The organism is Streptomyces luteolus (assembly GCF_029968015.1).
Classification (GTDB): Bacteria; Actinomycetota; Actinomycetes; order Streptomycetales; family Streptomycetaceae; genus Streptomyces; species Streptomyces luteolus.
Map to the genome: position 1 here is coordinate 57,672 of NZ_JASCIS010000005.1, position 56,173 is coordinate 113,844.

The 56,173-nt window shown below is 71.8% G+C and carries 52 protein-coding genes and 3 pseudogenes (1 of these 55 running past the window's edge); 27 read left to right on the plus strand and 28 right to left on the minus strand.

What is annotated here, in order from left to right; all coding sequences use genetic code 11:
* The 4 genes in view from QIT00_RS06250 to QIT00_RS06265 are tightly spaced (each overlapping or abutting the next) and all read right to left on the minus strand, a layout consistent with a single transcriptional unit that may run on beyond the window.
* Positions 1-1,072, minus strand: the 5' portion of a protein-coding gene (locus QIT00_RS06250) for a 3-(methylthio)propionyl-CoA ligase (RefSeq protein WP_282534088.1). The gene continues 563 nt to the left of window position 1, outside the view; 1,072 of the gene's 1,635 nt are visible here — the first part of the coding sequence; it begins with the start codon at positions 1,070-1,072; its stop codon lies off the left edge, out of view.
* Positions 1,069-1,482, minus strand: coding sequence for a hypothetical protein (locus tag QIT00_RS06255; protein WP_282534089.1), 414 nt, complete (start codon positions 1,480-1,482; stop codon positions 1,069-1,071). The genes QIT00_RS06250 and QIT00_RS06255 overlap by 4 nt, the downstream gene beginning before the upstream one ends.
* On the minus strand, positions 1,479-1,931 hold the full coding sequence (locus QIT00_RS06260) for a hypothetical protein (RefSeq protein ID WP_282534090.1): 453 nt from the start codon (positions 1,929-1,931) through the stop codon (positions 1,479-1,481). Before QIT00_RS06260 ends, QIT00_RS06255 begins: the two co-directional genes overlap by 4 nt.
* Positions 1,928-2,917, minus strand: a complete 990-nt coding sequence (locus tag QIT00_RS06265) for a quinone oxidoreductase family protein (protein WP_282534091.1) — start codon at positions 2,915-2,917, stop codon at positions 1,928-1,930. The genes QIT00_RS06260 and QIT00_RS06265 overlap by 4 nt, the downstream gene beginning before the upstream one ends.
* Before the next feature lie 130 nt (positions 2,918-3,047).
* Between QIT00_RS06265 and QIT00_RS06270 the strand changes: the two genes are divergently transcribed.
* From QIT00_RS06270 to QIT00_RS06325, 12 genes and pseudogenes are all read left to right on the plus strand, one after another.
* Positions 3,048-3,977 carry an amidohydrolase family protein gene (locus QIT00_RS06270; RefSeq protein WP_282534092.1) on the plus strand — a complete coding sequence of 310 codons (930 nt, stop codon included), beginning with the start codon at positions 3,048-3,050 and terminating at the stop codon, positions 3,975-3,977.
* Complete coding sequence (locus QIT00_RS06275) at positions 3,977-5,011, plus strand: NADP-dependent oxidoreductase (RefSeq protein WP_282534093.1); 1,035 nt, start codon at positions 3,977-3,979, stop codon at positions 5,009-5,011. Before QIT00_RS06270 ends, QIT00_RS06275 begins: the two co-directional genes overlap by 1 nt.
* 160 nt (positions 5,012-5,171) lie before the next feature.
* Positions 5,172-5,405: pseudogene (locus QIT00_RS06280) on the plus strand (acetyl-CoA C-acyltransferase); the annotation flags it as partial.
* 42 nt (positions 5,406-5,447) lie between these two features.
* Positions 5,448-6,206, plus strand: a complete 759-nt coding sequence (locus QIT00_RS06285; protein ID WP_282534094.1) for an SDR family oxidoreductase — start codon at positions 5,448-5,450, stop codon at positions 6,204-6,206.
* Positions 6,206-6,892 (plus strand): HAD family hydrolase, encoded by a 687-nt coding sequence (locus tag QIT00_RS06290; RefSeq protein ID WP_282534095.1) that lies wholly within the window; start codon positions 6,206-6,208, stop codon positions 6,890-6,892. The genes QIT00_RS06285 and QIT00_RS06290 overlap by 1 nt, the downstream gene beginning before the upstream one ends.
* Positions 6,889-7,062, plus strand: a pseudogene (locus QIT00_RS06295) (SDR family NAD(P)-dependent oxidoreductase); the annotation flags it as partial. The gene QIT00_RS06290 and the pseudogene QIT00_RS06295, both read left to right, overlap by 4 nt.
* Before the next feature lie 11 nt (positions 7,063-7,073).
* Positions 7,074-8,108: a phosphotransferase family protein gene (locus tag QIT00_RS06300; protein WP_282534096.1), complete on the plus strand. Its 1,035-nt coding sequence runs from the start codon at positions 7,074-7,076 to the stop codon at positions 8,106-8,108.
* Between the two features lies 1 nt (position 8,109).
* Positions 8,110-9,366 (plus strand): acyl-CoA dehydrogenase family protein, encoded by a 1,257-nt coding sequence (locus QIT00_RS06305; RefSeq protein WP_282534097.1) that lies wholly within the window; start codon positions 8,110-8,112, stop codon positions 9,364-9,366.
* The gene (locus QIT00_RS06310) at positions 9,363-10,541 is read left to right on the plus strand and encodes an acyl-CoA dehydrogenase family protein (protein ID WP_282534098.1); all 1,179 of its coding nucleotides are present in this window, start codon (positions 9,363-9,365) and stop codon (positions 10,539-10,541) included. The genes QIT00_RS06305 and QIT00_RS06310 overlap by 4 nt, the downstream gene beginning before the upstream one ends.
* Positions 10,538-11,698 carry an acyl-CoA dehydrogenase family protein gene (locus QIT00_RS06315; RefSeq protein ID WP_282534099.1) on the plus strand — a complete coding sequence of 387 codons (1,161 nt, stop codon included), beginning with the start codon at positions 10,538-10,540 and terminating at the stop codon, positions 11,696-11,698. The genes QIT00_RS06310 and QIT00_RS06315 overlap by 4 nt, the downstream gene beginning before the upstream one ends.
* A gap of 122 nt (positions 11,699-11,820) precedes the next feature.
* Complete coding sequence (locus QIT00_RS06320; RefSeq protein ID WP_282534100.1) at positions 11,821-12,798, plus strand: YeiH family protein; 978 nt, start codon at positions 11,821-11,823, stop codon at positions 12,796-12,798.
* Between the two features lie 37 nt (positions 12,799-12,835).
* Complete coding sequence (locus QIT00_RS06325; RefSeq protein WP_282534101.1) at positions 12,836-13,081, plus strand: hypothetical protein; 246 nt, start codon at positions 12,836-12,838, stop codon at positions 13,079-13,081.
* On the opposite strand, the gene QIT00_RS06330 is transcribed toward QIT00_RS06325, so the two are convergent.
* From QIT00_RS06330 to lnt, 11 genes are all read right to left on the minus strand, one after another.
* Positions 13,078-14,094, minus strand: a complete 1,017-nt coding sequence (locus QIT00_RS06330; protein WP_282534102.1) for a LysR family transcriptional regulator — start codon at positions 14,092-14,094, stop codon at positions 13,078-13,080. The genes QIT00_RS06325 and QIT00_RS06330 overlap by 4 nt on opposite strands.
* A gap of 188 nt (positions 14,095-14,282) precedes the next feature.
* Entirely contained in the window at positions 14,283-15,245 is a 963-nt protein-coding gene (locus QIT00_RS06335) for an electron transfer flavoprotein subunit alpha/FixB family protein (RefSeq protein ID WP_282534103.1), read from the minus strand.
* A gap of 99 nt (positions 15,246-15,344) precedes the next feature.
* On the minus strand, positions 15,345-16,130 hold the full coding sequence (locus QIT00_RS06340) for an electron transfer flavoprotein subunit beta/FixA family protein (protein ID WP_282534104.1): 786 nt from the start codon (positions 16,128-16,130) through the stop codon (positions 15,345-15,347).
* 77 nt (positions 16,131-16,207) lie between these two features.
* A complete protein-coding gene (locus tag QIT00_RS06345; RefSeq protein WP_282534105.1) occupies positions 16,208-17,377 on the minus strand; it encodes a thiolase family protein in 1,170 nt (389 codons plus the stop codon).
* A 78-nt stretch (positions 17,378-17,455) separates the two neighbouring features.
* The gene (locus tag QIT00_RS06350) at positions 17,456-18,241 is read right to left on the minus strand and encodes a crotonase/enoyl-CoA hydratase family protein (protein ID WP_282534106.1); all 786 of its coding nucleotides are present in this window, start codon (positions 18,239-18,241) and stop codon (positions 17,456-17,458) included.
* Positions 18,238-19,002 carry an SDR family NAD(P)-dependent oxidoreductase gene (locus tag QIT00_RS06355; RefSeq protein WP_282534107.1) on the minus strand — a complete coding sequence of 255 codons (765 nt, stop codon included), beginning with the start codon at positions 19,000-19,002 and terminating at the stop codon, positions 18,238-18,240. Before QIT00_RS06355 ends, QIT00_RS06350 begins: the two co-directional genes overlap by 4 nt.
* A gap of 108 nt (positions 19,003-19,110) precedes the next feature.
* Positions 19,111-20,259, minus strand: a complete 1,149-nt coding sequence (locus QIT00_RS06360; RefSeq protein WP_282534108.1) for an acyl-CoA dehydrogenase family protein — start codon at positions 20,257-20,259, stop codon at positions 19,111-19,113.
* A 66-nt stretch (positions 20,260-20,325) separates the two neighbouring features.
* Complete coding sequence (locus QIT00_RS06365; protein ID WP_282534109.1) at positions 20,326-21,555, minus strand: CaiB/BaiF CoA transferase family protein; 1,230 nt, start codon at positions 21,553-21,555, stop codon at positions 20,326-20,328.
* Positions 21,552-22,853 carry an MFS transporter gene (locus QIT00_RS06370; RefSeq protein ID WP_282534110.1) on the minus strand — a complete coding sequence of 434 codons (1,302 nt, stop codon included), beginning with the start codon at positions 22,851-22,853 and terminating at the stop codon, positions 21,552-21,554. The genes QIT00_RS06365 and QIT00_RS06370 overlap by 4 nt, the downstream gene beginning before the upstream one ends.
* A gap of 584 nt (positions 22,854-23,437) precedes the next feature.
* Positions 23,438-23,923, minus strand: a complete 486-nt coding sequence (locus tag QIT00_RS06375) for an NUDIX hydrolase (RefSeq protein WP_282534111.1) — start codon at positions 23,921-23,923, stop codon at positions 23,438-23,440.
* Between the two features lie 45 nt (positions 23,924-23,968).
* The gene (gene lnt / locus QIT00_RS06380; protein ID WP_408909729.1) at positions 23,969-25,549 is read right to left on the minus strand and encodes an apolipoprotein N-acyltransferase; all 1,581 of its coding nucleotides are present in this window, start codon (positions 25,547-25,549) and stop codon (positions 23,969-23,971) included.
* A gap of 364 nt (positions 25,550-25,913) precedes the next feature.
* Between lnt and QIT00_RS06385 the strand changes: the two genes are divergently transcribed.
* Positions 25,914-26,984, plus strand: coding sequence for an O-antigen ligase family protein (locus tag QIT00_RS06385; protein ID WP_282534112.1), 1,071 nt, complete (start codon positions 25,914-25,916; stop codon positions 26,982-26,984).
* A 4-nt stretch (positions 26,985-26,988) separates the two neighbouring features.
* On the opposite strand, the gene QIT00_RS06390 is transcribed toward QIT00_RS06385, so the two are convergent.
* Complete coding sequence (locus QIT00_RS06390) at positions 26,989-27,549, minus strand: hypothetical protein (RefSeq protein ID WP_282534113.1); 561 nt, start codon at positions 27,547-27,549, stop codon at positions 26,989-26,991.
* 106 nt (positions 27,550-27,655) lie between these two features.
* Positions 27,656-28,441: a glutamate racemase gene (locus tag QIT00_RS06395; RefSeq protein WP_282534114.1), complete on the minus strand. Its 786-nt coding sequence runs from the start codon at positions 28,439-28,441 to the stop codon at positions 27,656-27,658.
* A 58-nt stretch (positions 28,442-28,499) separates the two neighbouring features.
* On the opposite strand from QIT00_RS06395, the gene QIT00_RS06400 reads away from it, so the two are divergent.
* Positions 28,500-29,750 (plus strand): glycosyltransferase, encoded by a 1,251-nt coding sequence (locus QIT00_RS06400; protein ID WP_282534115.1) that lies wholly within the window; start codon positions 28,500-28,502, stop codon positions 29,748-29,750.
* 85 nt (positions 29,751-29,835) lie between these two features.
* Here the strand turns inward: QIT00_RS06400 and QIT00_RS06405 are convergent, their stop codons facing one another.
* A complete protein-coding gene (locus QIT00_RS06405; protein ID WP_282534116.1) occupies positions 29,836-31,113 on the minus strand; it encodes a TerD family protein in 1,278 nt (425 codons plus the stop codon).
* 293 nt (positions 31,114-31,406) lie between these two features.
* Here QIT00_RS06405 and QIT00_RS06410 point away from each other — a divergent pair, with 293 nt between their 5' ends.
* From QIT00_RS06410 to QIT00_RS06425, 4 genes are all read left to right on the plus strand, one after another.
* A complete protein-coding gene (locus tag QIT00_RS06410) occupies positions 31,407-31,844 on the plus strand; it encodes a DUF6643 family protein (protein WP_282534117.1) in 438 nt (145 codons plus the stop codon).
* Between the two features lie 50 nt (positions 31,845-31,894).
* A complete protein-coding gene (locus tag QIT00_RS06415) occupies positions 31,895-32,719 on the plus strand; it encodes an MOSC domain-containing protein (protein WP_282534118.1) in 825 nt (274 codons plus the stop codon).
* 386 nt (positions 32,720-33,105) lie between these two features.
* Positions 33,106-33,708 (plus strand): Rv1733c family protein, encoded by a 603-nt coding sequence (locus tag QIT00_RS06420; protein ID WP_282534119.1) that lies wholly within the window; start codon positions 33,106-33,108, stop codon positions 33,706-33,708.
* Positions 33,709-33,959: 251 nt separating this feature from the next.
* Positions 33,960-36,395: a right-handed parallel beta-helix repeat-containing protein gene (locus QIT00_RS06425; RefSeq protein ID WP_282534120.1), complete on the plus strand. Its 2,436-nt coding sequence runs from the start codon at positions 33,960-33,962 to the stop codon at positions 36,393-36,395.
* Here the strand turns inward: QIT00_RS06425 and QIT00_RS06430 are convergent.
* Positions 36,365-38,863, minus strand: coding sequence for a hypothetical protein (locus tag QIT00_RS06430; protein ID WP_408909730.1), 2,499 nt, complete (start codon positions 38,861-38,863; stop codon positions 36,365-36,367). The genes QIT00_RS06425 and QIT00_RS06430 overlap by 31 nt on opposite strands.
* A 223-nt stretch (positions 38,864-39,086) precedes the next feature.
* Here QIT00_RS06430 and QIT00_RS06435 point away from each other — a divergent pair, with 223 nt between their 5' ends.
* Both QIT00_RS06435 and QIT00_RS06440 read left to right on the plus strand, forming a co-directional pair.
* Complete coding sequence (locus QIT00_RS06435) at positions 39,087-39,986, plus strand: DeoR/GlpR family DNA-binding transcription regulator (protein WP_282534121.1); 900 nt, start codon at positions 39,087-39,089, stop codon at positions 39,984-39,986.
* A gap of 123 nt (positions 39,987-40,109) precedes the next feature.
* Positions 40,110-40,595: an SRPBCC family protein gene (locus QIT00_RS06440; protein WP_282534122.1), complete on the plus strand. Its 486-nt coding sequence runs from the start codon at positions 40,110-40,112 to the stop codon at positions 40,593-40,595.
* A 14-nt stretch (positions 40,596-40,609) separates the two neighbouring features.
* On the opposite strand, the gene cds1 is transcribed toward QIT00_RS06440, so the two are convergent.
* Positions 40,610-41,710, minus strand: coding sequence for an L-cysteine desulfhydrase Cds1 (gene cds1, locus QIT00_RS06445; protein ID WP_282534295.1), 1,101 nt, complete (start codon positions 41,708-41,710; stop codon positions 40,610-40,612).
* A gap of 332 nt (positions 41,711-42,042) precedes the next feature.
* On the opposite strand from cds1, the gene QIT00_RS06450 reads away from it, so the two are divergent.
* Entirely contained in the window at positions 42,043-42,372 is a 330-nt protein-coding gene (locus QIT00_RS06450; RefSeq protein ID WP_282534123.1) for a hypothetical protein, read from the plus strand.
* Positions 42,373-42,687: 315 nt separating this feature from the next.
* Positions 42,688-43,155, plus strand: a complete 468-nt coding sequence (locus QIT00_RS06455) for an ATP-binding protein (protein ID WP_282534124.1) — start codon at positions 42,688-42,690, stop codon at positions 43,153-43,155.
* A 68-nt stretch (positions 43,156-43,223) separates the two neighbouring features.
* Here QIT00_RS06455 and QIT00_RS06460 read toward each other — a convergent pair whose 3' ends face one another.
* The 3 genes from QIT00_RS06460 to QIT00_RS06470 are packed head-to-tail and all read right to left on the minus strand — an operon-like array spanning position 43,224 to position 46,866.
* Positions 43,224-45,794 carry an ABC transporter permease gene (locus QIT00_RS06460; RefSeq protein WP_282534125.1) on the minus strand — a complete coding sequence of 857 codons (2,571 nt, stop codon included), beginning with the start codon at positions 45,792-45,794 and terminating at the stop codon, positions 43,224-43,226.
* Positions 45,791-46,576 (minus strand): ABC transporter ATP-binding protein, encoded by a 786-nt coding sequence (locus QIT00_RS06465; RefSeq protein ID WP_282534126.1) that lies wholly within the window; start codon positions 46,574-46,576, stop codon positions 45,791-45,793. The genes QIT00_RS06460 and QIT00_RS06465 overlap by 4 nt, the downstream gene beginning before the upstream one ends.
* Positions 46,573-46,866 carry an SHOCT domain-containing protein gene (locus QIT00_RS06470; RefSeq protein ID WP_282534127.1) on the minus strand — a complete coding sequence of 98 codons (294 nt, stop codon included), beginning with the start codon at positions 46,864-46,866 and terminating at the stop codon, positions 46,573-46,575. Before QIT00_RS06470 ends, QIT00_RS06465 begins: the two co-directional genes overlap by 4 nt.
* Positions 46,867-47,084: 218 nt before the next feature.
* On the opposite strand from QIT00_RS06470, the gene QIT00_RS06475 reads away from it, so the two are divergent.
* The 3 genes and pseudogenes from QIT00_RS06475 to QIT00_RS06485 all read left to right on the plus strand — a co-directional run bounded on the left by QIT00_RS06475 (position 47,085) and on the right by QIT00_RS06485 (position 49,010).
* Positions 47,085-47,645, plus strand: coding sequence for a TetR/AcrR family transcriptional regulator (locus QIT00_RS06475; RefSeq protein WP_282534128.1), 561 nt, complete (start codon positions 47,085-47,087; stop codon positions 47,643-47,645).
* Positions 47,646-47,679: 34 nt separating this feature from the next.
* Positions 47,680-48,264, plus strand: a complete 585-nt coding sequence (locus QIT00_RS06480) for a DUF4865 family protein (RefSeq protein WP_282534129.1) — start codon at positions 47,680-47,682, stop codon at positions 48,262-48,264.
* Positions 48,261-49,010: pseudogene (locus QIT00_RS06485) on the plus strand (phosphotriesterase family protein). The gene QIT00_RS06480 and the pseudogene QIT00_RS06485 overlap by 4 nt, the downstream one beginning before the upstream one ends.
* 21 nt (positions 49,011-49,031) lie before the next feature.
* Here the strand turns inward: QIT00_RS06485 and QIT00_RS06490 are convergent.
* Together QIT00_RS06490 and QIT00_RS06495 are read right to left on the minus strand one after the other, a co-directional pair.
* Positions 49,032-50,264: an ROK family protein gene (locus QIT00_RS06490; protein WP_282534130.1), complete on the minus strand. Its 1,233-nt coding sequence runs from the start codon at positions 50,262-50,264 to the stop codon at positions 49,032-49,034.
* 30 nt (positions 50,265-50,294) lie between these two features.
* Entirely contained in the window at positions 50,295-51,011 is a 717-nt protein-coding gene (locus QIT00_RS06495; protein WP_282534131.1) for an alpha-ketoglutarate-dependent dioxygenase AlkB family protein, read from the minus strand.
* A gap of 58 nt (positions 51,012-51,069) precedes the next feature.
* Here QIT00_RS06495 and QIT00_RS06500 point away from each other — a divergent pair, with 58 nt between their 5' ends.
* Positions 51,070-52,290 carry an MFS transporter gene (locus tag QIT00_RS06500; RefSeq protein ID WP_282534132.1) on the plus strand — a complete coding sequence of 407 codons (1,221 nt, stop codon included), beginning with the start codon at positions 51,070-51,072 and terminating at the stop codon, positions 52,288-52,290.
* Positions 52,291-52,349: 59 nt separating this feature from the next.
* Positions 52,350-53,084: a maleylpyruvate isomerase family mycothiol-dependent enzyme gene (locus tag QIT00_RS06505; protein WP_282534133.1), complete on the plus strand. Its 735-nt coding sequence runs from the start codon at positions 52,350-52,352 to the stop codon at positions 53,082-53,084.
* Between the two features lie 45 nt (positions 53,085-53,129).
* On the opposite strand, the gene QIT00_RS06510 is transcribed toward QIT00_RS06505, so the two are convergent.
* From QIT00_RS06510 to QIT00_RS06520, 3 genes are all read right to left on the minus strand, one after another.
* A complete protein-coding gene (locus tag QIT00_RS06510) occupies positions 53,130-53,795 on the minus strand; it encodes a response regulator transcription factor (protein WP_282534134.1) in 666 nt (221 codons plus the stop codon).
* Entirely contained in the window at positions 53,792-55,048 is a 1,257-nt protein-coding gene (locus tag QIT00_RS06515) for a sensor histidine kinase (RefSeq protein WP_282534135.1), read from the minus strand. The genes QIT00_RS06510 and QIT00_RS06515 overlap by 4 nt, the downstream gene beginning before the upstream one ends.
* Before the next feature lie 145 nt (positions 55,049-55,193).
* A complete protein-coding gene (locus tag QIT00_RS06520; RefSeq protein WP_282534136.1) occupies positions 55,194-56,018 on the minus strand; it encodes a TetR/AcrR family transcriptional regulator in 825 nt (274 codons plus the stop codon).
* Between the last annotated feature and the right edge of the window lie 155 nt (positions 56,019-56,173).

Consider the following 56,173-nt stretch of genomic DNA (forward strand, 5'->3'; position numbering starts at 1 on the left):
CCTCCTGGGCCTCGCGGTCGAGTCCGTCGTGACAGAGCTTGAGCACGGACGCGGCGCCCAAGGGGCTCGTCTCCGTCATCCCCCAGCCGTGGATGACCCGAACCCCATGGGCATCCCGCAGCTCACGGAGCATCCAGGCGGGGCAGGCGGCGCCTCCGATGACGGCCCGCTGGAGGCTGTCGAGAGTGACGCCGTGGGCGCGGGCGTGGTCCAACTGCCCCTGCCAGACCGTGGGGACGCTCCCGGAGACCGTGACGCCCTCGGCCTCCTGGAGCGCGGTGAGGGCCGCGCCGCTCAAGTCCTTGCCGGGCAGCACGAGTTTCGCCCCGGTGAGGCACGCGGCGTACGGGATGCCCCACGCGTTGACGTGGAACATCGGCACGACGGGCATGACGACGTCGCGTGCCGAGAGGCCCATCGAGTCGGGGAGGGCGACGCCGTACGAGTGCAGCACGGTCGACCGGTGCGCATACAGCACCCCCTTCGGGTGGCCGGTCGTGCCGCTCGTGTAGCACAGCGAGGCGGCCTGCTGCTCGTCGAAGGTCGGCCACGTGTAGTCGCCGTCCTGCGCCGCCACGAGGTCCTCGTACGCGACGACTTCGACGGCGTCGTCGGCGGGCCACGCGGCTGCCAGGTGCTCGGCGTCGCTCAGCAGGACGAACTGGCGCACGCGCGGCACGCGCGGGGCGATCTGCCGGATGAGGTCGACGAAGGTGAGGTCGAAGAAGAGGACGGAGTCGTCGGCGTTGTTGATGATCCAGACGAGCTGGTCCGGGTGCAGACGCGGGTTGAGCGTGTGCAGCACCGACCCGGCACCCGAGACGCCGTAGTACAGCTCCAGATGGCGGTGGCCGTTCCAGGCGAGCGTGGCGACGCGGTCGCCACGTCCGACGCCCAGGGCTTGGACGGCCTGGGCGACCTGGCGGCTGCGGTGGGCGAGGTCGCGGAAGGTGTACCGGTGTACGTCGCCCTCGCAACGGGCCGAGACGACCTCGGTGTTCGCGTGGTGGCGTTCGGCGTGCGTGAGGAGGGAGGAGACGAGGAGCTGCTGGTGCATCATCAGGCCGTTCACCGGGCCTCCTGAAGTGAGTCGGCGGAGTGGGTGGAGCCCATGGCTTCGATGGCGTCGACGGCTCGCAGGCGCATGGCGGCGAGCAGATCCAGGGCGCGGTGTCCGGCGGCGGATCCGCCGGGAACGTCACCGCGGACGTGGAGGGGACGCAGATCCTCGATCTCCTGAAGGGCGCCGACGAGGCCGGGCTCGGCGACCGCGTACTTGCGGACCGTGTTGACCACGAGCATCGAGCAGTGGACGACGTCCTCGTCCTCACCGGCGACACGGTCCGCGTGCAGGGCGGCGTTGAGCCAGTGCGTGCCGGCGAGCATCGCGGCCTCGATGGCCATCTCGTGGTCGTCCGGGCCGAGTTGTGCGAGCGAGCGTCCGATGTTCGAGGCGAGCTCGACGTGGCGTTCGATGTTCATGCTGCCGCCTTCAGGCGTCGGGCCACCACCGTGGTCACGACCGCGAAGGCGTCGTCGCACTCGGCCACGATGCCGGCGTCGGGCCGTCGGTCTCCGCGCAGGCACGGGTCGCGGAATTCCTCGATGCGGTGGATGGCGTGCTCCAGGCGGACGATGTCGTCGGGCTTGTCACCGTCCACGGGGGGCCAGCCGACGTGGCTGACGTCGCCGAGCGCGCGCAGCTCGCGGTGCCAGGAGCCGTCGGCGTCCGGGACCACGTACATGCCCGGAATCGTCGAGAAGGCGGCCTCCGCGACCGTGAGCCCGGCGTCGTGGACGCAGGCGTTGTAGGCGTTGGTGCACGCCGTCAGCGTCGTCCAGTACCAGAGCTCGAAGTCCTCGATCGGGTCGAGGTGTTGGCGCAGGGCCACGAGGCGGTCGAGCTTGTCGCGGTGGCCGGCGACGTTCACCGGTCACCGGCCGAGGAGGTCGTGAGCAGCGCGATCTTGCCGGTGTGCGCGCTCTTCGCCATGTGGTCGTAGGCCGCGCCGACGTCCTCCATGGGGAACGCGCGGTCCACGACCGGCACGACGACCCGGCGCTCCCAGAGGTCGTACAGGTCGCGCTCGGCCGCTCGGATGCAGGCGAGGCGCTCCTCCTCGGTCCGGGTCTGGAAGGTGACGCCGATGAGGCTCAGCCGCTTGCGCCACAGCTTGGTCAGGTCGATCTCGGCGCGGGCCGAGCCCATCCGGCCCACCTGCACGAGGCGTCCCTTGACGGCCAGCGAGGTCAGGTTGTCGTCGAACACCGTGCCCCCGACGGAGTCGACGATGACATCGACGCCCCGGTGGTCGGTGAGGTCCGCGACGGCGGACACCTGGTCCTGCGAGGACACGTCGATGACGTGATGGGCCCCTTGGTCGAGCAGGGTCTTGACCTTGGACACCGAGGTGGTCGTCGCGATGACCGTGCCGGCGCCGAGCGCCCGCGCGATCTGGGTGGCCGCGAGTCCGACGCCACCCGTCGCGGCATTGACGAGGACGGCCTCGCCGGGTGCCATGCGGCCGTTGGTGACGAGCGCGTCGTGAGCCGTCATAGAGACGTTGAGGAAGGACCCGGCCTCTGCCCAGGTGCTGCTCGGCGGCTTGCGGACCAGGGCGCCCGCGGCGACCACGACGAGCTCGGCCTGGGTGCCGGTGCCGTGCGCGACGACGGCGTCACCGGGCGTCCACCCGGTGACCCCCTCCCCCAACGCCTCGATCTCCCCGGCCAGTTCGACCCCGACGGGCACCAGGTCACCGTCCTTGACCCGGCCGGCCTGGAGCAGTTCCCCGCGGTTGAGACCCGACGCCCGTACGCGGACGAGGACTTGCCCGGGACCGGGAGTCGGCGCGGGCGCCTCGACGACCACCGGAACACCGCCGTCGGGGGTGGGACGGATCCGTACAGCACGCATCGATCAAACCTTCCTTCAGATTACTGTCGACAATAACACCGCCGAGGATTACTCTGCCAGAGCGACAGCGCGACAGCGGTGACCGAAGAAAACGGGCACCTCCGCCTGACCGAGAGAAGGGCAGCACGTCATGACCCGCACCCCCGCCGAGCGACTCGACGGCCTCCGCGGCCGCATCATCGACTTCCGTCTCCGCCCGCCGACCGGCCCCTACCGCCTCTTCTTCACCCCGACCGTCGTCGGCGCCGTGAACCGCGTCATGGGTGACCCGGTGCCGCGGTCGTACACCATCAGCACGGATCCGTTCCCGAACGCCGAGGAGCGCGCCCTCGAAGCGATGATCGGGGAGATGGACTCAGCCGGAGTCCGGCTCGGCATCATGAACGGCCGGCACTCGGTGAACCGCCCGGTCCCGGTGCACATCGAGGACCCCGACCTCGCCGAGCTGAGCGAGCGCAGCGACGGCCGCGTCCTCGGGCTCGCGGGCATCGACTTCGACAAGCCGATGGACGACATCATCGCCGGCCTCGACACCGCGGTGAAGGAACTGGATCTCGTCGGCGTCTGCCTCGAACCCGGCCTCGCCCGCACGCCGATGTACGCGGACGACGAGCAACTCTTCCCGCTGTACGAGAAGATCGCCGAGCTGGGCGTCCCCCTGCTGTTCATGACCGGACCGCTCGCCGGCCCGGACATCAGCCACACCGACCCGGTCCGTTTCGACCGGGTGGCCCGCCGCCACCCCGGGATGCCGGTCATCCTCGGGCACGGCTGCTACCCGTACGTCAACGAGGCCGTAGCCCTCGCCTTCAAGAGCGAGGTCACCGGGGTCCACAACATGTTCGTCTCCCCCGACGTCTACATGTTCGCCCCCGGCGGGCAGGCCTACGCCGAGGGCGTCAACTGGCTGCCGAACCGCTTCGTCTACGCCTCGGCCTACTCCTTCTGCGGCATCGAGGAGGGCGTCCGGAAGACCTGCGAGCTCGACCTCGACGACGCGGCGCTGCATGCCTACATGTACGGCAACGCCGAGGGGCTGCTCCGGAAGGTGGGCAAGTGATGGGCGAGACGTCCTTGCGCGTCGCGATGCGTGACCATCCCCAAGGAATGGTCAGCGAGGGCGACTTCCTCGTCGAGCAGACACCGCGCCCCGCTCCCGGCCCCGGCCAGGCGCTCGTCCGCGTCCGCCACCTCTCCCTCGACCCGTACATGCGGCCGATGATGAACCCGGTCCGGTCCTACGTCGAGCCGCTCAAGCCCGGCCAGACGATGCCCGGCGCCACGGTCGGCGAGGTCGTCGAGAGCAACGAAGAGGCGCTGCCCGTAGGCGCTCATGTGGCGTGCATGCTCGGGTGGCAGGAGTACGGCCTGGTCACGAAGGACGCCGCCCGGATCGTCGACCTCGACCCGGGGGACATCTCGCTGGCCCTGCACGTCCTGGGCATGACCGGGGCCACGGCGCACTACGGCCTGTTGCACCTGGGTGATCCCAAGCCCGGTGAGACCGTCGTCGTCACGGCGGCGTCGGGCGCGGTCGGCAGCGTCGTCGGCCAGCTCGCCAAGATCAAGGGGTGCCGGGTCCTCGGCATCGCCGGCGGCCCCGAGAAGTGCCGGTACGTCACGGAGGAACTCGGCTTCGACGAGTGCCTCGACCATCGCGCCGACGACTTCGAGCAGCGGCTCGCCGAGCTCACCCCCGACTGGGTCGACATCCTCTTCGAGAACGTCGGCGGCCCCGTCCTCGACGCGCTTCTGCCGCGCATGAACGACCACGGCCGAGTCGTCCTGTGCGGCAACATCAGCGACTACAACCGCGACGAGCCGTACGGCCTCAAGGGCATCAGCCACCTGCTGCTCCACCGGGTCAACGTCTACTCGTTCGTCATCGCCGACCACCGTGACTACTGGCCGGGGGCCATCGGCGAGTTGGCCGGCTGGGTCAAGGAGGGGCGCATCCGGTTCCGTGAGGATGTCGCCAAGGGCGGTCTGAAGGGCGCGCCGTCGGCGTTCATCAGCATGCTGACCGGTCGCAACTTCGGCAAGCAGCTCGTCGAGGTGGCTCCGGCGAACGTCGCCTCTCCGGCCGGGAACTGACCGAGCGCCGGTTCGGGGCAGTGGAGAACGGCACCCGGGGAGCGTCCACTTGACGCTCTCCGGGTGCCGGGCAGCGGCCTGTTCCCCTCGTGGCCGCGTGTTTTTTGGCAACTCAGTGTCGACAGACCGGTGACCCCCGTCGACACGATGCGGGCCAGCGGAGGCCTTCGCGGCCCAGGTCATCGCGTCCGCGCGCGAGCTGGGCATCGACGAGGAGCGGCTCAACGTCAAGGGCGGGGCCATCGCACTCGGCCACCCGTTCGGGATGACCGGTGCGCGCATCACCACCACGCTCCTCAACGCGCTGCGCACCGAGGACAAGGAACTCGGCCTCGTGACCATGTGCGTCGGTGGCGTCCAGGGGATGGCCATGGTCGTCGAGCGCCTCGCCTGAGCGCCGTTCCGGGAAACCCAGACCCCTCGTAGAGGAGAAGTCATGAAGCCATTCGACGGCAAGGTGGCCCTGGTCAGCGGCGCCAGCCGCGGCATCGGCCACGCCATCGCGGAGCGGCTCGTCGCCGGCGGCGCGCGGGTCGTCATCACGGCGCGCAAGGAAGCCGCCCTCAAGGAGGCCGCCGCCGCGCTCGGCACTCCGGACCGAGTCCGGTACGTCGCCGGGAGCGCCGAGCAGCCGGAGAGCCGGCAGGCGGCCGTCGCCGCGGCCGTCGAGGGCTTCGGCGCCATCGACCTGCTCGTCAACAACACCGGCATCAACCCGGTCTACGGCCCGCTGTTGGACCTCGATCCGGCGGCGGCCCGCAAGATCTTCGAGGTCAACTGCCTTGCCGCGCTGAACTGGATCCGGCTGGCCCGCGAGGCCGGCATGGGCGAGCGCGGCCCCGGTGCCGTGGTCAACGTGTCCTCCATCGCCGGGCTCCGGCCGTCCACCGGAATCGGCTTCTACGGGGCCACCAAGGCGATGCTCTCCTTCCTCACGTCCCAGCTGTCGGTCGAACTCGCGCCCCGCATCCGCGTGAACGCCGTCGCCCCGGCCGTCGTCAAGACCCGGTTCGCCACCGCGCTCTACGAGGGCCGCGAGGAGGCCGTACTGAAGGGCTATCCGATGGGGCGTCTCGGTGAGCCCGAGGACATCGCCGGCGCGGTGGCCTTCCTCCTCTCCGACGACGCCGCGTGGACGACCGGGCAGACCCTCGTCGTCGACGGCGGGCACCTCTTCGTCGGCGAGGGGGAGTGATGGCCGCCGCCCCGGTCGAGGCCGTCGCGTTCGACTACGGCGGAGTGCTCACCACGTCCATGGCCGACTCGCTCGCGCGGTGGCGTACCGCGTCCTGCATCGATGCGCGGAGCTTCACCGACTGCCTGCGCGCCTGGCTCGGCCGGGAGGCCGAACAGAACTCTCCGATCCACGAGTTGGAGACCGGACGGCTCGATGCGGCGGGGTTCGAGCAGGCGCTCGCGGCCCGGCTCCGCCGCACCGACGGAAGCCGCCCCGAGCCCGCGGGGCTGCTCGCCGGCATGTTCGCCGGGCTGCGCCCCGACGAGGCGATGTGGGACCTGGCCGACGAGTTGCGGGCGCGCGGCACCAGGGTCGCCGTCCTCTCCAACAGCTGGGCGAACACCTACCCGGACCGGCTCCACGACGGCCGCTTCGAGCCCGTGGTCATCTCCGGTGAGGTGGGGCTGCGCAAGCCCGACCCGGACATCTACCGGCTGTTGTGCGCGCGCCTCGGCCTGCCGCCGCAGCGGGTCGCGTTCGTCGACGACGCCCGTCCCAACGTCGAGGGCGCCCGGCGGGCCGGCCTCCACGCCATCCACCACCGTGCCGCGGGCGCCACCCGCGACGCGCTGCTGTCCCTCCTCGCATCCGGCGCGACCGTCGGATCGCCCCCGTCCTACCCGAGCAAGGAGATCCGAGCATGACGTCCCCACGCATCGCCATCGTCACCGGTGCCGCCCGGGGCATCGGCGCCGCCGTCGCGGAGCGGCTGGCCGCGGACGGCCTCGCCGTGGCCGTCGCCGACCTGGACGAGCGGGCCTGTGCCGAGGTTGCCGCCCGCATCGACTCCGCCGGCGGCCGTGCCCTCGCCCTCCTGGTGCCGTGATGGCCGACGACCGCGACCAGAACCTGCCCGGCCTCGACCTCGACGTCGTAGCCGCATTCCTCCGGGCCAACGTCGACCCGCACATCGGCGCGTGCACCGGCCACGTCGTCGTCGGCGGGAAGTCGAACATGACCTACCTCGTCGGGGACGGCCGCCGCCAGTGGATCGTCCGACGGCCACCGCTCGGCCACGTCCTGGAGACCGCCCACGACATGGGGCGCGAGGCCCGGGTCATGAGTGCCCTTGCCCCGACGGCCGTCCCCGTGCCGCAGGTCCTCGCCGTGTGCACCGACTCGGGCCCGATCGGCGCCCCCTTCTACGTCATGGAGTACGTGCCCGGGACCGCCTTCCGGGACGAGAGCGAACTGCGCGAGCTGGGCGCGGCCCGCACCCGGAAGATCGCCGACGAGATGATCGACGTCCTCGCCGATCTCCACGCGGTCGACCCGTCGGCCGTGGGACTCGGCGAACTCGGCCGCCCCGAAGGCTTCCTGGGCCGGCAGGTGTCCCGGTGGACCCGGCAGCTCGAAGCCTCCCGCTCACGCGAACTGGCCGGGGCGGACGAGTTGCGCGCGGCTCTCGCGGACCGGGTGCCCACCGAGTCGGCGGCCCGGATCGTGCACGGCGACTACCGCCTTGACAACCTCCTCGTCGACGCATCCGGGGTACGAGCCGTCATCGACTGGGAGATGGCCACGATCGGTGACCCCCTCACCGACCTGGCGCTGCTCGTCGTGTACGGACGTGTCGCCGAGATCCCCGGCGGCGAGGTCATCACGACGATCTCCCGCGCCCCCGGCCACCCGTCCGCGGCGCAGCTCGTGGAGAGGTACGCCGCGCGCACCGGGCCGCTGCCCCCTGCGGGGCTCGGCTTCTACCTGGGTCTCGCGGCGTTCAAGCTCGCCGTGATCCTCGAAGGCATTCATCTGCGGCACTCCCAGGGGCACACCGTGGGCGCCGGCTTCGACACGGTCGGCGCACTCGTGGAGCCCCTCTTCGGCGAAGGCATCGCCCTCCTCAAGGAATGGAGCTGACATGGACTTCGCGTACGACGACAGGACCCGGGAGCTCATGGCACGGCTCACCGACTTCCTGGACGAGCACGTCTACCCGGCCGAACCGGCCCTGGAAGAGCAGATCGAGAACGCCGACGAGCCGTGGGCGTGGACCCGGCTCCCCGTCGTCAAGGAACTGCAGGCCGAGGCCCGCCGACGCGGGTTGTGGAACCTCTTCCTCCCCGGAGAACACGGGGCCGGCCTCACCAACCTCCAGTACGCCCCACTCGCCGAACTCACCGGCCGGGCCTGGAGACTCGGGCCGGCGTCGCTCAACTGCGCCGCACCGGACACCGGGAACATGGAAGTCCTCGCGATGTTCGCGACGCCCGAGCAGAAGAAGCGCTGGCTCGCACCCCTGCTTGACGGGAGCATCCGTTCCGCCTTCGCGATGACGGAGCCGGCGGTCGCCTCGTCGGACGCGACCACCATCGAGACCCGGATCGAGGCCGACGGCGACGCGTACGTCATCACCGGGCGCAAGTGGTGGATCACCGGCGCGATGAACCCGGACGCCGAACTGCTCATCGTCATGGGCAAGACCGACCCCACGGCGGAGCGGCACCGGCAGCAGTCGATGGTCATCGTGCCCCGGAGCGCACCGGGCGTGCGGGTCCTGCGCGGGATGAGTGTCTTCGGCTACGACGACCGCGATCACGGTGGACACGCGGAGATCGTCTTCGACGGCGCCAGGGTGCCGCGCGCGAACCTCATCCTCGGTGAGGGCGACGGCTTCGCCATCGCCCAGGCGCGGCTCGGCCCCGGCCGGATCCACCACTGCATGCGGTCCATCGGCGTCGCGGAGCGCGCCCTCGACCTCATGTGTGCGCGCGCCGGTGAGCGGGTGGCCTTCGGCCGGCGCCTCGACGAACAGGGCGTCGTCCGGGAGTGGATCGCGGAGTCGCGGATCCGTATCGAGCAGCTGCGCCTGCTGGTCCTGCGGACCGCGTGGACCATGGACCGCCTCGGCAACAAGGCCGCGCACGCCGACATCCAGGCGATCAAGGCGGCGACCCCGACCACGGTCGAATGGATCCTCGACAAGGCCATCCAGGTGCACGGTGCGGCCGGGCTCTCCCAGGACACCGTGCTCGCCGGCGCCTTCGCGAGCATCCGCACCCTGCGGCTCGCCGACGGGCCGGACGAGGTGCACCGCAACGCCCTCGCCCGCACCGAGGTGCGCACAGCCGCCGAGCGCCGCGCCAAGGGTGGCGGCCCCCTGGAGTTGAGGTCATGACCGTGGACAAGCTGTGTGCTCGCGTCGCCGAACTGCTGCGTACGTACCCGCCCGCCACCACCGACGCGTCGGTCTTCCACCGAGCGCAGTTCGACGCCGGGCTCGCGTGGGTCCACTTCCCGGAAGGGCTCGGGGGGTTGGGACTCGCACGCGACCTTCAGGACGTCGTCGACACCGAACTCCGTGCGGTCGGCGCTCCGGTCAACCCGGCCGGCCACGTCGGCATCGGCGTGGGAATGGCGGCGCCCACCATCCTCGCGTTCGGAACCCCGGAGCAGCGCTCCCGCTACCTGCGGCCGCTCTGGCTCGGGGAGGAGGTGTGGTGCCAGCTGTTCTCCGAGCCGGGCGCCGGGTCGGACCTCGCAGCGGTCGCTACGCGCGCGGTGCGCGAAGGCGGCCACTGGGTCGTCAACGGGCAGAAGGTGTGGACCTCCAGCGCCCACGTCGCCCGCTTCGCCATCCTCCTCGCGCGCACCGACCCGGAGGTGCCGAAGCATCGCGGACTGTCGTACTTCATCCTCGACATGTCCGCCCCGGGAGTCGAGGTCCGGCCGTTGCGCCAGATCACCGGGGAGGCCGAGTTCAACGAGGTGTTCCTCACCGATGTCCGTATGCCCGACACGGCACGGCTCGGTGCGGTCGGTGACGGCTGGAAGGTCGCCAACGCCACGCTGAGCAGCGAACGGGTCGCCATCGGCGGGGACCAGGCCCGTCGCGAGTCGGGAATGATCTCCAAGGTCGCGGAGCTGTGGCGCGAGCACCCCGAGGTCCGGGGCGCCGCCGTGCACGACCGCGTCATGGAGCGCTGGGTCGCCGCCGAGGTGTTCCGGCTCACGGGCGCCCGGCTGCGTCAGCGGCTCGCGACCGGTGCGCCCGGATTCGAGGGCGCCGCCATGAAGGTGATGTTCGCCGACCTCGCCCAGAGCATCAGTCTGCTCGAACTCGAACTCGACCCCGACGCGGCACTTCTGTACGACGACTGGGCCCTGGTGCGGCCGGCGTCCGTCGACTTCCTGAGCCGGGGGCCGGGTTACCGCTACCTGCGCGCGAAGGGCAACTCGATCGAGGGCGGAACGTCCGAGGTCCTTCGCACCATCGTCGCCGAACGTGTGCTCGGCCTCCCGGGCGAGGCCCGGGTGGACAAGGACGTCCCTTGGAAGAAGGTCCCCCGATGAAGATCCCCGTTGGCTCCGGCCCGGTCCGGCTCTCGCTCGTCGAGTCCGAGGACGAGGAGTCGGTCCGGACCGTCGTTCGCACCCTCCTCGCCGACCGGTGCGCGTCCGACGATGTCGCCGCCGCCTCCGACGGCCGGCACGGGCTGAGTGCGCCGCTGTGGCGGAGCCTCGCCGTCGATCTGGGACTCGCCGGGCTGCTCGTGCCGGAGGAGGCAGGGGGTGCCGGGGCCGGTGCGCGCGAGGCGGGAACCGTCCTTGAGGAGCTGGGCTCGGCCGTTGCTCCGGTCCCCTTCCTCACCAGTGCCGTCATCGCCACGTCCGCCCTCGTGCACCTGATGTCCGCGGAGTCCGCGGACCAGCACGCGGTACGCGACACCCTGGCGGCCGCGGCGTCCGGGGGGTCGGTCCTCACGCTCCTCCTCCCCTGGTCCACGGACCCCTCCGGCCCGGTGTTCACCGTCCGGGAGGAGCCGGACGGCCTGCGCGGTGAAGCGACGCCGGTAGCCGGTGCGGATGCCGGCACCTTCCTGGTGCCGGCACTCGGCGCGGACGGTGCGGGGCTCTGGCTCGTCGACCGCGCCGCGGTCCAGGTCACTCCCGCAGTAGCCCTCGACATGACCCGTCCACTGGCCACGGTCCGACTCGACGGCGCCCCCGCCCGCCTGGTGGTGCGTGGGCCGGCCGCGGAGGAAGCCGTACGAACCGGGCTGCTCACGGGCGCCGGGGTGCTCGCATCGGAGCAGGTCGGTCTCGCGCAGTGGTGCCTCGCCGAGACGGTGTCCTATCTGACGGTGCGCCGCCAGTTCGGGCGGGTCGTCGGTGGCTTCCAGGCGATCAAGCATCGTCTGGCGGACCTGCACATCGCCGTCGAAGGCGCCCGCGCCGCGGCCCGGTATGCCGCGGCCACGCTCGCCGACGAGCCCGACGACGCGCCGGTGGCGGTGGCGGTGGCCGCGTCCGTGTGCGGGGAGGTCGCGGTCCGTGCCGCCGAGGAGTGCGTCCAGCTCCACGGTGGGATCGGGATGACGTGGGAGCACCCCGCACACCTGCGGCTGAAACGCGCCGTCGCGGACCAGGTCGCGCTCGGCACCCCCGTCCGGCATCGGGCCCGCCTCGGCGGCCTCGTCGGCATCGTCCCGGACGGAGAGTGTCGCTGATGGCCACGGACGTTCCCGATGGATCCTTCGCCAAGGGACGATGTCCCAGGCCTGCGGCGCCACCGCCTCAGGCAGCAGACGGTGCTGCGGGTCCGGCACACTCGCGTCTGCTCCGCGGACCGTTGACCCACCTCCCCGGTATCGCCCTGGCCGGCACCGGTCTCGCCGTGGCCGCGCTCTTGCACCGCGCCGTCCCGGCGGTGGGCGAGGTGACCTTCTGCGTCGTCCTCGGTGCGTTGTTCGCCAACCTCCACCTGATACCCAAGGCGTGCGCGCCGGGGCTGAAGCTCGCCGCCAAGCAACTGCTCCGGGCGGGAGTGGCACTCCTCGGGCTGGCGGTCTCCGCCGGATCGATCGTCGCCCTCGGCCTCCCGACCACAGCCATGGTCATCGCGACCCTCGTGGTCACCTTCCTCCTGACCAGTGCCGTGGGGCGGTTGTGGGGACTCAGCGGCCCGCGCAGACTCCTGCTCGCGACCGGGTTCGCGATCTGCGGTGCCTCGGCCATCGCCGCGATGAAGTCGACGGCGGACGCCGACGAGGAGGACGTCGCCGTCACCGTCGCCCTGGTGACCCTGTGCGGGACCGCGGCCATGCTCGGCCTCCCCCTGCTCCAGGGCCCGCTCGGGCTCACCGACCACCAGATGGGGATCTGGGTCGGGGCGAGCATCCATGACGTCGGTCAGGTCGTCGGAGCGGCGAGTGCGGCCGGTGCCGCCGCGTTGACCGTGGCCGTCGTCGTCAAGCTGACCAGGGTCGTCATGCTCGCCCCGATGGTCGCCGCGGCGGGGTTCCGCCGCAGGCGGGCGCTCCGCCGGTCGAGCGCGTCCCGGAGCCACCCTCCGATGATCCCGCTCTTCGTCGTCGCCTTCGTCGGCTGTGTCGTCGTGCGGACGACAGGCGTTCTCCCGCAGGGCGCCCTCGATGTGGCCGGCCGGGTGCAGAGCGCCGCCCTCGGCATGGCGCTCTTCGGGATGGGAGCCGGCGTGCACTTTCCCACGCTCTTGCGCCGGGGCCGTGCGGAGGCCGGACTGGCCGTTCTCGCCACCGTGTTCATCATGGCGTTCGCCTACGCCGGAACGCTGCTCGTCACCAACTGACCGACCGCCCCAAGGAGGTCGGCCATGACCGGCCGCCATGGGCGCGGCAAGCAGTCTGGGGGCGGTGGTGAACGCGTTCGACGCCCGGCAGGAGGGTGCGGATCCGGTCGAGTCGATGGGTGGCGCGTTCCTCCGCCCCGACCTCGAAGGTCTGGACATCGGCCCGTCCGCCGACGGCTACGTCCCGGACATGGGCGAGGAGTTCAACCGGCGGACGGCGGACATGTACCGCGAGGTCGTGCCGTCGGTCGACATCATCGTGACGACAGCGACAGGTGGCTAGCCACGCCGAACTCCCCCAGGGGAAATATCGAGGTTGGCCCGGCGGACTTTCTGATCGGTCTCGTTCGCCGTTTGCACAGCGGCATCGACAAGCGAGTCGCCTTCGGCCATGCGCCTGTCGATGGCTCGAACCCAGTCGTTCAGCGACTGCTTCGAAAAGCCGAGGAACTGCGATGTCGCGGCGGTCAGTTTGGCACGCCGGTGGATCGCCACGATCCCCATGGAAAGGCCCGGGGTGAGTTCTCTCAGCACACCGCCCCGGTGGCGAGCGTCCAAAGCCACCCGAAGAGGAATGATGGCAACGGCGCCGCCGGCCAGAACCATCGGCAATACGGCGCCTCGTTGCCGGACTTCCACGACGATGCGTGGTTCGACACCGTGGGTCCGCAGCATTTTCTCGATGTAGTCCCTTGTCGCGGTGCCACGCTCACCCAGCACCAGAGGGACACCGGACAACGTGTCGATGGGCACACGGGCCGGCCATCGGTCCTCGGTGCCTGGAGGGCTGACGAGTACGAGCCGCTGGTCCACCAGCTCATCCACCGCCACCTCGGCGCCGGATACGGGCGCGGAGAGGAAGCCCAGTTCGCAGACGCCCGACTTGACGAGTGCGATGACGTCGGCCGGATCATCGCGTTCCTCGATCCGGAACTTGATGTCTGGATGCACCGCTCGAAATCTGGCGACCCAGACAGAGACCGGGTCCGTCGAAAGGTCCGACAGGGAAGCGATGTCAATGCGTCCGGTCCGCACCTCGACAACGTCCCGGACCGCATTCTGCGCGGAATCGACCTCGCGGAGAATCATGCGGGCGGGGCCGACGAACGCCTCGCCGGCGGGCGCCAGTACAAGCCCTCGTCCGACCCGGAAGAACAGCTCCACGCCAAGGTCTTTTTCGAGTTTTCGAACCGCCTGCGACAAGGAAGGCTGCGCCACTCGCAAAGCCGCCGCAGCCTTGTTCACCCCGCCATGGTCGACAACTGCGAGAAAGTACTCCATCTGACGCAAATCCATGCGGGAAGCGTAATGTTCCGTCACTGGCATGTCGACGCGCTCATGGTGGCGCTCATGGTGGTCCACCTTCCGCCGGTCGCGCACTTCCGTCGGTCGCGACGCACTTCCGTCGGTCGCGCACAGCGCGCCCGCAGCGGGCCCGCGCTCACGGGCCCGCCACCTTCACCCCCTCACCGAAACGGCGCGGGTCACCCCTTGCGGGCGCTGATCTCCTCCGTCAACTGCGGGACAACCTCGAACAGGTCACCGACCACGCCGTAGTCGACCAGGTCGAAGATCGGGGCCTCGGCGTCCTTGTTGACCGCCACGATCGTCTTCGACGTCTGCATACCGGCCCGGTGCTGGATCGCACCCGAGATACCGACGGCGACATACAGCTGCGGAGACACGCTCTTACCGGTCTGCCCGACCTGGTTGGCGTGCGGGTACCAGCCCGCGTCCACCGCCGCACGGGAGGCACCCACCGCTGCTCCCACCGAGTCGGCGAGGGACTCGATGAGGTGGAAGTTCTCCCGACCGTTGAGGCCACGGCCACCGGAGACCACGATCGCGGCCTCGGTCAGCTCCGGACGCCCCGTCGACTCACGCGGAGTACGGGAGACGACCTCGGTACCCTTCGACGCGTCGGCGACGGTGACGGCCAGTTGCTCCACCGCACCCGCCGCCGGGGCGACCTCCGGGGCGGCCGAGTTCGGCTTCACCGTGATCACCGGAGTGCCCCTGGACACAAGGGACTTGGTGGTGAACGCCGCGGCGAACACCGACTGCGTCGCCACCGACCCCTCCTCCCCCGCTTCCAGGTCGACGGCGTCGGTGATGAGACCCGAACCTGTCCGCACCGCCAGCCGCGCGGCGATCTCCTTGCCCTCCGCCGACGACGGCACCAGGACCGCGGCCGGGGAGACCGCCTCGTACGCGGCCTGCAGCGCGTCGACCTTCGGAGCCACCAAGTACGCGTCGAACGCCGGCACTTCGGCCGCCAGCACCTTCGTAGCGCCGTACTCGGCGAGCGTCGGGGCGGCGGTGTCGGCACCGGCGCCGAGGAAGACCGCCACCGGCTCGCCGATCCGGCGGGCCAGCGCCAGGAGTTCCAGGGTCGGCTTGCGGACGGCGCCGTCCACGTGATCGACGTAGACGAGAACTTCAGCCATGGGAAGGCCCCTCTCCTGCGAAGGCGATGAATGTGGGGTGAGTGCGGATCGGGGAACCGGTCCGAGGAGTGACGGGCTTGTGCCGGGCGCGGCCGCTCATCAGACGAACCGTCCGTCCGCGAGGTAGGCCGCGAGCTGCTTGCCGCCCTCGCCTTCGTCGTTGACGATCGTGCCGGCCGTACGGGCCGGGCGCTTGGTCGCTTCGAGGACCGTCGTCCAGGCGTTCTCCAGACCGACCTGGTCCTCCTCGATGCCCACATCCGACAGGTCCAGGGATTCCAGCGGCTTCTTCTTCGCCGCCATGATCCCCTTGAACGACGGGTAGCGCGCCTCACCGGACTGGTCGGTCACCGAGACCACCGCCGGCAGGACGGCCCGCAGCTCCTCGCTGGCGGAGTCGCCGTCCCGGCGGCCGGTGACCACACCGTCCTGGACCGCCAGTTCGGACAGCAGGGTCATCTGCGGCACACCGAGGCGCTCGGCCAGGATCGCCGGCAGCACACCCATGCCGCCGTCGGTCGAGGCCATGCCGCAGAGCACCAGGTCGTAACCGGTGTGCTCGACGGCCTTCGCCAGCACCAGCGACGTGCCCAGCACATCGGTGCCGTGCAGAGCGTCGTCCTCCACGTGCAGGGCCTTGTCCGCACCCATCGACAATGCCTTGCGCAGCGCGTCCTTCGCGTCCTCCGGACCCACCGTCAGCACGGTGATCTCCGCGTCGTCCGCCGCCTCCGCGATCTGCAACGCCTGCTCGACCGCGTACTCGTCCAGCTCCGACAGCAGCCCGTCCACCGCCTCCCGGTCAGTGGTCAGGTCGTCCGCGAAGTACCGGTCCCCCGTGGCATCGGGGACGTACTTCACGCACACCACGATCCTCATCGTCATCACAAGTCTCCTTTACGTGATCAATCCGTCGGCTTCCGCGGCGGGCGATGCCCTGCGGACTTCGGCCGACGGGGCTGCTAGTGCTTCGCGCCCGGGTCGAGGTTTTCGAAGATCGTGGCGTTGGCCATGCCTCCGGCCTCGCACATCGTCTGCAGTCCATAGCGGATCCCGTCGGCCCGCATGCGGTGGAGCAGCGTCGTGGCCAGCCGCGCTCCGGAACCGCCGAGCGGGTGCCCCATCGCGATGGCCCCGCCGTCCGGGTTCACGAGCTCCCGCCGGGCACCCGTCTCCTTCAGCCACGCCCCGACGACGCTGGCGAAGGCTTCGTTGACCTCGAAGGTGCCGATGTCGTCCAACCCGAGCCCGGCGAGCTTCAAGGCCTTGGCGGTTGCGGGTGCGGGTCCCGCCAGCATCGCGACGGGGTCGTCCGCGACGACCGTGGCGGTGTGGATCCGGGCCAGTGGGGCCAGCCCGAGGCTCCGTGCCCGCTCGCTCGTCATGACCAGCACGGCAGCGGATCCGTCGGAGATCTGCGACGCATTCCCCGCCGTGATACGGCCGTTGGGGTCGAATACGGTTTTCAGGGCGGCGAGCTTCTCCATGCTCGACGAACGGCGGATGCCCTCGTCGACGGAGACCACCGATCCGTCCGGCGTCTCGATCGAGGCGATCTCCTCGACGAAGCGGCCTCCGTCGACAGCCTCGGCAGCCCGCTGGTGCGACGCCAGGCTGTACTCGTCCAGCCAGGACCGGCTCAGGTCGTACCGCTTGGCCAGGATCTCGGCGCCGATCCCCTGGCTGAACTCGACTCCGTCGTAACGCTCCAGCAGCTTGTCGCTGGCGGGCGCGCCCGGCCCGGCGCGCCGGGCCGATCCCATCGGAATCCGGGACATGCTCTCCACGCCGCCGGCGACGGCCACGTCACACTGTCCGGACATCACTGCTGCGGCGGCGAAGTGCAGCGCCTGCTGGCTGGAGCCGCACTGGCGGTCGACGGTCGTCCCGGGGACGCTCTCGGGCCAGCCGGCCGACAGGACCGCGTACCGGGCGATGTTGCCGGCCTGTTCGCCGACCTGGGCGACGCATCCCCAGATGACGTCGTCGACGAGCGCCGGGTCGATGCCGGACCGTTCGGACAGCGCGTTGAGGAGAGCGGCGGACAGGTCGGCCGGATGAACTTCTCCAAGTCCCCCCGCCCGCCGCCCGATCGGACTGCGCACTGCCTCGACTATGACTGCATCACGCATGGTGGTTCCTTCCTCTGCGTGGGGTTCCGCTGGGTGGGGTTCCGCTGGGTGAGGTTCCGCTACGTGGGGTTCCGACATTCAGCTCGCTGTCCAGGAGGGGGGCCGGCGCTCGGCGAATGCCGCGGCCCCCTCGCGGGCGTCGTTCGACCGGAGGACCGGCATGGCGATCTGACGGGTGCGTTCGAACTTCTCCGACGGGGCCCATCCGGGTGACTCCGTGAGGATCCGCTTGCTCGCCTTGACCGCGAGGGGTCCGTTCGCGGCGATCTGCTGGGCCAGTTCGATCGCGGCGTCACGGGCCTGCCCGGGCTGTACGAGGCGGTTGAGCATCCCGAACCGGTGCAGCTCCGCGGCGCCGAGGACGTTGCCGGTCAGGACCATTTCGAGCGCGACCGCCCGCGGTACCCATGCGGGCGGTCGGCTGAGTCCGCCGCCGGCCGCGACAAGTCCTCGCTTGACCTCGGGCAGTCCGAACGTGGCCGTGGTCGAGGCGACGACGAGGTCGGCCGCCATGACGATCTCGAAGCCGCCTGCGACGGCCGCGCCTTCCACGGCGGCGACCAGGGGCTTCGCGGGAGGCGATTCCACCAGGCCGGCGAAGCCTCGACCAGGAACGTTCGGGCGTTCGCCGCGCAGGAATGCCTTCAGGTCCATGCCCGCACAGAAGTGCTCTCCCGCTCCGGTCAGGACTGCCGCGGTGAGGGTCGGCTGCTCGTCGAGCAGGTCCATGGCTCTCGCGATCCCTTGTGCCACGTCCCGGTTGACGGCGTTACGGGCCTCGGGGCGGTCGATCGTCACGACCAGCACCGATTCGGCGTGTTCGACGCGGACCGAGGCCGAGACCGCGTCCGACTCGGCGGTCATCGCGGTGCCATCCGGATCGCGCCGTCCAGTCGGATCGTTTCGCCGTTGAGCATCCCGTTCTCGATGATGTGGGCGGCCAGGGCGGCGAACTCGTCGGGGTCGCCCAGGCGGGGCGGGTGCGGCACGGCCGCGGCAAGGCCCTCGACGATGTCCGTGCGCGCGTTCATGAGCAGCGGGGTGGCGAACGTGCCCGGCGCGATCGTGCAGACGCGAATGCCGACGCCGGCGAGGTCGCGCGCTGCGGGGAGCGTCATCCCGACGATGGCCGCCTTGGCCGCCGCGTAGTTGATCTGGCCGATCTGCCCCTCGTACGCGGCCACCGACGCGGTGAGCACGCAGACGCCTCGGTCTCCGCCGTGGGGCTCATTGGCGGCCATGGCCTCGGCCGCGGCCCGGAGGACGTTGAAGGTGCCCATGACGTTCAGTCGGACCACCGCCTCGAACGGGGCGGGGTCGGCCGCCTTGCCGTCCTTCGTCAGGACCCGCATCGGCCGGCCTCGGCCCGCGCAGTGCACGACGGCGTGAATCGGGCCCTGTTCATCAGCGGCCGCGAAGGCAGCGGCGACGACGTCCGGGTCCTGGACGTCGACGGGGACGAACCGTGCGGCCGGGCCGAGCTCATTGGCCCGTTCCACCCCGGCCGATCCGGGCAGGTCGAGCACGGTGACCGTTGCGCCCTCCGACACCAGGCGACTCGCGGTTGCAAGGCCGAGTCCCGAAGCGCCTCCCGTGACGACGGCGTGAATCCCCTTGATTTCCATGTGCTTCCTTCATGCGTTCAGGGCGGCTGCCGACCGCCTCGTTCCGATCACGTGGAAGAACCGTCTGCTGCGGATCTCCCGGTGCGGGCAGGGCTGGTGACCTGATGCTCAAAGAGCCAGGGACTTCGAGATCACGCTCTTCATCACTTCGCTGGTGCCGCCGAAGATCCGGGTGACGCGGGCGTCCGCGTACAGCCTGGAGATCGGGTACTCGCGCATGTAGCCGTAGCCGCCGTGCAACTGCAGGCACCGGTCGATGACACGGGCCTGTGTCTCGGTCGCGAACAACTTGACCTTGGCGGCATCCGCGGGCGTCAGCGTGCCGGTGTCCAGCGCGAGGATGGCCCGGTCGATCAGCGCCTGGGCGGCTTCCAACTCGGTGGCGCAGTCCGCGAGTACGAACTTGGTGTTCTGGAAGTCGGCGACGCGGCGCCCGAAGACCTTGCGCTCCCGGACGTAGTCGATCGCCAGGTTCAGTGCCGCGGTCGCGGTCGCCTGTGCGGTGATCGAGATGGAGAGCCGTTCCTGGGCCAGGTTGCTGGTGAGCATGGCGAAGGCGCCGCCTTCCGCGCCCAGCACATTGCGGGCCGGCACCCGGACCTGGTCGAAGAGCAGCTCCGCGGTGTCCGAGGACTTGAGACCCAGCTTTTCGAGGTTGCGCCCGCGGACGAAGCCCTCCATGCCGGCCTCAACGACCAGGAGCGAGAGCCCGTCACGTCGGTTGTCCCCGTCACGGGAGGTGCGCGCGACCACGATGACGAGATCCGCGTTGATCCCGCCCGTGATGAACGTCTTGGCTCCGTTCAGGATGTAGTCGTCGCCGTCGCGCACGGCGGTGGTGGTCATCCCGGCCAGATCGGAGCCCGTGCCGGGTTCGGTCATGGCGATGGACGCGATGAGGTCACCGTCGGCGAACCCGGGGAACCAGCGCGACTTCTGCTCGTCGTTGGCGTACTCCAGGAAGTAGGGCAGCACCGTGTTGAGGTGCACCTGCAGGCCGCCGAGGGATGCGGCGGCGTAGCCGATCTCCTCGAAGACAATGGCGTTCAAGAGGAAGCTGTCGACGCCGGCGCCACCGAAGGCCTCGGGCACCTGAAGGCCGTTGATCCCGATCTGGGCGGTCTTTTTGAACAGTTCGCGCGGAACCATGCCCGCCGCTTCCCACTCCGGCATGTGGGGCGCGACCTCCTTCGCCATGAATTGGCGGACGGTGGCACGAAAGGCGTCGTGCTGCTCGTCGAACAGATTTCGTTCCATGCGGCACTCCTTGGGCTGAGGGGTGGACTGGGCAGGGTGTTTTCAGCGGCTTGTCGCGGTTCGAACTCAGCGGACCGACGCCATGCGTGCTCCGGCCTCGGCCGGGTCGGCGGCGAACGAGCGGACGACCCCCGCTGCTTCGAGCGCGTGGATGGCGTCGGGTTCGTAGCCCAGCTCGGTGAGTACTTCAGCGGTGTGCTGGCCCAGCTCGGGGGCTCCGTTCCCGGACAGCTCGGGGATGCTGCCGAGGTGCCACGGCGATCCGAGGGTGGTCGTCTCCTGTCCGGCCACGTCGGTCACGTCGATGAAGATTCCGGACGCCTGGGCATCCGGGCTCGCCATCGCCCGGCCGTACGGGTTGATGCGGCCTGCCACCACTCCGTTGTCGGCCAGCAGGCTCATGGCCTCGTCAGTGGTCATCGTGGCGAACCGGGGGCGAAGCTCACCCAGCATCTCGGGGCGGTTGCGGACTCGTGCGGCGTTCGTCGCGAAGCGCTCGTCCGTTCCCAACTCCGGCCGCCCAAGGAGTCGGCAGAGCCGGTCGAAGTGGGCGTCCGAATAGGCGGAGACGACCAGGGCGCCATCGCTGGTGGGCATGACGTCGGCCGCCGGGGCCAGGGCCGGCTGACCGTTTCCCGTACGAACGGGTTCCTTGCCGGTCAGCAGGTACGTACCCCAGTTGGGAGCCTGGAGGTGGAGAGCGACCTCCAGGAGGGAGACCTCGACCTCGTCTCCGTGCCCGGTGCGCAGGCGCCGGACGTAGGCGCCGAGGACAGCTTGGGCGCAGACGTAGGCGGTGGTCGAGTCGACGACCTGGAAGCCGACCTTCTGCGGCTCCCGGTCCGGCTCACCGGTCACCCACATGATGCCGCTCTCGGCCTGTGCGGCGATGTCCAGACCTGCTCGGAGCCTCGACGGACCGTGCAACCCGAAACCGCTGACGGTGGCGTAGATGATCCCTGGATGCTGGGCGCGCACGGTCTGCGCCCCCAGCCCCAAGGACTGCATGACGCCGGGTCGAAGGTTCTGGACCACGATGTCGGCGCCGGCGATCAGTTCCTGCGCGATCTGCCGGCCGCGGGGATCCTTCAGGTCCAGCGCGAGGCCTCGCTTGTTCCGGCTGTAGGCGTTGAGCATGGCCTGACCGGGCACGCCGATCAGTCGGGCCGCTTCGCCGCCGACGGGCTCGATCTTGATCACGTCGGCGCCCATGTCGCCGAGGAGTTGTGCGGCAGCGGGTGCCGCGATGAACTGACCGAAGTCGATGACTCGGACACCTTCGAGCGGCTTGGTCATCGGGCACTCTCCTGAACTCGGGCACGGAACTTGGCCAGGTCGCGATCCGGGTTGATCACGAAGGTCGCGAAGACGCTGCCGACCGCGATGAGCACGCCGACGAGGGCGAAGCCCTGGCCGTATCCGGCGAGCTTGTCCGCGGCATTCCCGACGAAGTACCCGAGAACCAGGGGCGAGATGACGCCGGCGATGCTGGACACGGCGACCAGGCCGCCCATGACCGCGCCGCGCTTCCGGGGGTGCAGGACGTCGGCAACGGCGGTGAACGCCACCGCGTAGGAAGCGGTGTTGAGGGAGAACGCCAAGGTGATCAGGACCATCTGCAGCACACCTGGACCGACGAGGGTGAAGCCGTACATCGCTACGCCGGACGACGCGACGAGTGCGCCCATCAGGTATCCGCGCGCCACCCGACGGGACACGCCCTTGGCGAGGAGGCGGTTGGAGAGTGCGCCGGCCGAGATGGATCCGATCGCGGCCACGGCGTACGGGATCATGACCAGTCTCCCGGTCGCGAGCGTGGAGTAGCCCAGGCCGTCCGAGAGGTAGAGCGGCAGCCAGGCGACCTTCAGAGTCGTCGACCAGTACCCGAGGAACATGAGCAGCGCGACACCGATGAGCGTGCCGCTCTTGATGAGCACGGGATACGGGACATCGATGGCGTCGGACTCCGCGGCCTGCGAGGCGGCCGACGAGGTGGGGGCGTCCTTGCCGAACACCAACCAGAGGACCGCCCAGATCGCGCCTGCCACGGCCAGCACGCCGAACGCGGCGTGCCACGACCAGGTGACGATCACCCACGTCAGGATCGGCGCCATCACCACGGGACCGAGCGAAGCCCCTGCGGAGACGATCCCCGCGGGAAGGGCCCGCTTCTCAGCCGGGAACCGCGAGTGGACGGCGTGATTGGCAAGCGCGTAGGCCGGTCCCTCGGCGAAGCCGAGCGTGAGCCGGCAGAGCATGAGCACGGTGAAGCTGACGGGCCCGACCAGGGGCACCATGGTGGCCACCCAGATGATCATGAGGATGGCGAGGAGCCAGCGCAGTCCGATCTTGGTGGAGAGCGCGCCCAGGAGAATGGCTCCGGCGAAGAACAGCCAGAAGAAGGCGCTCTGGATGACACCGAACTGCTGAGCGGTGATTCCCAGATCCTTCAGGATATCTTGCGCAGCGAATCCGAGAACGGCCTTGTCCGCGTAATTGAGCAGCATGAAAAGCGCAAGCAGCACGGTGACGGACCACGCACCGGTCTTCGCTGCGGCTGTGGACGGCGCCGCCTTCGACATCATTTGAGTCATGAGAATTCCTCGCAGTGAGGGGCATGAGGGGCGAGGCGCCAGATGCGATGGACCGACGCGATCGAGGCAGGGCCGTATGTCTGCTCGCCCTACAGACAGAACGTGAAGACCGGGTTGCGATCTCGCACAACCTCATTGAAGCCACGACGACCGATCACGTCCAAGACCGATAGCCACCCGAACCGACTGCGTCTGCCTATATGTCGGGGCCACGGGAATCGGGCCCAGCAGCACCGACGGTCCGGCCTGGGCGTTCGGCGACCCGCTGCCGCTGTCCGCCCGCGCTCGACCTCACCGGGTCCGGTGCGCGCCAGAGCACCGCACCCCTCGAAACGCGAGTCGAAGAGTCGAAGAGTCGAGCTGGAAATGAGGAATAACCCGAATTTCGATTCCCGAATTGCGAATTCCGGTTTCCGAATTCCGGTTTCCGAATTTCTGACCGCGCCACCCACAGCCAGGCATGACGGAACTCCTCCCGTACCTACGGTCACCTCACGCAGGACGGCAGGAAGCGCTGGGCACTTCTTGAAGTCGGCCCAGAGTGAGCAAAAAAGAGGGCCCCACGAAGGGGCCCTGAGGCGGTCTTACTCCTGCGGCATTCCCTCGAACCAGGTGGGCGCGTGCCGGTCCCCCGCCGCCAGCTTGATTCGCTGCGTGCCGAAATCTTCCAGGGGCGGCAGAGCGTCAGGCTCGAACCAGCCCACTTCGAGCGACTCGTCGTCGTTGACGTAGCACTCCGTGGTCAACGCGCGGCAGCGCAGCGTGATGTCCATGAACTGGCAGATGTCGCCGTTCGGGTACTGGATCGGCTCCCGTGCCTGCACCAGCACGATGCGCTCGACCTCGCAGCGCACGGCGGTCTCCTCGTACACCTCGCGCACCGCGCACTCGGCGGGCTGCTCGCCGGGCTCGGGGATGCCGCCGATGACCGCCCAGTTGCCGGTGTCGGAGCGGCGTCCGAGCAGCACTCTGCCCTCGTCGTCGAAGACGATCGCGGTGACGCCCGGCAGGAAGAGGAGCTGGTGCCCCGCCGAGGCGCGGATCTCACGAAGGAACTCAGGAATCGCCATGCCGACGACCCTAACGGCCACCTACGACACTGCCCGGCCGGTGCGTCAGGCCGCCGGGCGCCGCGCCTTGAGCGATCGCGCCAGGGCCCAGCCGAGTCCGCCCACGCCGACCGCGACGAGCAGCGCCTCCGGCCAGGCACCCACGCGCGTGGCCACAGTCTGCGAGGTGCGCTTGGGCACCTCGGCCACGAGCGTGTCGGGCACGAACATCCCGGTGTCCTGCGCGATCGATCCGTCGGGGCGGATCACCGCGCTGACTCCGCTGGTGACCGGAACGAGCACCGCGCGTCCGTGCTCGACGGCCCGCACCCGGTCCATGGCGAGCTGCTGGTACGTCATCTGGCTGCGCCCGAAGGTCGCGTTGTTACTCGGCACGGAGAGAATCTCGGCACCGGCCTCGACCTGGTCCCGCACCACCCCGTCGAAGGCGGCCTCGTAGCAGGTCACGGGGCCGATCCCGGTGCCCGCCATGTCGAACACGACGGGCTTGTCGCCGGGGACGAAGCTGCCCGCGCGGTCCACGTCCTTGCTGAAGATCCTGAAGAAGCCGCGGTAGGGCATGTACTCCCCGAAGGGCTGCAGCTGCCGCTTGTCGTACACCTCCCCGGGACCGGTCTTCGGGTCCCAGAGGATCTGGCGGTTGCGCGCGGTGCCGTCCTCCGCCGTGACGACGGCACCGACGGAGATGGGCGCTCCGACCGCCTTGGCGGCCTTGTCGATCTCGGCGTACGCATCCGGGTTGAGGTACGGGTCGATGTCCGAGGAGTTCTCCGGCCACAGCACCAGGTCGGGCTTCACCTCCGCGTCGGCGAGCTTCATCGTCTCGCGTACGTGGTAGTCCAGCACCGCCCGCCGCTGGGCGTTGAAGTCGAGGCCCATGCGGGGCACGTTCCCCTGGATCACGGCCACCCGCGCGGTGCCGTTCTCCGCCTCGTTCGACATGGCAGGCAGGACGGCGGCCCCGGCGACGACCGGCGCCACGGTCAGCGCCGCCGCGGTGACGACCGCCCGGTCCCGCACTCCCTTTGTAGTGACGATTACGCGTACGAGCGCGGCCAGCGCGAACCCGCACAGGACCACCGCGAACCCGAGCAGCGGCGTGCCGCCGATCGACGCCAGCGGCAGGAAGACACCACTGGGCTGCCCGAACGCGACCTTGCCCCACGGGAAGCCGCCGAACGGGAACCGGGCCCGCAGCGCCTCGTCGACGATCCACACGGCCGCGGCCCACAGCGGCCAGGCGGGCAGCCGGGTCACGAAGGCGATGCCCGCCGCCCCCAGGGCCACGAAGACCGCCTCGGTGACGGCGAGCGCCAGCCACGGCAACGGGCCCACGTCGACGCCGGTCCAGGACAGCAGCGGCACCAGGAAACCGAGCCCCATGAGCAGGCCGAGTCCGAACCCGGCACGCGCCCGCCGACCGTGCACGGCGAGGCCGAACAGGGCGAAGGCGATCGGTGCGAGCCACCACAGTTCACGGGGCGGGAACGCGGCGTACATGAGCAGTCCGGAGACCACGGCGGCCACGGGCGGCGCGAACCGCAGCAGCAGCCTGTCGCGCGCGGAACGCTCGGAATCCGGTTCCTGCGGGCCCGGCACGTCGGTGGAGGTGGTGGTGGCTGTCACCTCGCGGAGTCTACGGCGCGGTACTGACATGGCCGCACGGTGGTCCGGGGAGCCGCGCATCACCCCGAGGGCGAGCGATCGGCACGCGCGTGTGCGGCCCGACGAACGCCACGTCCCTGCAGCGCTGATCATCGTCCGCCGCCCTTCACGCCTCCGTGTGCCTGCACTACAGGATTCCGCCGTATGCCTGCACTACAGGATTCCGCCGTATGCCTGCACTACAGGATTCCGCATCCCCGCGACGGGGGCACAAATCCACACCCCAGCCGTTACCGTGTGCCCGTGCCTCCGACCGGCTGTCCGGCGCTGTTGCCCGGCTCGGTCGGGCGGGGAGGCAGTCGGGGGCGACGGGGGGCGACAGCCGATGACTTCTGCGACGGCCCGCATCAGTGACGGTGCGTCCGCCCGCCGCGGCGCGGCCGATGTCGCGGGCATGACGATTCTGGCCTGCTGCGCGTTATGGGCGTTGATCACCGCGACGGCGCGAGGCGGCCGGCCCGAAGGCGTCCTGCTCGCCGTTCTCGCCCTGGCGGCGGGGTACGCCTGCGGGCGGATCGGCGGCGCGGTGCTGCCCGTCGGGGCCTGCGCCATGGCCGCCGTCGCTGGCCTGTACCTCGCGGTGACCGCCTCCCCCGCCGTGTCGAGCGCCGACCCCTCCCGCACCGGGATGTCCGGGATCAGCATGTCCCCGCTCGGCCACACGAGCCCAGTGGCGGCACTCCTGATGCTGTCCGCCGGTGCCGCGTGCTGCGGAGCCTGGGCGACAGGCAGGGTCGGGCTCCGGCTCGTCCTGCGTCTGTTCGCGCTCGGGACGGCGGTCGTGGCGGCGGTGCTCGGCTCGGCGGCCGGTCTCGTCGGATGCGTCGCGGTGCTGCTGTGCTCGCTCGCCGCCGCCCGAGTCACACGCCGGGGCAGGGCACTCGCCGGTCTGGGACTCTCGGTCGGACTGCTGGTCGCAACGGTCTGGGCGGCGGCGGCCTCGGCTCTCCCCCGCGGTCTGGCCGACACCCTCGCAGCTCGGCTCTCCGGCCATCGCGTGGCGCTCTGGCAGGAGGCGCTGCTGCTCGCCGAGCGGGACCCGGCACTGGGCGTCGGGCCGGGCCGGTACGCCGAGTTCAGCGCCGCGGCCCGGCAACTGCTCCACTCCGACGTCAGGCCGCACTCCGCACCTCTGCAGCTCGCCGCAGAACAGGGCCTTATAGGTGTGGCACTTTCGGCGACCGCGTTCTGCTGGCTCCTCCACACCCTGTGGCGCTCGTCGCGGTCCACCCCGTTCGTGGTGACGGCGGGAGTCGCACTGGCCGCGGTCGCCGCGACGGCGACGGTCGGCAACACGCTGAGCTTCGCGGCGGTGACCGTCGGGGCGGGTGTGCTCGCCGGCCTTGCCACAGCCCGTCCGCTGTACGAGGACTGGGCGGACGCCGACGGACGCTGACCCCTCAGACCCCCGCGGCGGGCCCCGTCGAGCGCATCCGCAGACGGTCCTTGATGACCTGGACCGCCGACTCCGCGTCGTCCACGGTGACCGTGAACTTGTGCCCGTCACCGAGGTTCAGCACCACGGCCTCGCCCCGTCGCACGATCACGGCAGTGCCCTTCTCCGGCCGCCAGCGGTAGCCCCAGCCACCCCACTGGCGCGGGCAGACATCCGGAGCGAACTCGGCGCCGACAATGTGCGACAGCGGGATACGGCGGCGGGGCACACCCATATGACCGCAGCGCACCTCGAGCGATTCCTTGTCGACGCGCACCGCGACGTTCACGAACGCGAGCGTGCCGAACAGCACGAGCAGCCCGACGGCGACGCAGCCGACCACGGCCATGAGCAGCGCCCCGAGTCCCGTGGTCCAGGACGAGTCGACGGCGAGCTTGATACCGAGCGCCAGGCACGCGGCGCCCGCCAGGGCAAGCAGCCACTGCATGCGATTGGTCGCGTGTCCGGTCCAGACGTCCGGTGGGGGCTCGTGGGCGCCCCGCGCGGTGTGCGGATGGTGCCTCATACGCAAAGGCTACTCGTGTCCCGCTCCGCAGGCAGAAGATCACCATGCGTGATGACCCGCAGGGAGAGCCAGGTCAGGAGCCCGCTCCGGAGAACGGCGGACCGTGTCAGCGAGCGGTGCTGAGCTGACCGAGCAGACGCCCCTCGGCGTAGTGCAGAGCAGCGCCGGGCAGGGCGCCTTCGCGTCCGCTGAGCAGCACGGTGAGCGACCCGGTCGGCTCGGCGTCGGGCCGCGCGGGCACGTCGATACGGCGCAGCGCCTGGGCGGCGACGGCACCGGCGCTGCCGTGGAACACGAGCGGCTGCGCGCCGGGCTGCTGCAGGGCCGCGCGAATACGCTCCGCGACGAGTTCGTAGTGGGTGCAGCCGAGGACGACGGTCGTCACCTCGGGCGGCGTGAGGGCCGCGGCAGCGGCGACGGCGCGGTCGATGGCGCTCTCGTCGGCCTGCTCCACCGCGTCTGCGAGGCCGGGGCAGGGCACTTCGGTGACGTCGACGCCGTTCGCGAAGTCCCGGATCAGCCCGCGCTGGTAGGGGCTGCCGGTGGTGGCGGGCGTAGCCCAGATCGCCACGGGTCCGCCGCCGGCGGCCGCGGGCTTGATGGCGGGCACCGTACCGATCACCGGAAGCTGCGGCTCCAGCCGGGCGCGCAGCGTCGACAGGCTGTGTACGGAAGCGGTGTTGCAGGCGACGATCAGAGCGTCGGGGCCGAGCGCGGCGGCGGCCTCGGCGGCGAGGAGGGCGCGCTGTGTGAGGTCCGCGGGCGTACGCGGTCCCCAGGGCATTCCGTCGGGGTCCGAGGAGATGACGAGGTCGGCGTCGGGCCGCAAACGGCGTACCGCCGCGGTGGCCGGGAGGAGTCCGATTCCGGAGTCGATTAGCGCGATCTTCACCCGGTCACCATAGTCGATCGGCCTTGCGGGCTCTGCCCTGTGGGGCAGACTCCCGGGGATGAGCGCCGTTGCGTGGACCGCCCTCGTATCCCTGGCCGCCTGGCTCTGGCTGCTGCTCGGCCAGGGTCTGTTCTGGCGTACGGACCTGCGCCTGCCCCCGCGTCGCGACCCCGAGGACTGGCCGTACGTGTGCGTCGTCGTCCCGGCGCGGGACGAGGCGGCCGTGCTGCGCGAGAGCCTGCCGTCGCTGCTCGCGCAGGACTATCCCGGCCGGGCGGAGATCGTCTTCGTCGACGACGGGAGCACGGACGGTACGGGCCGTCTGGCGCGAGCGTTGGCCGACCGGCATCGGGGCCTTCCGCTGACGGTGACGTGGCCGGGTGAGCCTCCGGCGGGCTGGACGGGGAAGCTGTGGGCGGTGCGGCACGGAATCGCGCACGCGCGTACGGCGGGTGAGCGGAAACGGGGACCACGCGCGCGTGCGGCCGGGCGCGAGGGCGGATCCGACGCGACCGGGCAGGTCCCGGAGTATCTGCTCCTCACGGATGCGGACATCGCCCATGAGCCGGACAGCTTGCGGGAGTTGGTGGCCGCGGCGCGTTCCGGCGGGTTCGACCTGGTGTCGCAGATGGCCCGGCTCCGGGTGGCGAGCATGTGGGAGCAACTGGTCGTCCCGGCGTTCGTGTACTTCTTCGCGCAGCTGTATCCGTTCCGCTGGGTGGCGAAGGAGGGCGGGCGGACTGCGGCCGCGGCGGGGGGCTGTGTGCTGCTGCGGACGGAGGCAGCCGAGCGGGCGGGGGTGCCGGAGGCGATCCGGCACGCGGTGATCGACGACGTGGCACTGGCGGGGGCGGTGAAGCGCTGTGGCGGCCGGGTCTGGCTCGGCCTCGCGGAGCGGGTCGACAGCGTGCGCCCCTATCCGCGCCTCGCCGACCTGTGGCGGATGATCTCACGCAGCGCGTACTCCCAACTGCGGCACAGTCCGGCGCTGTTGGTGGGCACGGTGCTCGGGCTCGCGGTGGTGTATCTGGCGCCGCCGGTCACGTTGGTGGCGGGCCTTGTGCGGGACGAGCCGATTGCCGCGGCGGCGGGTGGTGCGGCGTGGCTGATCATGACCGCGACGTATCTGCCGATGCTCCGCTACTACCGCCAGACGCTGTGGCTGGCGCCGCTGCTGCCGATGACGGCGCTGCTCTATCTGTTCATGACCGTGGACTCCGCGTTCCAGCACTACAGAGGAAAGGGCGCGGCGTGGAAAGGGCGCACCTATAAGCGTCCGGACCGCGCCGAGGCCGCACCCGACCAGTGAGGGACCGTATCCGCGCGCCCTTCCGCGAAACCCGCCCCTTCTTGTAGTCCGCCTTGTAGTCCGGTTGTAGTCCGCTTGTAGTCCGCTATTTGCGTCCAGGGCTCCAGTTCATGCCCCAGCCGTACGCGTAGTCGAGGGTCCGCTGCATGCTGACGCCGCGCTCCGGCACCAGATAGGCGGCCTCACGGCGCACGACGAGCTCGCCGCCCTCCTGAGTGAGCAGGGCGAGCGCGCACACCGTGGACGGCACCGTGCACTCGTCCAGGTGGAAGTCGATGGGGGCGCCGTGCTGCGGGGAGAGGGTGACGGTCGCGTTGAGGTCGGCGAAGCTCCGGGCTCCCTCGTAGATCGTGACGAAGATGAGGATGCGTTTGAACTCGTTCGAGTGGTCCAGGTTGATGGTCAGGTTCTCGCCACTGGTGCGCGCGCCGGTGCGGTCGTCCGCGTCGAGATGGATGTACGGCGGCTCGTGCGAGGCGCCGAACGTGTTGCCGACCGCCTGCACGACTCCCTTGCGCCCGTCGGTGAGTTCGTAGAGCGCGCCCAGGTCGAGGTCGAGTCCGCCTGACTGGGCGGCGGCCATGGCCTGGTTGAGCTTGGCCATCAAGCCCTTCCCCTGCGGCTTGCGGACCTGCCAGTTGAGGTTGACCCGCATCGCGCCGGAGGTGCCGCCCTGCTTGGTCAGGGAGATGGCCGGGGACTCCTTGGTGAGCGTGACCTTGCTGAGGCTGATTGGCGCGGCCGGGGCGGAGGGCGGCGGAGGCGGCGCGGCAGCCGGGGCGGGCGTGGCGGCGGGCGCGGCGGGCACTGCGGAGGCCGGGGCCGGTGAGGTGTCCTGGGGCTCGTCCACGGCGATGCCGAAGTCCGTGGCGAGGCCCGCGAGTCCGCTGTCGTAGCCCTGGCCGACGGCGCGGAACTTCCAGGCGCCCTGGCGCCGGTAGAGCTCACCGAGCACGAAGGCCGTCTCCACGGACGCGTCCCCGCTGTCGTAGCGGGCGAGTTCCGTGCCGTTCGCCGCGTCCAGCAGCCGGATGTGCAGGCCGGGGATCTGCCCGAAGGTGCCGCCGTCGGCCGAAGCGGCCAGGACGACGGTCTCGACATCGGGCTCCACGCGCGCGAGGTCGACGACCAGCGCGTCCGTCACCTGGCCGCCCGAGGGCCGCTTGCCGTCGTACCGCACCGCTCCCGAGGCGTGCTGGTCCTGGTTGTAGAAGACGAAGTCGCTGTCGGAGCGCACCCTTCCGGACACGAGGAGCAGCGCCGAGGCGTCCGCGTCCGGTACGCCGGAACCGGACTGCCAGCCGATTTCGACGCGCACCGCCGACGCGGGCACCGGAACATTCGATCCTTTGGGCATTGACATGTCCGCCCCCATTGCGAGTGGTCGGGTCGGGATGGGTCCATGAACGGCCGCACAGGAGCGACCGATTAGTTACGGCCAACCTATTCCCCCGAGGATCCGGGGGCCCCAACACGGGGGCACGAAGATCACAGGTCAACCGCAGGTAACGCGCGCTTTACACGATCAACACCCTCGAGGGCGACCGTTTTTAGCCGAGTTCGCTCGGATTGGGGATCCCCGGTCACTACCGGCACGTAAAGCAACCCTCTTATCGGTCTCCCCAACCAGCACATCTTGGGCTTAACTTATGTGCCATGACCTCCCCCCGCTCCACCTATGGCGGCGGTTACTACTCCGCGCCGTCCTTCCCGGACACCCCGATCTATGACTCGCTCGTGGCCGAGCGCGGCACTCCGCAAATCGCCCCGATCCGGGTCCCCTCCGCCTACGACACCGGAAGCAGCCTGCCGGCGCTCCCGTCGGCGCTGCCCGCCCTGCCGGCCGCGCCTTCCCCGCAGACCTCCTCGTACGGCTATCCGCAGCAGCAGGCCCCGATGCAGTCGGCGCCCGCTCCGCACATCCCGCAGCAGGCCACCGGTCCGCGCGGGTACGCGGGCGGACAGCCGCAGCAGCAACGGCCGTTCGGCGGCACGGGCTACGAGGCGATGCGCCCGGCGACACCGCGCCCCGCACCGGCACCCAACCCGCACGACGACCCGTACTACCGCCAGCACCCCGGCCGCGGGTACTGACGGCTCGACCGGCTCCTGGGGCTGTCAGTGCCTCCTGGCAGGATGGCCCCATGCCGAACCCAACGCTGCGCTCGATCCACATCCACCCGCTCAAATCGGTGCAGGGGCATACCACGACGGAGGCCGTCGTGGAGCCCTGGGGGCTCACCGGTGACCGCCGGTGGATGGTGGTCGAGCCGGACGGCCGGTTCGTCACACAGCGCCAGCAGCCACGGCTCGCACTGGTGACCGCCGAACCCCTGCCCGGAGGCGGCCTGCGCCTGACGGCACCGGGGCGCGCGCCGTTGACCGTGCCGGTGCCCGATGCGTCCCGTACGGTCCCGGTGGAGGTCTGGCGGGACAAGGTGGAGGCCGTCCCCGCCGAGGAGTCCGCGAACGCCTGGCTGAGCGAGTGGCTCGAAACCGGGATACGCCTGGTGCACATGGACGACCCGGCCCGCCGCCGCCCCCTCGACCCGGGGTACGCTCAGCCGGGTGAGACGGTCAGCTTCGCCGACGGATTCCCGCTGCTGCTCGCCGCGCTGTCCTCCCTCGACGCCCTCAACTCCCTCATCGAGCAGGGCGATCATGCCGACGAGGGCCCGCTTCCCATGAACCGCTTCCGGCCCAATGTCGTCGTCGACGGCACGGCGCCCTGGGCCGAGGACGAGTGGTCACGCATCGCCATCGGCGACCTCACCTTCCGCGTCGCCAAGCCCTGCGGCCGCTGTGTCGTGACGACCACGGACCAGCGCACCGCCGAGCGCGGCAAGGAGCCGCTGCGCACGCTCGCCCGGCATCGGCGCTTCGGTGACCAGCTGGTCTTCGGCCAGAACCTGGTGCCCGAGAGCACCGGCACGATCCGCGTCGGCGATCCCGTGAGGATCCTCGAATAGGGCGCTCCTCAGCGGGAACCCGCTCCCCTGCGGACGGTCGTCGACCGTCTCCTGACGTCGGACGACCCCACCGACGGGACATCGGCGGCCGCACCCAACGGAACAACCGCACGGCACCGGCCCGATCCGGAGCGTCGCCGCCACCCGCCCCGGGGTGTGGCCGAAAGCGTCCAGGCGCACACTGGGCAAGAGGCGGTACGGAACTCGGTCCGCGAAGATGCGGCCACCGGGCGTCGAGCCGGTTCGCTACGCGGAACGGCTCGGCGGGCCGGACGCGTACGCGGTCGGCCGCCGGGAAGGGTGATTTCGCTCTCTCTCGGTGCCAGTCGCGCTTGGGCCGTGCCGTTGGCGGTAATGACGGACGCGGAAGGGGGAGGTGCAGGATCGTGCGGGCGATCGCGGGACTCTGGCGCTGGCGGCACAACCCGATGCGCCGTAAAACCGATCTCGTAGAGGCCTTGGTGGCCCTGGCGGCCGCGGTACTCATCGCAGTGGCCGCGCCCTTCGTCGGCTCTGTCGCGGGTGGACTCACCGAGGACGCCCTGCACCAGGCGGTGCGGACACAGCACGAAAATCGCCACAAGGTGACGGCGACGGTGGTCAGAACCGTGACGCAGCCACCCGTCGACCCCGACCCGGAAACAGCTACCGCGCGTGACGGCCATCGCCGCGTCATCGCGAACTGGACGGCTCCCGACGGCAGTCAGCACTCCGGCACTGTGACGGCCGGTGCCGTCGCCGCCCCCGGCGACCGCGTCCCGCTGTGGACCGATCACGCCGGCCGGCCGGTCGCACGGCCGATGGACCCCGGGACGGCCACGGTGCACGCCGTGCTCGCCGGACTCGGCGTCGCCGCGGCCACCGGGGCGACCATCGAGGGCGCTCGACGGCTCGTCCTGTGGCGGCTGGTGTGCCGCCGGTACGCGGACTGGGACCGCGAGTGGGCGGCAGCGGGACCGGACTGGGGCCGTACGGGCACCGGGAGTTGAGCCGGGGCGTCAGGCGCACACCCGCGCGCCCACCGTCCACGAGCGCGCGGAACCGCCCTGTGCCTGCCGCTCCTCGACCCGTCTCGCGCGCCCCGCTCATCGGCCCGACACCGCAGCATCACCACACCTCCCCCGGCCGCCCGGGACGGGTTGTCCACAGACCGGGGTGAGCGGTCAACTCCCGTCCCCCGCGCACGCTACGGTGGACGCCTGTCCGACGGGATCGCACGAGGTGGGGGCACAACAACGCCATGGCACAGGGCACGGTCCAGGTGACGCACACCGGCACTTCGCGGTGGCGGCGCCGCACGGGCGAGTACGGATCGCTCGCCGCGGCCCTCGAGGCGGCCGGCGACGGTGACGTGCTGACCGTCGCTCCCGGGACGTACCGGGAGAACCTCGTGGTGCAGCGGTCGGTGACGCTGCGCGGGCCCGAGGGCTCCCCCGGATCCGTGCGCATAGCTCCGGCCGACGGAGTGCCGCTGACCGTGCGCGCCTCGGCCGTGCTGCAGGACCTGCAGTTCGAGGGGCAGGACGCGGCGGCGCCCGCCCTGCTCGTCGAGGACGGCGCCCCCGAGCTGGTGGACGTGCGCATCGTCACCCGGTCCGCCGCCGGGCTCGAAGTGCGCTCCGGCGCACGTCCGACGGTGCGGCGCTGCACGGTCGACAACCCCGCGGGCATCGGCATCGCCGTGCTGGACGGCGCGGGCGGAGTCTTCGAGGACTGCGAGGTCGTCGCGGCCGGGCAGAGCGGCGTGACCGTGCGCGGCGGCGCCCACCCCCGGCTCGAGCGCTGCCGTGTGCACCACGCCTCGGGCACGGGGATCTCGGTCACCGGCGAGAACTCCCAGCTGGAAGGCCTGGGTTGCGAGGTGTACGAGGTCAAGGGCGCCGGCGTGCAGATCACCGGGCGGGCCGGCGCGCACCTCACGGACTGCGAGGTGCACCGCACGAGCGCGGACGGCATCACGCTCGACACGGACGCGGTGCTCACCCTCGCCGACTGCCGCCTGCACGACATCCCGGAGAACGCGATCGACCTGCGCTCCCGCTCCGTGCTCACACTGACCCGTTCCACGATCAGCCGCTTCGGCCGCAACGGCCTCTCCGTGTGGGACCCGGGCACGCGCGTGGACGCCAACCAGTCGGAGATCCATGACAGTACGGGCGACTACCCGGCGGTGTGGGTCAGCGACGGTGCGACGGCGGTGCTCGACGCCTGCCGCGTGCGGGACGTGCCGGACGCGCTGTTCGTGCTCGACCGCGGCTCGCGCGTGGACGTCGTGGACAGCGACCTCGCGCAGGTCCGCAACACGGCGGTGTCGGTGAGCGACGGCGCGATCGCGCAGCTGGACGACTGCCGGATCCGCGAGGTCGCGACCGGCGCCTGGTTCCGCGACCACGGCAGCGGCGGCACGCTCGCGGGGTGCACCATCGACGGCGCGCAGACCGGCGTCATCGTCACCAAGGGCGCCGATCCGACGGTCGAGCGCTGCGAGGTCACCGCCCCTTCGGAGGCGGGTTTCTATGTGTCGGCCGAGGGTCGCGGCAGTTTCGTCAACTGCCGGGTGACGGGCAGCGGTGGCTACGGCTTCCATGTACTCGACGGCTGCCGGGCCACCCTCCGCCGCTGCCGTACGGAGCGCTGCGCGCGCGGTGGTTACGAGTTCGGGGACGGCGGCGCCCAGGCCTCGGGCGGCGCGGCAGGGCCCCAGGTGGAGGACTGCGCGAGCGACGAGAGCGGCGGTGTCCGCCCGCCGACCCAGGCCGAGCCCGTCGTGCAGCGGGCCACGCAGGCGGCGGGGCTGCTCGGCGGCGTGCCCGAGCAGCGGCCGACGGAGCCGGCTGTCGCGCCCGAGCCCGAGCCGGAGCCGGTCCGCAGCTCGCAGGACGTGCTGGGTGAGCTGGACGCGCTCGTCGGCCTGCACAGCGTGAAGCGCGAGGTGCGCGCCCTCACCGACATGATCGAGGTCGGCCGGAAGCGTCAGCTGGCCGGTCTCAAGGCCGCGTCGGTCCGCAGGCACCTGGTCTTCACGGGTTCGCCGGGCACCGGAAAGACGACGGTGGCGCGGCTCTACGGCGAGATCCTGGCCTCGCTCGGCGTGCTCGGCAAGGGGCATCTGGTCGAGGTGTCCCGGGTCGACCTGGTCGGCGAGCACATCGGTTCGACGGCCATCCGTACGCAGGAGGCCTTCGAACGCGCGCGTGGTGGAGTGCTGTTCATCGACGAGGCGTACGCCCTGTCCCCCGAGGACTCCGGGCGGGACTTCGGCCGTGAGGCGATCGACACGCTGGTGAAGCTGATGGAGGACCACCGGGACGCGGTCGTGGTGATCGTCGCGGGCTACACCGCGGAGATGCAGCGCTTCCTGTCGGTCAACCCCGGTGTGGCGTCCCGGTTCTCACGCACCATCACCTTCGGTGACTACGCGCCGGAGGAACTCCTGCGCATCGTGGAGCAGCAGGCCGACGAGCACGAGTACCGCCTCGGCAGCGGTACGTCGGAGGCGCTGCTCAAGTACTTCACGGTGCTGCCGAGAGGCGCGGCGTTCGGCAACGGGCGGACCGCGCGCCAGACCTTCGAGGCGATGGTGGAGCGGCACGCGGGCCGGGTCGCCCAGTTCGACGACGTGAGCACGGACGATCTGACGCTGCTCTACCCGGAGGATCTGCCCGAGTTGCCCTGACGGGGCTCCGAAGCGCCGGACACGGGATCGGTGGCCACGGCCTCATCGCCGTCACCGCGCGGCGCGGGGAGGCCGGCCGGTGGCGTCGCCGGTGCGGCGGTCCGGTCGCCGACGCAGTCGTGGCTCTGCCTGCGTCCGGCTCCGGGACGCAGGCGGGCAAGGAGCGTGCCGCGGACCTCGGCGAAGACCGGGTCGGCCTGGTAGTCGCCGTGCCCGAGGATCGGCGCAGGCAGCGGCTGGCTCTCCGTACGGCCGTAGGCGAGGGGGTCCTTGAGGGCGGCGTGGTCGACGTCGGGGCCGCAGGCGCCGGGCAGGCCGATGGGGCCGCCGATGGGGTCGGTGGGCCGGTGCAGATTGCGCCAGCAGTCGACCTCGCGGTGCAGGGACATCAGGGCGGCGGGCCCGAAGTGGGCGGGGAACCAGTGGCCGTACAGCCTCTGCATCGGGGAGCCGTACGTGAGCAGGGCGACGCGGCGGCGCACGGAGGGGCGGAGCTGCCAGAGCGCGGAGGCGGCAAGGACGCTGCCCTGGGAGTGTCCCGAGATGACCAGGCGGCCGCCGGTCTGCCGGGTCCAAGTGGCCATGCGCCAGGTCAGGTCGGGCACGGCGCGCTCCGCGTAGCAGGGCGGGGCGAAGGGGTGGGCAGCGCGCGGCCAGAACGTGCCGACGTCCCACAGGATGCCGATGGTGCGGCGGGCCGAGGGGTCGCGGTAGGCGCGGCGGCCCCAGGTCACGAAGAGTATGAAGCCGAAGCCGATCAGCCAGGAGCCGAGTGCCTGCGTGGTGTCCGCGACGCCCTCGATGAACGCGTGCGCCCCTTCGGCGGCCTCGCCGGGCACCTCCCGGGTCCCCCAGGCGCCGACGAGCGCGGCGGCGCCGAGCAGCAGCGTGAGGGCGGAGACGATGCCGACGATCACGGGGGCCTGGTCGGTGAGGGCGGCGAGGGCGCGGGTGTTCGCGATGCGGCGGGTGCGTTCGGTGTCGGGGCGCTCGCCCTCGTAGTCCCCGGGCACGCGGGCGATCTCCAGGCGGCTGCGGCGGCGGGTGCGCAGGCCGAGGACGACGGCGAGCAGCAGCACGACGGCGAGCAGGACAGGGATGACCGCTGACTGCCAGGTCAGGACGACGGGCGGGCCGAGGAAGGCGGCGCCGTCCGCGCCGGGCGTGCTGCCGTCGTCCAGCCAGTCGCCGACGCGCTGGGCGACGCCGCCGGACATGACGCCCCCGAGGGCGCACGCCAGCATCGCGACAGCGGGGCCTCCGACGCCGCCGAGTACCGTGCCCGGTACGGCACTTCGGCGGTGCAGGGCCCAGGCGACCGCGGCGAGGGCGAGGACGAGCAGGCCCTGTACGAGGGCGATCACGCCGAACGTCTCGTCCCCCGGCAGGCGGCCCGAGGAGCGCCATGCGGGACGGTCCCAGGACGCGTAGACCACCGCGAGGCCGAGGACTGCGAGGGCGGCGAGCGGCAGGGTCCGCACGACGCGGTCGAGGCGCTCGTCGAGGGTGCTCTCGCTGCGGCCGCGGCGGCAGACGACGACCACGACGATCACGGCGCCGATGGCCAGGACCGCTTCGAGTACGACGCCGAAGGCGTGCAGGGCGGCGCTGGCCGCAGTGCGGTCGTAGCGGGCGGCGGACGTGCCGACGGCGGCGGCGACGGTGAGCAGCCCGGCGGCGGTGTGCGCGGCGCGCAGTCGGGCGACCAGGCGCCGTCCGTACCAGAACCCGGGGCGGCTCAGGGCGCTGCGCGAACCGTCCTCCTCGGGCTCGCTGTGGTGCGGCAGCGGCTGCTGGGACTCGTACGCGCTCCAGGTGCGCTGCGAGAGGTACCAGAGCAGGGCGGTGAGGGCCGCGGGGGCCAGGGCGGCGAGGGCGAGCCGGCGGCCGGGCTGCGTCCACCAGCCGGTACCGCTCTCGCTGGGCGCCAGGAAGCCGAGCCAGGCCCGGTCCTCGGCGCACGCGCGCGTGCCGGCGCACTGCCAGGCGGTGAGGTCGAGGGCGACCTCGCAGGCGGCGGCGACGAGCAGCACGGTGAGGGTCAGGGCGACGAGCCGCACGAGCATGCCGTACACGCTCACCGCGCGGCGCATGCCGTCGGCGGTGGGGCGCATCCAGTGGGCGAGGTTGACCACCATGAACGGCAGGAGCAGCAGCCACAGGGCGCGGGCGCCGTTGCCCGAGGTGAGGTTGGACCAGACGTACGCCTCGGCGACCGGCTGGTCCGCGTAGTCCTGGGGGCGTTTCTCGGCGTCCACGTCGTTGGCGCGGCGGTGGACCGCGGCGGTCCTGTCGCCGGTGATCCGCACGGTGCTCGGGTCGTTGAGCATCTCCTGCGGTGTGGTGCCGCCGACTCCGTGGACGAGGAGTTCCAGGGCGATGCGGTCGCCTGCCTCGTCGGGTGCGGACGGTTCCGGAGGCGGCTGGTCCTGCCCCCGCTGTTCGGCTGTGTCGTTCACACGCCCCACTGGTCCCCCGACCCCCCGTGACTGTGCGGTTCATGGTGCGTGACCAGGATCCTCGTTCGCGGGCCCGCTGGGCACCCCTCGTCACGGAATCTCCCAAAGGTGTACGGTCCCGCCGCACGTCCGGGCGCCGGATCGGCTGTCAGTGCGGCGTGCGAGGATGAAAACCCTCGTGACGGAGGGCGAAGGACGCGGACGGAACACGACGGAAGGACCGGGACCGGGCGTGAGCGAGAACCAGAACCTGCTCGCCGAGCAGCGCCGCGCCCTGATCCTGGACGAGGTCAGACGCCGGGGCGGTGTGCGGGTCAACGAACTCACCCGCAAGCTGGGCGTGTCCGACATGACGGTGCGGCGCGACCTGGACGCGCTCGCGCGGCAGGGCGTCCTGGAGAAGGTGCACGGCGGGGCGGTCCCGATCGTCGAGGCCAGCACGCACGAGCCGGGTTTCGAGGCCAAGTCGGGCCTTGAGCTGAGCGCGAAGGAGGACATCGCGCAGGCGGCGGCGGCACTGGTCGCTCCTGGCAGCGCCATCGCGCTCTCGGGCGGTACGACGACGTACGCACTGGCGCATCGCCTGGTCGACGTACCGGATCTGACGGTGGTGACCAACTCGGTCCGGGTGGCTGACGTGTTCCACACGGCGCAGCGGCTGGCAGCCAAGGGCCAGAGCGGGGCCACGGTGGTGCTGACGGGCGGGGTGCGCACGCCGTCGGACTCGCTGGTGGGCCCGGTCGCGGACCAGGCGATCCGTGCGCTCCACTTCGACCTGCTGTTCCTCGGGGTGCACGGCATCTCGGTGGAGGCGGGGCTCTCCACGCCGAACCTCGCGGAGGCGGAGACGAACCGGAGTCTGGTGCGGTCCGCGCGCCGCGTCGTGGTGGTCGCGGACCACACCAAGTGGGGCACGGTGGGCCTGAGTTCGTTCGCGTCGCTCGAGCAGGTGGACACGTGGGTGACGGACGCGGGGCTTCCGGCAGAGGTGCGTACGGAGATCTCCGAGCGGCTGAACCGACTGGTCGTCGCGGGCGAGGCGTCGGGGGACGGCGCAGGTGAGGAGAGCGGCGAGGAGAGCGGGCGGGAGAGCGGGCAGGAGAGCGGCGAAGGCGCTTCGGCGGAGGCCTGAGCGGCTGCCCGAGCCGCATCCGGGAGTCGTGCCAACGCCTCGCTCCCTACAGACATATGACGGGCCGCCAGCTATGGTGACCGGGCCCGATCGACCACCGTCTCCCGTGGGGGTGCTGCGTCCATGGCCCGCCAACTGAGCCCTGTGGGGCTCGACTTCGTCGGCACCGCTCCGGTGCGCCTGGTGTTCGCGCGGCAGTTGTCCGCACCGCCCGCCGCCGTGTACCGGGCGCTCGCCGAGGACGTGACGGGCTGGACCGCGTGGTTCAGGGCCGTGACGCTGTGCCGGCCGACCGCCGACGGCGCGGGACGCGAGGTGAAGCTGGTCGGCGGCGGGCACCTTCACGAGACGATCATGGCCACCGATCCGGACGAGCGGTACGCGTACCGCGTGGACACGGTGAACGCACCCGGCCTCCGGGCTCTCGTCGAGGAGTGGCTGCTGACCCCCGCGGGGACCGGGACGCGGGTGCAGTGGACGTTCGCCGCGGACGGGTCCGCACCGCTGCGCGCCCTGCTGAAGCTGGCGCGGCCTGCCCTGGGGCGCTCGTTCCAGGACGCCGCGGGCCGGCTCGACAAGAGGATCGCGGCGAACTCCTCGCAGAGCTGAACCCGGCCTGCGGGCTACTCCTGGGGCCACACCCCGGTCGCGAGCAGGGTTTCGATCGCCGCGGTGTACGGCCGGATGTCCAGGCCCTGTTCGGCGAGCCAGCTGTCCGAGTAGTACTTGTCGAGGTAGCGGTCGCCCGGGTCGCAGAGGAGGGTGACGACGCTGCCCGTGCGGCCCTCGGCGACCATCTCGGCGACGATCTTCAGGGAGCTCCACAGACCGGTCCCCGTCGAACCGCCCGCCTTGCGGCCGATGGCCTGCTCCAGGGCGCGTACGGCGGCGACGCTGGCGGCGTCCGGCACCTTCATCATCCGGTCGATGGCGCCGGGCACGAAGCTGGGCTCCATCCGCGGGCGTCCGATGCCCTCGATACGGGAGCCGCAGTCGCTGGTGCAGTCCGGGTCGTCGTTGACCCAGCCGTCGAAGAAGCAGGAGTTCTCCGGGTCGGGCACGCAGATGCGGGTGTCGTGCTGCATGTAGTGGACGTAGCGCGCGATGGTGGCCGATGTACCGCCGGTGCCTGCGGTGGCGACGATCCACGCGGGCTCCGGGTAGCGCTCCAACCGCAGCTGCTGGTAGATCGATTCGGCGATGTTGTTGTTGCCGCGCCAGTCCGTGGCCCGCTCCGCGTACGTGAACTGGTCCATGTAGTGGCCGCCGGTGCGGACGGCGAGGTCCGCGGCCTCCTCGTACACCTTCGGCGGGTCGTCGACGAAGTGGCAGCGGGCGCCGTGGAATTCGATCAGGCGGACCTTCTCGCGGCTGGTGGTGCGCGGCATCACGGCGATGAAGGGCACGCCGATCAGCTTCGCGAAGTACGCCTCGGAGACGGCCGTCGAGCCGCTGGACGCCTCGATGACGGGGCGGTCGGGGCGGATCCAGCCGTTGCACAGGCCGTAGAGGAACAGTGAGCGGGCGAGGCGGTGTTTGAGGCTGCCGGTGGGGTGGGTCGACTCGTCCTTCAGGTACAGGTCGATGCCCCACTCCTCGGGGAGGGGGAAGCGCAGCAGATGGGTGTCGGCGGAGCGGTTGGCGTCCGCCTGCACTTTGCGTACGGCTTCGTTCAGCCAGTCGCGGTAGGCCGCGTCGCTGCGGTCCACGTCGAGGGTGGTCATGGCCTTCGGGGCCCCGGGCTGCTGTGTGGTGCTCACGCGCCGCTCCTTAGCGTCTCGCCCGGCCCTGGGAGATCCGTGGGGGACCCGGTCGGACAGCTCGATGATAGACACCTTCAGCACGCTTCTCACCTGCATAAACACCTCTTTGAGCAGATCAAAGGAAGACCGTGGGGACAGTCGTCGGGCGCCCGTGCGCGCCCCAGGGCTCCCGCCCCCGCGCCCCCGGCGGGAATGGCCGGGCGCGTGCCGTCGTTGGGGGCACTGGTGCTCGACCTCGCGGGCGGGCACACTGCAGATCGACGGTGCACCGATCGGACGAGGGGGCGGGCGGGATGGCGGAGCCGGAGTTCACGGCCAAGGGTGTGCGGATCGGGCGGCGGCTGCGCTCGCTGACCCGGGCCGGACAGGTGCGGATCAGCGGCGGCCGCCTGGAGTTGCTGACCAGCTACGGCAGCGAGATCGACAGCGCCCCGCTCGCCGCCGTCTCGGCGGGCCGCCCCTGGTTCGGCCCGGACGACAAGGCGCAGGCCACGGTCAACGGCACGCGGTACTCGCTGACGCTCGGCGAGGACGACCCCGGTCCCGGTGAGGCGGGCCCGCCGTCGGTGCGGCGGTTCATCGACGCGGTGCACCGCGCGGGCGGGCGGCTTTCGGGCGCCTGACCGGCGGATATCGGGCCCCGGTGCGGAGCACGGCTCGCGAGGGCGGAACGGGCGGGCGGTACGGGCGGGCGGTACGGGGCTGTGATACCCGCGGGCGCCACTGCGCGCAAGAGGCGTGAACGGACGCCGAGTTGCGGAGCCGCACCCCTTCAGTCACTCTGGTCACACATCACTCAGGGTTTATCGGCGGTCACGCTGCGACCCGGCGTCCACCGCCTTCAGCAGCAGGCAGCACTGTGGGATCCAGGGGCGCTCGGCGTTCCCGGATCCGTATGTCGTCTTCTTCCGGACCTCACCATTCGGGGAGTCGCAGCCGTGATCAGCAAGCCGAGCAGGCACTGCACGGTGGAGCTCCAAGCCCTGCCGTCACGCATCGGAAAAGTCCGCGGAATCATCTCTGCCCAACTGCGTCACTGGCACCTCGATCCGTTGATCGAGCTCGCCGAACTCGGAGTCACCGAGCTTCTCACCAACGTCCACCGGCACGCCGGTCCGGACAAGAAGTGCACCGTGGAGATCGAGTTGCTGCTCGACCGGCTCACGGTCTCCGTGCACGACCGCGATCCCCGCATGCCCGAACTGCGCGCGGCCGCCGCCCTCGACACCTGCGGGCGCGGTCTCGCCCTGGTCGCGGCGGTCAGCGAGGCCTGGGGCGCCCGGCCCGAGGGGGACCGCGGCAAGGTCGTCTGGTTCACCCTCCCCGCGCTCGCGTCCGACGTGGCGACGCCCGCGCTCAGCGCCTACGCGCCACAGGCTCCCGCCCGGTCGGCCTTCGCCGGCTGACCGGGCGGTTGAGAATCCGTCCGCGGTAGGGCCCACCGGGACCCACCCAGCCCCACCGCGTCGGGGCGTCACTCCGTGGCGATCGCGCGCAGTACGTCGAGACGCGCCGCGCGACGGGCCGGACGCCACCCGGCGAGCGCTCCCGCCGCGAGCCCGACGAGGGCGACGACCGCGAGCTGCGCGGGCGGCACGGCGAACGCGAAGTCGCTGTCGCCGGTGCCCTGCGAGGCCTGGACGAGGACCCACCCGAGGAATCCGCCGAGCGCGAGCCCGCCCGCCGTACCGAAGGCGGCGACCAGGACCGACTCCCAGCGGACCATCGCCCGCAGCTGGGCGCGGGTCTGGCCGACGGCGCGCAGCAGGCCGAGTTCACGGGTGCGCTCGTGGACGGCGAGGGTCAGGGTGTTGGCGATGCCGAGCAGCGCGATCAGGACCGCGAGGGCGAGCATCGCGTACACCAGGGTCAGCATCATGTCGATGCCGCCGGCCGAGGACTGTGCGTACTCCTCGCGGGTCTGCACCTCAGGATTGCCGTACGCGGCGGCCGTCTCCTCGACGGCGGCCTCGCCGGATGCAGTATCCACGCCGTCCTTGAAGGTGACGGCGACGACGGAGTCGGAGTCCTGGCCGCGGTGCGGGGCCCAGGCCTCGCGGGTGAGGACGTAGTCACCGGCGAGTTCGGGCTGTGCGTAGACCGCGCGGACGGTGAAGCTCTCCTGGGTGCCGTCGGTGAAGGCGAGTCGGGTGCGGTCGCCGAGGGCGAGGCCGCGGCGTTCGGCTTCGGGGGCGGAGAGCGCGAGGCCGTCGGTGCCGAGGGCGGCCAGGTCTCCGCGTACGGAGCCCAGGTCCAGGCCCCGCGCGAGGGCGACGGGGTCGGTGACCGTCAACTGGCGCCCCGCGCCGTCGACTTCGGCGACGCCACGGCCGAGCCCGACCGCGCTCTCGACCTCGGGCAGCTCGGCGACCTTGCCCGCGAGTTCGGGGCTGAGGCCGCTGCCGCCCGCGCCGAACGAAGGCGCGCTGATGGCGACGTCACCGGCGAAGGAGCGGTCGACGGTCTGGTTCATGGTGGCCTTGAGGGAGGCGCCGAAGACCGTGAACAGGGCGACCACGGCGACGCCGATCATGAGCGCGCTCGCGGTCGCGGCGGTGCGCCTGGGGCTGCGCAGCGCGTTGCGCCCGGCCAGACCTCCGGGGACACCGCGCGTACGGGCCAGGGGGCGGGTGAGGACGCGGAGCACGGCGGTCGAGGCGGCCGGGCCGAGCACCACGAACGCGGCGAGCGCCAGGACGGCCCCGGTGCCGGCGAGCCAGATCGACGGGGTGACGAGCACCCCGGCCAGGGTCGTACCGAGGGCGATCAGTGCGAGGGCGAGCCCCGCGACGGTACGGCCGCGGGCGGTGCCCGACTGGTCGACGGCGGTCTCCCGGAGCGCGGCGAGCGGCGCGGTGCGTCCGGCCCGCACGGCCGGGAGCAGGGCCGAGCCGAGGCAGACCACGATCCCGACGGCGAGAGGCAGCCCGAGCGAGAGCGCGCTGATCACCAACTCGCCCTCGGGGAACGGGAATCCGATCGCCGGGAAGAGCGCCTGAAGTCCGGCGGCGACCCCGATGCCGCCGAGCAGCCCGGCCGCGGAGGCGACGACGGCGACCACGGCCGCCTCGGCGAGCGCGGCGCCCACGACCTGCCCGCGCGCCGCGCCGAGGGCACGCAACAGGGCGTTCTCGCGGGTGCGTTGGGCGACGACGATGGCGAAGGTGTTGTGGATCGAGAACGTCGCGACGAGCAGCGCGACGCCCGAGAAGACGAGCAGGAAGGTCGTGAACAGGTCGAGGAACTGCCCGGAGATCATGTCGGTGTTCTCGGTGGTGGCCGCCTCACCGGTGATGGCCTCGACGCCCTTGGGCAGTACGGGAGTCAGCGCGTCGACGAGTTCCTGCTGACCGGTGCCGGGAGCGGCGCGGACCTGGATCGACGCGGCCTCGCCGGGCTGCGGCGTCAGGTACTTCTCGGCGTCGGCCCGGGTCATGCCGGTGAACGTGGTCTGCGCCATGCCGTCGGCACCGCCGAAGGTGGCGAGTCCGACGATCGTGACGCGCACCGGGTCGGGGGTGCGCAGGACCGTGCTGTCGCCGATCGTCAACCCGCCCGTCGCGGCGGCGCCCCGGTTCACCACGACCTCACCGCCGCGCTCCGGTGCGCGCCCCTCGGCGAGGCGGTACGGGTTGAGGCGGGTGTCCTTGATCCAGTTCCCGGCGAGCGTGGGCGGGCCCTGGCCGCCGATGGGTTCGCCGTCGGCGCCCACGAGTTGACCGGGTCCCTGGATGTCCGCCTCGGCCGCGGCGACGCCGGGCACCTGCGCGACGCGGGTGGCCAGGTCGGCGTCGACGGGGCCGCGCACGCCCTGGGACTGGCCGGGCGTGGTGATGGTGTCGGCGCTGCGGACGACGGCGTCGGTGCCGCTCGTGGCCCCGGCGAACATCGAGTCGAAGCTCGTGCGCAGGGTGTCGCCCATGACCAGGGTGCCGGTCAGGAAGGCGACGCCGAGCAGCACGGCCGCGAACGTACCGGCGAAGCGGCGTTTGTGGGCGCGGAGGGAGGTGAGGCTGATCCGCGCGGTGGCGGACGCGGAGCTCATGACGGCACTCCTTGCGTGTGGTGTTCCGGGATGTCCGCCTCAGCGCGGGGGCCGTCCAGGGCCTTCATGCGGTCGAGTACGCGCTCCGCGGTCGGCTCGGGCATGCGGTCGACGAGTCGGCCGTCGGCGAGGAAGACGACCTCGTCGGCGTGGGCGGCGGCGACCGGGTCGTGGGTGACCATGACGACGGTGCGGTCCATCCGCCGTACGGCGCGGGCGAGCAGTCCGAGGACCTCGGCGCCGGAGCGGGAGTCGAGGTTGCCGGTGGGTTCGTCGGCGAAGACGACGTCGGGCCTGCTCGCGAACGCCCGTGCCACGGCGACGCGTTGCTGCTGCCCGCCGGAGAGCTCGGAGGGCCGGTGGTGCAGCCGGTCGCGCAGGCCGACCACGTCCACGAGCGCGTCGATCCACTCGGCGTCGGCACGCGCGCCCGCGAGGTCGAGCGGGAGCGTGATGTTCTCGGCGACGGTGAGCGTGGGCAGCAGGTTGAACGCCTGGAAGACGAAGCCGACGCGGTCGCGGCGGAGCACGGTGAGCCGGCGGTCGTCGAGGGAGCTGAGTTCGGTGCCGCCGATGGCCGCGCTGCCGGAGGTGAGGGCGTCGAGTCCGGCGGCGCAGTGCATGAGCGTGGATTTGCCGGAGCCCGAGGGCCCCATGATCGCGGTGAACCGGCCGGCCGGGAAGCCGACGGTCACCCCGTCCAGGGCCCTCACTTCGGTGTCGCCGCTGCCGTACACCTTCACGGCGTCGACGACCCGGGCCGCAGTGTGCGCGGTGTTCACGCCGCACCGCCCTTCTTGCCGCGCCCGCCCGCGGCGCGTCCGAACTGCTCGTCCAGGACGGACAGGCGCCGCCAGTACTCGTCCTCGTCGATCTCGCCGGAGGCGAAGCGGTGGCCGAGCACCGTGATCGGCGACTGCGCGTCGGGCCCGGCCCCCGGGCCGCGGCCCCGGCCGCGCCAGACGGTGCGGCGCAGCAGGGTCACGACGCCGACGATCACGGCGGCCCAGATCAGCGGGAAGAACAGGATCCACGGGCCGGGCCCGCCGTCCCAGTTCGCCAGAGTCTGCATGTCGATTCATCTCCTCAGTGGCGGCGAGTGCCGCGCCTTGATGGCTCTCGATGGCTGGTGATGCATCGAGATTCGCTCGCGGAGGGGGCCCGAGTCGTCGTACGGCCAGCGGCAGTCCGCGTACCTCCCGGGGAGTACGGGAGGGCGCGCGGGCTGCTTCCCGCGCTGCTCAGCGGGGATCCCGCACGGCTGTACCTACTAGTATGTAAACTGCCGCCATGAGCACTCAGGACCGACTCATCGAGTCCACGCGCGAGCTCCTCTGGGAGCGGGGGTACGTCGGCACCAGCCCGAAGGCGATCCAGGAGCGGGCGGGCGCCGGGCAGGGCAGCATGTACCACCACTTCAAGGGCAAGCCCGACCTCGCCCTCGCGGCGATCACCCGGACCGCCGAGGAGCTGCGCGGCGCCGCGGAGCGCGCGCTCGGCGGTGCGGGTTCGGCGTACGAGCGGATCGCGGCATATCTGACGCGCGAGCGGGACGTGCTGCGGGGCTGTCCGGTGGGGCGGCTGACGATGGACCCGGACGTCGTCGCCGACGACCGGCTGCGCGCGCCGGTGGACGAGACGCTCGGCTGGCTCCGCGGCCGGCTCGCTCAGATCGTCCAAGAGGGCCTGGACCAGGGCGAGTTCCCGCCCGGACTCGACCCGGACGAGACCGCCGCCCTGCTCGTCGCGACCGTCCAGGGCGGCTATGTCCTGGCCCGTTCGTCGGGCAGCCCCGAGGCGTTCGACACGGCGGTGCGCGGCGCGCTCGCGCTGCTCCGCCCGCACGCCTGACCGCCCCCCCTTACGCAGCCGAGGAGTTGCCGCCGTGCACGCCATGCAGTACGAGATCACCCTGCCCGCCGACTACGACATGGGCGTCATCCACGCGCGCGTGCAGGCCAAGGGCCATCTGCTCGACGACCTGCCCGGGCTCGGGTTCAAGGCCTATCTGGTGCGGGAGCGCGGCCAGGACGGTTCGCCAGTGAACCAGTACGCGCCGTTCTACCTCTGGTCCGGCTCCGCCCCGATGGCCGCGTTCCTCGCCGGGCCCGGATTCCGGGGCCTGTGCGCCGACTTCGGCCGCCCGACGGTCCGGCACGGCAACGGGCACGCGTACGTGGAGGGCCGCGCGGCCGGCGAGGAGGCGCGGTTCGCCGTACGCCTGCGGGAGCGGCTGCCGGTCGACGCGGACGTGGCGGAGGCGCTCGGGGCGGCGTCCGACAGTGCCCGGCGGGCGGCGGACGAGGCCGGTGCGGTGTGCACGGCGGTCGTACTCGACCCGCACCACTGGGAGTTGACGCACTTCTCGCTGTGGTCCGCGCGGCCACCCTCCGGCCTCGGCGGTGAGGTGTACCGCGTCCTGCGTGTGTCCGCGCCCGAACGCGCCGCGCTCACGGCAGGGTCACTGTGACGACTACGCCCGCCGTCCGCACCGTGCTCGGCGACGTGCCGCCCGCCGGACTCGGCGTGTGCGACGCCCACGACCACCTCTTCCTGCGCAGCCCGCAGCCAAGCGGCGCAGTACGCCCGGGAGTTGCTCGACCGGCTCGACGTGGACGGGCTCACCGAGCTGTTCACCGCTGAGCTGACAGCGGGCATCGCCGGTACGTCGGTACGTCGGTACGTCGGTACGTCGGTACGGGCCGGTCTCGTCAAGGTGGCCGGAGCGTTCCACGGGGTCGACGCGCACGCCCGGCGCACGATGGCGGCGGCCGCGCGCGCCCACCTCGTCGCACGGGCGCGCCGATCGCCGTCCACCTGGAGCTGGGCACCGACGCGCTCGACGTACTCGACCTGCTCTGCGGGGAGTTGGGGGTGGCGCCGGAGCGGGTACTGCTCGGGCGCTTGGGGCGGTCGCCGGATCCGGTCGAGCAGCGCGAGGCGGCGCGCAGTGGCGCGTTCCTGGTGTGCGACGGCCCTTCGCGCGCCCACCACGCCACGGACTGGCGCCTGCCGGATCAGCTGACGGCGCTGGCCGAGGCGGGTTTCGGTTAGCGGCTGCTGGTCGGGGGGGACACGACCACGCCGGAGACTCCCGGCCCGGCGTACCTGTTACGGCGGCTGCGCCCACGGCTCGAACTCGCCATGGGAAAGGATCAGTTGGACCGCATGCTGACGGAGAACGCGGCTCGGGCCTTCGGGGTGGAGTGGCGGTAGCCGCGCGCCCCGGCCCCCGGCCTACCCCGCCAGCGCCCCCAGCGGGTCGTCGAGCACCGGCTGCCAGGCCAGTTCCGCCGCGCCGACCAGGCTGTTGTGGTCGAGGGTGCAGGGGAGGATCGGGACGCCGCCGCTGCGGCCCCACAGGCTGCGGTCGGCGACCACGGCGCGCAGGCGTTCCGGGTCCGCGGCGAGGAGTTCGCGGTGCAGGCCGCCGAGGATGATGCGGTCCGGGTTGAGGATGTTGACCAGGCCTGCGAGGCCGAGGCCGAGGCGGTCGATGAGCTCCGCCGCGGCCGCGCGTACCGCCGGGTCGTCGTACTCGTGCGTGAGCAGCTCGCGGGACTCCTTGAGGAGCGAGACCTCGGGGCCGGGGGCGCGGCCCGCGGCGGTGAGGAACGCCAGCGGGTCGGCCTCGACGTCCAGGCAGCCGCGGCTGCCGCAGTAGCAGGGGCGGCCCTCGGGGTTGACGGTGAGATGGCCGACCTCCAGGGCGAGGCCCGAACTCCCGGTGTGCAGACGGCCGTCGAGGACGAGCGCACCGCCGACGCCGCGGTGCCCGGTCGCCACGCACAGCAGGTCGGCGGAGCCTCGGCCGGCGCCGTGCCGGTGCTCGGCGAGCGCGGCGAGGTTGACATCGTTGCCGGTGAACGCGGGACCGGCGAGGCCCGCGGCCCGTACCCGCTCGGCGAAGATCTCGCGGACCGGGGCGCCCACCGGCCAGGCCAGGTGGAGCGGGTTGAGCGCCTGGCCCTCGGGCTCGGCGACCGCCGACGGCACGGCGAGCCCGGCGCCGACACAGCGCCGCCCGGTCTGCTCCAGGAGCTCCACCCCGGCCTCGACGAGCGAGCCGAGGATCTGCGCCGGGTCGGCGTCGATGGTCTCGCAGCCGGGCGCGGTGGCGGCGATGGTGCCGCCGAGGCCGACGAGCGCCGCGCGGTATCCGTCGGCGTGCACCTGCGCGGCGAGCACGACCGGGCCGTCGTCGGCGACCACCAGGCGGTGCGAAGGGCGGCCCTGCGCGCCGGCGGCGGCTCCGGGCTCGACGCGGATCAGGCCGAGCGCCTCCAGCTCGGCGGCGACGGCACCCGCCGTGGCGCGGGTGACGCCCAGTTCCGAGGTGAGGACGGCGCGGGTGGGGGCGCGTCCGGTGTGTACGAGTTCGAGTGCGGGGCCGAGTGCGCCGCGTCCTCTCTCCAGTCGATTCCGCGTGGCCACCTGAGCCGCCTCACCGGACGCCGCCTTGCCGTTCATGCAGGCGAGTCTCCCATGATCGGGCACCGCTCAGCCCTGGAGTCCGGAGACTCTCAATGTGATGTTGAGCCGACCTCGCTCCATCCCGATGGCGCCGCTCCCGCTGCCCGGCCACACCTTGGGCACGCCGTGGTACGCGAAGCGCGAGGGCCCGCCGAAGACGAAGAGGTCGCCGCTGCGCAGTTCCACATCGGTGTAAGGACGGCCCCGCGACTCGGTGTTGCCGAAGCGGAACAGGCAGGTATCGCCGAGGCTGAGCGACACCACCGGGTCGTCGGCCCGCTCGTCGCTGTCGCGGTGCATGCCCATGTGCGCCTGCTCGCCGTAGTAGTTGACCAGCGCGACGTCGTACGCGCCGGGCGCGAAGTCCGGTCCGTACGCCTCGCGCACGGCCTCCCGCGCGAGCCTGCCGAGGAGTTCGGGGAACGGCTTGACCGGGGCGCCGTCCCCGTCGACGACGGTGCGGGCATAGGCGTACGGATACCAGTGCCACCCCAGGCACACCTGCCGGGCGGTCATCTCGCCGCCGCCCGGTGTGCGCACGGTGCGCAGTCCGGCGGGCGGCCTGGACCAGGCGCGGCAGGCGGCGACCAACTCCCGCTGCCGCTCCGGACCGAGCCAGCCGGGGACGTGCACGGCGCCGGGGGCGATCTCGGTCCGCTCGCGGGGGAGGGCGAACAGCTCGCCGGGGAAGGCGGGGCGGTCCGGGCGGTCCGGGCGGTCCGGGCGGTCGGGGCGGTCCTGCATGGTTCCCATTGTCTCCGGCACGTTGCCCGTACCCCTGCCCCGCCCGTACGCTCATTTTGTGCCGACACTAAACAAACTCAGGACAACGGCGTCCGACGACCCGCGCACCGCGACCCTCCAGCGCCTCCGGCTCGCCCTCACCGCCTTCTTCGCGCTCGACGGGTTCATCTTCGCGGGCTGGGTCGTGCGGATCCCCTCGATCAAGGAGCAGACCGGGGCGTCCGCCAGTGACCTCGGGCTCGCGCTGCTCGGCGTCTCGGCCGGTGCCGTGATCACGATGACCCTGACCGGCCGGCTCTGCCGCCGCTACGGCAGCCGCGCCGTGACCGTGGCCTGCGGCGTCCTGATGCCGCTCAGTGTCGCGCTGCCCCCGCTGACCGGCTCCCCGCTCGCGCTCGGCGCGGTGCTGCTCGTCTTCGGCGCGGCCTACGGCGGCGTCAACGTGGCGATGAACAGCGCCGTCGTCGACCTCGTGCGCGCCCTGCGCCGGCCCGTGATGCCCAGCTTCCACGCCGCGTTCAGCCTCGGCGGCATGCTCGGCGCCGGTCTCGGCGGCCTGGTCGCGGGACACCTCTCCCCCACCCGGCACCTGCTCGGCCTGACCGTCCTCGGCCTGCTGATCACCGCGGCCGCCGCCCCGACGCTGCTGCGCCACACCATCCCGGCCTCCGCCGACCGGCCGGCCTCCGCCGCCCCGCCGGCCGCGGCCGAGTCCCCGCGCCCGGGCGGCCCTACGCGCCGGCTCGTCGCCGTCTTCGGCCTGATCGCGCTGTGCACGGCGTACGGCGAGGGCGCGCTCGCGGACTGGGGCGCGCTGCATCTGCAGCAGGACCTCGGCGCACACCCCGGTGTCGCGGCCGCCGGGTACTCGGTGTTCGCGCTCGCCATGACCGTCGGCCGCCTCACCGGCACGACGCTCCTCGAACGCCTGGGCCGGACAAGGACGTTGGTGGCGGGCGGTGCGACGGCTGCGGTCGGCATGCTCGTCGGCGCGCTCGCGCCCTCGGTGGGGGCGACGCTGCTCGGCTTCACGATCACGGGGCTCGGCCTCGCCAACATCTTCCCGGTCGCGATCGAGCGGGCCGGTGCGCTCGCCGGCCCGAGCGGGGTCGCCGCCGCGTCCACGCTCGGCTACGGCGGCATGCTCCTCGGCCCGCCCGCCATCGGCTTCATGGCGGACTGGTTCTCGCTGCCCGTGGCCCTGACCAGCGTGGCGGTCCTGGCCACGGTCTCGGCGGCGATCGGGTACGCGGTGCGGGACGCGGGCGTACGGGAGTGAACCTTCCAGAACGTGGGACCGTTCCGCCTAGCCACTCGAACCGGGGGCATGATCTGGCCATGAAGACTGTCGAACACGTCCAAGTCCTGGACCGGGAAGGCCGGCTGCTCGCCCACGCCGCGGAGGAGGCCGGGCCCGGCGCGGCCGTGTCCACCTGCCCCGGCTGGCAGGTCCGCGACCTGCTGCGGCACACGGGCATGGTGCACCGCTGGGCCACCGCGTACGTCGTCGAGGGGCACACCTCGTACCACCCCGACGGCGGCCTCCCCGACCTCGACGGGACGGAGCTGCTCGACTGGTTCCGCACCGGCCACGCCGCGCTCGTCGACGCGCTCACCTCGGCCCCGGCCGACCTGGACTGCTGGACGTTCCTGCCCGCGCCGTCCCCGCTGGCGTTCTGGGCGCGGCGGCAGGCGCACGAGACGACCGTGCACCGGGTGGACGCCGAGTCGGCCCGCCGGAGCACGAGCCATGTGGCGATCTCCCCCGGCTTCGCCGCCGACGGCATCGACGAACTCCTGCGCGGCTTCCACGCCCGCCAGCGCAGCAAGGTCCGTACGGAGAAGCCCGCCGTGCTCCGGGTGCGTGCCACCGACACCGACGACGTGTGGACCGTACGGCTCTCGCAGGACGCCCCGGTCACCACGCGCGACGAGGAGGGCGAGGCGGACTGCGAGTTGAGCGGACCGGCCGCGCGGGTCTACCTGTCGCTGTGGAACCGGCTTCCGGCCCCTCGGCTCACCGGTGACCCGGGCCTCGCGCGGGTGTGGCGGGAGACATCCGCGGTCGGCTGATCCCAGGGCCCTCGGACGCCGAGGGCGTGCCGGACCCCTTGGGCGTCAGCCCAGCCAGCCCGGCCGGACAAGCCCCGACTCGTAGGCGAGGACGACCAGTTGGGCGCGGTCGCGGGCGCCCAGCTTGACCATCGTGCGGCTGACGTGCGTCTTCGCGGTGAGCGGGCTGACGACCAGGCGGCGGGCGATCTCCTCGTTGGACAGGCCGATGCCGACGAGCGCCATCACCTCCCGCTCCCGCTCGGTGAGTTCGCTCAGCGCGTCCGCGGCCGCGGGCTCCTTGGAGCGGGCCGCGAACTCGCCGATAAGGCGCCTGGTCACGCCGGGCGAGAGCAGTGCGTCACCGTGCACCACCGCCCTTACCGCGCGCAGCAGTTCATCGGGTTCGGTGTCCTTGACGAGGAAGCCGGAGGCGCCGGAGCGGATCGCCTCGAAGACGTACTCGTCCAGCTCGAAGGTGGTGAGCATGACCACCTTGACCTGCTCCAGGTCCGGATCCCCGGTGACGGCGCGGGTCGCGGCGAGGCCGTCGAGCCGCGGCATGCGGATGTCCATCAGGACCACGTCCGGCCGCAGTTCGCGCACCAGGCGCACCGCCTCCTCGCCGTCGGCCGCCTCCCCCGCGACCTCGATGTCCGACTGGGCGTCGAGCAGCGCCTTGAATCCGGCTCGTACGAGCACCTGGTCGTCTGCGAGCAGTACGCGGATCACGTCGTTTTCCCCTCGGAGCGCTGCGGCAGGACGGCCCGTACCCGGAAACCGCCGTCCGGGCGCGGGCCCGCCTCGATCGTGCCACCCAGGGCGGCGGCGCGCTCCCGCATTCCGGCCAGGCCGTTGCCGCTGCCGCCCGCGTCGGTACGGGTCGCGGGCCCGTCGTCGTCGACGGTCAGCTCCACGGCCGCTCCGGTGTGCCGCACCCGTACGGACGCACGGCGCGAACCGGAGTGGCGTACGACGTTGGTGAGCGCCTCCTGCACGATCCGGAACGCGGCCAGATCGGCGCCGGGAGCCAAGGCCGACTCCCGTCCCTCGCGGACGACTTCCACGGTGAGGCCCGCGCTCGCCGCCTGCTCGACCAGCTCCGGCAGGCGGTCCAGGCCGGGCGCGGGAGCACGGGGCGCGTCCCCCGGCGTGCGCAGGGTGTCGAGCACCTGCCGCACCTCCCCGAGCGCCTCCTTGCTGGCCGACTTGATGGTGGTCAGTGCCGTACGCGCCTGCTCCGGGTCGCTGTCGAGGAGCGCGAGTCCTACGCCCGCCTGGACGTTGATCACGGAGATCGAGTGCGCCAGTACGTCGTGCAGCTCGCGGGCGATCCGCAGCCGCTCCTCGTCGGCGCGGCGCTTCGCGGCCTGCTGCCGTTCCGCGCGCTCCCTGGCCCACTGCTGACGGCGGACGCGCACCAGCTCGGACAGCGCGAGGATCGCCACCACCCAGGCCACGACGAGGAGTTCCTGCGCCCAGGGCGCCGCGTCGTCCCCGTCCGGCGGCAGCCACGCGTACAGCCAGTGCGAGATCAGCAGATGCCCGGCCCAGAGCAGGCCGAGCGCTCCCCACGCCGCGTGCCGGTGCCCGGCGACCACGGCGGCGAAGCAGGCGAGCGCCGCGCTCAGGAACACCGGGCCGTACGGATACCCCGCCCCGAGGTAGACCAATGTGACCGCCGACGCCGCGAAGGCCACGGCCACCGGGAAGCGGTTGCGCAGCAGCAGGATCACTCCGGCGACAAGCAGCAACGCCCGGCCGTAACCGTCGAGCGGCGTCCGGTCGCCGATCTGGCCATGCTCCGCGAAACCTGATCCGACCTGCAGGAACACGGTCACGAAGAGCGTCGAGACCCAGGGCAGCCGGTCCCCGTCCGCCGCCCCTTGCTCACCGTCGTCCCAGCGCCGCAGACCGGGCGGCCCCGCGTGCCGCCAGAGCACCGGGCCGCCCGGCCTCCGGGTGTGCTGCTGTTGCTCGTCCATACCGGCCACGCTAGACCGGACCTCCCACCCCGACGTCCGCCGTGCGCGGTCTTCGGGGGTACTTCCTGGGGAGTACGGGGAGTACGCGGGGGGTGGTGGCGGGCGGCCCGCCCGCGGCTGCCCGGGGCCCGGCGTGCGCGGGCGGTCAGTCGTCCATCAGGCCCACGGAGCGGGCGAGTTGGGACACCGCCTGGTCGAAGAAGACCGGGCGGTCCTCGACGATCCGGTTGAACTGGCCGAACACCTCGAACGACACCAGGCCGAACAGCTGCGACCACGCCGCCGTGAGCGCCACGACCACCGCGGGCGGCAGGTCCGGCGCGAGGTCGGCGGCGAGCCGCTCGGCCTCGTCCCGCAACGCCTCGTCCCGCAGCGTCTCGCCGCCGCCCGGCACCTGCACGCCGGGTCCCTGCGCGGCTTCCCGTACGACGGTGACGAGCAGCAGGCCGACCCGCGACGCCGGGCCGACCGTGGTGCGCGGAGCGCTGTAGCCGGGCACGGGCGAACCGTAGATCAACGCGTACTCGTGCGGATACGCCACCGCCCACTCCCGCACCGCCCGACACACCGCGAGCCAGCGCTCCCGCGGTGCCGCCTCGGCTCGTACGGCACGTGCGTGCGCGCCCTCGGCGGCGGCTCCGAGCGAGTCGTACGCGTCGACGATCAGGGCGGTGAGGAGCTCGTCGCGGCTCGGGAAGTAGCGGTAGAGCGCCGACGAGACCATGCCGAGTTCACGGGCGACGGCACGCAGGGAGAGTTTCGCCGCGCCCTCGTCGGCGAGCTGTCGACGGGCCTCGTCCTTGATCGCACCGGTGACCTCGGCCCGCGCTCGGGCTCGGGCACCGAGGGGTTTGGGCTCTTCCGCCTTGGCTGCGGGGGTGCTGGGGCGAGGCCGGGTGGGGCGCTGGGCGGGGGACTGGGTGGAGCGCTGGGCGGAGGGCTGGGCGGGGGGCTTGTTGCGGCTCGTCATGGGGGCAGTCTGGCAGAGCGGCGCACTCGAATGTGAGCGGTGCACTCAGTTGTGAGCGGTGCACTTATTTGCGAGCGGTGCACTGAGACGAGAGCGGCGGTCCGATACGAGAGCAGCGGTCCGATACGAGAGCAGCGGTCCGATACGAGAGCGGC

Coding starts and splice junctions, on each gene's coding strand:
- QIT00_RS06255 (WP_282534089.1), bottom strand. CDS start 1,482: ATGAACATCGAACGCCACGTCGAGCTCGCCTCGAACATCGGACGCTCG.
- QIT00_RS06265 (WP_282534091.1), bottom strand. CDS start 2,917: ATGCGTGCTGTACGGATCCGTCCCACCCCCGACGGCGGTGTTCCGGTG.
- QIT00_RS06270 (WP_282534092.1), top strand. CDS start 3,048: ATGACCCGCACCCCCGCCGAGCGACTCGACGGCCTCCGCGGCCGCATC.
- QIT00_RS06275 (WP_282534093.1), top strand. CDS start 3,977: ATGGGCGAGACGTCCTTGCGCGTCGCGATGCGTGACCATCCCCAAGGA.
- QIT00_RS06285 (WP_282534094.1), top strand. CDS start 5,448: ATGAAGCCATTCGACGGCAAGGTGGCCCTGGTCAGCGGCGCCAGCCGC.
- QIT00_RS06290 (WP_282534095.1), top strand. CDS start 6,206: ATGGCCGCCGCCCCGGTCGAGGCCGTCGCGTTCGACTACGGCGGAGTG.
- QIT00_RS06300 (WP_282534096.1), top strand. CDS start 7,074: ATGGCCGACGACCGCGACCAGAACCTGCCCGGCCTCGACCTCGACGTC.
- QIT00_RS06305 (WP_282534097.1), top strand. CDS start 8,110: ATGGACTTCGCGTACGACGACAGGACCCGGGAGCTCATGGCACGGCTC.
- QIT00_RS06310 (WP_282534098.1), top strand. CDS start 9,363: ATGACCGTGGACAAGCTGTGTGCTCGCGTCGCCGAACTGCTGCGTACG.
- QIT00_RS06315 (WP_282534099.1), top strand. CDS start 10,538: ATGAAGATCCCCGTTGGCTCCGGCCCGGTCCGGCTCTCGCTCGTCGAG.
- QIT00_RS06325 (WP_282534101.1), top strand. CDS start 12,836: ATGGGCGCGGCAAGCAGTCTGGGGGCGGTGGTGAACGCGTTCGACGCC.
- QIT00_RS06330 (WP_282534102.1), bottom strand. CDS start 14,094: ATGGATTTGCGTCAGATGGAGTACTTTCTCGCAGTTGTCGACCATGGC.
- QIT00_RS06335 (WP_282534103.1), bottom strand. CDS start 15,245: ATGGCTGAAGTTCTCGTCTACGTCGATCACGTGGACGGCGCCGTCCGC.
- QIT00_RS06340 (WP_282534104.1), bottom strand. CDS start 16,130: ATGACGATGAGGATCGTGGTGTGCGTGAAGTACGTCCCCGATGCCACG.
- QIT00_RS06345 (WP_282534105.1), bottom strand. CDS start 17,377: ATGCGTGATGCAGTCATAGTCGAGGCAGTGCGCAGTCCGATCGGGCGG.
- QIT00_RS06350 (WP_282534106.1), bottom strand. CDS start 18,241: ATGACCGCCGAGTCGGACGCGGTCTCGGCCTCGGTCCGCGTCGAACAC.
- QIT00_RS06355 (WP_282534107.1), bottom strand. CDS start 19,002: ATGGAAATCAAGGGGATTCACGCCGTCGTCACGGGAGGCGCTTCGGGA.
- QIT00_RS06360 (WP_282534108.1), bottom strand. CDS start 20,259: ATGGAACGAAATCTGTTCGACGAGCAGCACGACGCCTTTCGTGCCACC.
- QIT00_RS06365 (WP_282534109.1), bottom strand. CDS start 21,555: ATGACCAAGCCGCTCGAAGGTGTCCGAGTCATCGACTTCGGTCAGTTC.
- QIT00_RS06370 (WP_282534110.1), bottom strand. CDS start 22,853: ATGACTCAAATGATGTCGAAGGCGGCGCCGTCCACAGCCGCAGCGAAG.
- QIT00_RS06375 (WP_282534111.1), bottom strand. CDS start 23,923: ATGGCGATTCCTGAGTTCCTTCGTGAGATCCGCGCCTCGGCGGGGCAC.
- QIT00_RS06385 (WP_282534112.1), top strand. CDS start 25,914: ATGACTTCTGCGACGGCCCGCATCAGTGACGGTGCGTCCGCCCGCCGC.
- QIT00_RS06390 (WP_282534113.1), bottom strand. CDS start 27,549: ATGAGGCACCATCCGCACACCGCGCGGGGCGCCCACGAGCCCCCACCG.
- QIT00_RS06400 (WP_282534115.1), top strand. CDS start 28,500: ATGAGCGCCGTTGCGTGGACCGCCCTCGTATCCCTGGCCGCCTGGCTC.
- QIT00_RS06405 (WP_282534116.1), bottom strand. CDS start 31,113: ATGTCAATGCCCAAAGGATCGAATGTTCCGGTGCCCGCGTCGGCGGTG.
- QIT00_RS06410 (WP_282534117.1), top strand. CDS start 31,407: ATGACCTCCCCCCGCTCCACCTATGGCGGCGGTTACTACTCCGCGCCG.
- QIT00_RS06415 (WP_282534118.1), top strand. CDS start 31,895: ATGCCGAACCCAACGCTGCGCTCGATCCACATCCACCCGCTCAAATCG.
- QIT00_RS06425 (WP_282534120.1), top strand. CDS start 33,960: ATGGCACAGGGCACGGTCCAGGTGACGCACACCGGCACTTCGCGGTGG.
- QIT00_RS06440 (WP_282534122.1), top strand. CDS start 40,110: ATGGCCCGCCAACTGAGCCCTGTGGGGCTCGACTTCGTCGGCACCGCT.
- cds1 (WP_282534295.1), bottom strand. CDS start 41,710: ATGACCACCCTCGACGTGGACCGCAGCGACGCGGCCTACCGCGACTGG.
- QIT00_RS06450 (WP_282534123.1), top strand. CDS start 42,043: ATGGCGGAGCCGGAGTTCACGGCCAAGGGTGTGCGGATCGGGCGGCGG.
- QIT00_RS06460 (WP_282534125.1), bottom strand. CDS start 45,794: ATGAGCTCCGCGTCCGCCACCGCGCGGATCAGCCTCACCTCCCTCCGC.
- QIT00_RS06470 (WP_282534127.1), bottom strand. CDS start 46,866: ATGCAGACTCTGGCGAACTGGGACGGCGGGCCCGGCCCGTGGATCCTG.
- QIT00_RS06475 (WP_282534128.1), top strand. CDS start 47,085: ATGAGCACTCAGGACCGACTCATCGAGTCCACGCGCGAGCTCCTCTGG.
- QIT00_RS06490 (WP_282534130.1), bottom strand. CDS start 50,264: ATGAACGGCAAGGCGGCGTCCGGTGAGGCGGCTCAGGTGGCCACGCGG.
- QIT00_RS06495 (WP_282534131.1), bottom strand. CDS start 51,011: ATGCAGGACCGCCCCGACCGCCCGGACCGCCCGGACCGCCCGGACCGC.
- QIT00_RS06505 (WP_282534133.1), top strand. CDS start 52,350: ATGAAGACTGTCGAACACGTCCAAGTCCTGGACCGGGAAGGCCGGCTG.
- QIT00_RS06515 (WP_282534135.1), bottom strand. CDS start 55,048: ATGGACGAGCAACAGCAGCACACCCGGAGGCCGGGCGGCCCGGTGCTC.
- QIT00_RS06520 (WP_282534136.1), bottom strand. CDS start 56,018: ATGACGAGCCGCAACAAGCCCCCCGCCCAGCCCTCCGCCCAGCGCTCC.